This window comes from Arenimonas donghaensis DSM 18148 = HO3-R19 (assembly GCF_000743535.1).
Classification (GTDB): Bacteria; Pseudomonadota; Gammaproteobacteria; order Xanthomonadales; family Xanthomonadaceae; genus Arenimonas; species Arenimonas donghaensis.
This window is the reverse complement of the sequence record NZ_AVCJ01000034.1, coordinates 57,672-115,342: the sequence shown is the minus strand read 5'-3', so window position 1 is coordinate 115,342 and position 57,671 is coordinate 57,672. Positions and strand designations below refer to the sequence as shown.

Below are 57,671 nucleotides of genomic sequence, written 5' to 3'. Positions count from 1 at the left end.
GCGAACAGCGGGTCGGGCTCGGACGCCGCCGTCACCTGGAGCTGCACCGTGCCCATTTCCCGGCCCTCGGGGTTGTCGCCCACCTCACCACCCAGGGCATGGGCGATCAGCTGGTGGCCGTAACAGATGCCGAACAGCGAATGCCCGCCCTCGGCGGCCTCGCGAAGCCAGCCGGCGGTGCGTTCGGACCAGTCCTGGCGGTCGGTGACCATGGCCCCCGAGCCGGTGACCAGCACGCCGGCGTAATCCCCGGGCGAGGGCAGGTCCTCGCCTTCGAAGACCCGGACCATGCGCGATTCGCGGCCCGACAGGCCGGCGGCGACGCGGATCCAGTGGCCGAAGCTGCCGTGGCGGCGCAGGGGCGGGACCGGGTCGCCGGTCTCGAGGACGAGAAAGGGTTTCATGGGGGTCTGGAAAGGCGGCAACGCAGGCGGCCGCTATACTAGCCTGCTTTGGACAGGGCTAAACCGCGATGACCGCACCGACCTTCCAGGAAATGATCCAGCGCCTGAACCAGTACTGGGGCGATCTGGGTTGCGTCCTGGTCCAGCCGCTCGACCTCGAGGTCGGCGCCGGCACCTTCCACCCGGCCACCTTCCTGCGCGCGCTGGGCCCGGAGCCCTGGAACGCGGCCTACGTGCAGCCCTGCCGCCGCCCCACCGACGGCCGCTACGGCGAAAACCCCAACCGCCTGCAGCGCTATTACCAGTACCAGGTGGTGCTCAAGCCCAACCCCGACGACATCCTCGAGCGCTACATCGGGTCGCTCAAGGCCCTGGGCGTGGACCCGCTGGTGCACGACCTGCGCTTCGTCGAGGACAACTGGGAATCGCCGACGCTCGGCGCCTGGGGCCTGGGCTGGGAAGTCTGGCTCAACGGCATGGAGATCACCCAGTTCACCTACTTCCAGCAGGCCGGCGGCCTGGAGTGCCGGCCGGTGACGGGCGAGATCACCTACGGCCTGGAACGCCTGTGCATGTACCTGCAAAACGTGGACAACGTCTTCGACCTGGTCTGGACCGTCGGCCCCGACGGCCAGCCGGTGACCTACCGCGACGTCTACCACCAGAACGAAGTCGAACAAAGCACCTACAACTTCGAACACGCCGACGTCGAGGAGCTCTTCCACCGCTTCGACGCCTGCGAGCGCGAGGCCCTGAAGCTGGTCGAGCTGGGCCTGCCGCTGCCAGCCTACGAACAGGTCTGCAAGGCCTCGCACAGCTTCAACCTGCTCGACGCCCGCCGGGCGATTTCGGTCACCGAACGCCAGCGCTACATCCTGCGTGTGCGCACGCTGTCGCGCGGCGTGGCCGAAGCCTACTTCGCACAACGTGAGAAGTTGGGATTCCCCGGACTCAAGAGCAAGGAGGCCCCCAATGGCTGATTTCCTGCCGCTGCTGATCGAGCTTGGCACCGAAGAGCTGCCGCCCAAGGCGCTGCCCGAACTGGCCCAGGCCTTCCATGCCGGCGTGCTCAAGGGCCTGGCGGCGCGCCGCATCGTGGTCCGGGAAGACAACACCGGCGAGGTGCCCACCGGCCCGCTGTACACACCGCGCCGCCTGGCGGTCTACCTGCCGGCCGTGTCCACCCAGCAGCCCATCCAGCACAGCGAAGTGCCCGGCCCGTACACCAACATCGGCCTGGACGCGCAGGGCCAGCCCACGCAGGCGCTGCTGGGCTTCGCCCAGAAGAACGGCGTCGACTGGACCAAGCTCGACCGCGTCACCGACGCCAAGGGCATGCGCTTCGTGTTCCGCAGTTCGCGTCCCGGCTCGGCCACGTCCGAGCTGCTGGCGGAGATCGTCGCCGAAGCGCTCAAGGCGCTGCCGGTGCCCAAGCCGATGCGCTGGGGCGAGCGCGACTTCGCCTTCGTGCGCCCGGCGCACTGGCTGGTCATCCTGTTCGGCCGCGATGTCGCGCCGGGCGAGGTGCTGGGCCTGAAGTCCGACCGCATGAGCCGCGGCCACCGTTTCCACCACGCCAAGGGCGTGTGGCTCAACGAGGCCGGCGAATACCTGCAGGCGATGCGCGAGGCCAAGGTGCTGGCCGATCCGCGCGAGCGCCGCCAGCGCGTGCTTGCCGAGATTCGCGCCGCGGCGAAGCAGGCCGGCGGCGAAGCCCGCGTGCCGGACGCGCTGCTCGAGGAAGTGAACTGCCTGGTCGAGTGGCCCAAGGCGGTGCTGTGCAGCTTCGAGCCCGACTTCCTGCGGGTGCCGCCGGAAGCCCTGGTGCTGACGATGGAAACCAACCAGAAGTTCTTCCCGGTGATGGACGCCGACGGCAAGCTCACCGAGAAGTTCATCGGCATCGCCAACATCGAGTCCAAGAACCCGGACGAGGTCCGCAAGGGCTACGAGCGCGTCATCCGCCCGCGCTTCGCCGACGCCGCCTTCTTCTTCGACGAAGACCTCAAGCAGGGCCTGGCCTCGATGGCCGAGGGCCTGGCCAGCGTCACCTACCAGCAGAAGCTCGGCACGGTCGCGGACAAGTCGGCGCGGGTGGCGGCGCTGGCACGCGAGATCGCGTCCAGGGTCGGCGCTTCGCCGGCCGACGCCGACCGCGCGGCCGTGCTCGCCAAGGCCGACCTGCAAAGCCGCCTGGTCGGTGAATTCCCGGAGCTGCAGGGCACGGCGGGCCGCTACTACGCCGCGGCGGCGGGAGAATCCGAGGCCGTGGCCGCCGCGATCGACGAGGCCTACCAGCCGCGTTTCGCCGGCGACGCCATCGCGCCCTCGCCGCTGGGCCGGGCGCTGGCCATCGCCGAACGCCTGGACACCCTGGCCGGCGGATTCGCCGCCGGTCTCAAGCCCACCGGCAACAAGGACCCGTTCGCCCTGCGCCGCAATGCCCTGGGCCTGGCGCGCACCATCATCGAAGGCGAGCTCGAGCTCGACCTGCCGGCGCTGGTCGACGCCGCCGCGGCCAACCTGCCCGCGGGCGTGTCGCTGGATAAGCGCGAGCTGCTCGACTTCATCGTCGACCGCCTGCGCGGCTACTACGCCGACCAGGACGTGCCGACCCTGCAGTTCGAAGCCGTGGCCGAAGTGCGTCCCGACTCGCTGCTCGACTTCGACCGCCGGCTCAAGGCCATCGCCGAATTCGCGCGCCTGCGCGAATCGGGTGCGCTGGCCGCGGCCAACAAGCGCATCCGCAACATCCTGCGCAAGGTCGAAACGCCGATCCCCGACCGCGTCGATTCGGGCAAGCTGGCCGAACCGGCCGAACAGGCGCTGCACGAGGCCCTGTCCTCGGCCCTGGCCGACACCGACCCGATGCTGGCCAAGCGCGACTACGTCGGCACGCTCAAGCGCCTGGCCAAGCTGCAGGCGCCGGTGGACGAGTTCTTCGACAAGACCATGGTCATGGCCGACGACACCGCCCTGCGCGACAACCGCCTGGCGCTGCTGCGCGGGGTCGCCGACCGTTTCGCGGCGGTGGCAGCGGTCGAGCAGCTCTCGGCAGGCTGAGCCGCGCCAAAACACGCTCACGCCGCCTTGGCAGCCGGGCGGCGGGCTGCGGTTATGCTGTTGCGGTGAAGTCCCCCCGCCTGCACGCGCCAGCGCTGACGCTTGCCCTGCTGAGCCTGCTGCCGGCCCTGCCGGCGGCGGCGCTCGAACTGCGGGCGGTCGAGGTGCGCGGCCTGCAGGACGAAGCCGAACTGGCCAACGTGCGCGCGGCGCTTTCGCTGGTGGCGCTCGACCCGCGCCAGCGCGCCGACCTGGGCGAGGCCCGGCTCGACTACCTGCTGCGCCAGGTGCCGGACGACGTCGCCGTGGGCCTGGAGCCGTTCGGTTACTACGACACCCGCGCCGAAACCGAAGTCCGCCGCAACGGCGAGGCGGTCACCGTGATCGTCACCGTGCGTGCGGGAGAGCCGGTGCGCGTCGACCAGCGCGAGATCCAGGTCACCGGCGAGGCCGGCGCCGACGAGGCCATCACCCGGCGCCTGCGCTGGCTGCGGCCGCGCAAGGGCCAGCCGCTGCGCCACGACCTGTACGAAGCCTCCAAGGCCAGCATCGACGCGCTGCTACGCGAGCGCGGCTATTTCGATGCCCGCCTGCCGGTGCATCGCGTCGAGGTCGATCGCACTGAAGGCCTGGCCGACATCTTCCTGACCTGGGAGTCGGGCGAGCGCTACTCGCTGGGCGAAGCCAGCTTCAGCGGCCACCCGTTCCGCGACGGCCTGCTGGAAAAACTGGTGGACTGGGAGCCCGGCGCGCCCTACGAACAGGCCAAGGTGGTGGACCTGCAGCAGCGGCTGTCGGCACTGGACTATTTCGCCGGCATCGACGTGCAGGCCGAGCCGGTCGAGGGCAGCACCACCGTGCCCGTGGACGTGCAGCTGACCCCGGCCAAACGCAGCATCTACAGCGCCGGCCTGCGTTATTCGACCGACAAGGGCGCCGGCGTCACCGGCGGCCTGGAGCGGCGCTGGGTGAACGACCGCGGCCACAAGCTGCTCAGCACCGTGGAGTTGGCCCAGCGCGGCAACGAAGCCAACGTGGCCTATCGCATCCCGGCCTTCGCCTGGCTCGCCGGCTGGTACACGGCCAGCGCCAGCCTGCGCCAGGACCCGATCGACTTCATCGATTCCGAGGTGTTCGAGGTGATCGGCAGCCGCAGCGGCCAGCTCGGTGCCTGGAACCTGGTCGCCGGCCTGCATTTTCGCCGCGAGCGCTTCGACGACCCCGCCACCGGCAATGCGCTGGCCTACTCCACCCTGGTCTATCCGCAGCTCAGCGCCACCTGGCGCGTGGCTGACGATCCGCTTTACCCGCGCCGCGGCCATTCGCTGCATGTCGAACTGCGCGGCGGCCACACCGGCATCGGTTCGGACATCGACTTCCTGCAGGCGCGCGCCGAAGCCAGCTGGGTTCGCTCCTTCGACTGGCGCAACCGTATCCTGCTGCGTGCCGAACTGGGCACGACGGTGACTGATGATTTCGCCCGGTTCCCGCCCCTGCTGCGTTTTTACGCCGGTGGCGACCAGAGCGTGCGTGGTTACGGTTATCGCGACATCGGCGAACCCTTCACCGGACTCGACGGCCGCCGCTACGTGCTCGGCGGCAAGCACCTGGTGGTGGCGAGCGCGGAGTTCGAACGCATGTTCACCCGCCAATGGGGCGGCGCCGTGTTCGTGGACGCCGGTGATGCCTTCGACGACTTCGGCTCGAACGGGTTCGACATGCAGCTCGGCGTCGGCGTCGGCGTGCGCTGGCGTTCGCCGGTGGGGCCGGTGCGGCTGGACCTGGCGCATGGCCTGGGGGATGACGCGCAGAACGCCATCCGCCTGCACCTGAGCATCGGGCCCGACCTGTGACCACCGACGCCGCCCGCACGCGCGCGCCGCGCCGCTGGCCACGCCGGCTGGCCTGGGCCGTGCTGGCGGCCTTCGCCGCGCTGGCGCTGGGGCTGGCCTGGCTGCTGGCCAGCGGCGGCGGTCGCGACACCTTGCTGTCCTGGCTGCAGTCGCGCCTGGGCGAAGACGCGCTGACCTGGGAATCGGCCGAGGGCACGCTGGGCGGCACCCTCGTGCTGCACGGGGTGCGCTGGCAGGGCGACGGCGTGTGGGTCAGCGCGGACCGGCTGCTGCTGGCGCCGAAACCGGCCGCGCTGCTGACCGGCGCGCTGCGGCTGCAAACCCTGGAAGCGGACCAGGTGCAGGTGTGGCTGGCGCCGAAGCCGGAAGAACCGCCGTCGGCCTGGACCGCCTGGCCGGACATCCTGCCCCGCCTGACCCTGCCGCTGGAGTTGTCGGCCGAGACCGCCACCGTGTCGGGCCTGCGCGTCACGCGCGGCGACGATCCGCTGTTCACCGCGGCAACGTTGACGGCCGAACGCTTCGACTTCGGCAACGACGGCTTGCGCGTGGCGGACCTGCAGGCCAGCGGCGACTGGGGCGATGCACGCGTGCAGGGCCACTACCTGCCGGCGCGGCAATTCAGCACCGAGCTCGAAGGCCGGCTGCGATGGGCGGCCCCCGAAGGCGAGCAGGATGCCCGGCTGCAGCTGTCCGTGCGCGGCGACGTCGACGCCTTGCGCGCCGAGGCCAGCGGCAGCGCCGGTGGGCCCTTCAGCCTGGCTGCCGGCATCGAGGACGGCCGCTCGAAGCAAGCCTGGACCCTGGACGCCCAGGCCGAAGGCATTGCGCCGCACTGGTTCGGCGCCGCCAGCGACGGTGCCCCCGTGGATGCCGTAATTACCCTGGCTGGCGAGGGTGCGACCGGCCGCGGGCGCCTTGGCGTGTCCCAGGGCGACACCGCACTGGCCCTGGAGGACCTGCAGGCCCGGTTCGCAGGCGCCGGCATCGCCCTGGACGACGGCCGCCTGCAGACGCCCTGGGGTGAGCTGGCCGTCCAGGGCGCCTGGGATCCCCTGGCCGAGCAGCCGATCAACCTGACTGCCGGGGCAGACCAGTTGCAGTGGGCGCCGACCGACGGCGGCGAGTCGGTGCAAGCCAGCGGCACGCTGTCGGTACAGGGTTTGCCCGAGGCCTGGACCGCAAGCCTGCAGGCCACGCTGCGGCGCGATGGCGAGCAGGCCCAGCTGAGCGCAAGCGGCGAAGGCGACAGCACGGGCGTGCGCCTGGACGACCTGCGCATGCAGACGCCCGGCGGCAAGCTCACCGGCACCGGCCGCGTGGATTGGGACCCGGCGCTGGCGGTCAAACTGGACGCACGCCTGGATCAACTCGACCCCGGTTATCTGCTGCCGGACTACCCGGGCGCGATCAGCGGCGACCTGCGTGGCGACCTGCGCAGGTCCGACACCGGCTGGGTCGGCAACCTGGCCCTGGCCGACCTGCGCGGCCGCCTGCGCGGCCGCCCGGTGTCGGGCAATGCCACGCTGGCCTGGCAGGGCGAGTCCGGCCAACTGTCGGCCCAGGCCCGCCTGGGCGAAAGCCGCCTCGCCGCCGAAGGCCGGATCGGCGCCACCCTGGCGCTGGATGTTTCGCTGCAGCCACTGCGGCTGGCCGACCTGGTCGAAAACGCCGGCGGCGAGTTGAGGGGCGAACTGCGATTGCAGGGCCCGCGCAACGCACCCGGCCTCGTCGCCGACCTCGAAGCCAGCCAGCTGCGCTGGGGCGAACTGGGCATCGACGCCGGCAGCCTGCGCGGCCAGCTGCCGGCGAACACCGGCGAAGGCAGCGTGGTCCTGGACGCCACCGACATCCGCTACGGCGAGCGCCGCGTCCAGGCGCTCACCCTGCGCGCCGACGGCAACCAGCGCGACCTGGCCCTGCGCCTGGAAGCGCGCAGCAACGACCTGCAGCTGGCGCTGGAAAGCTCGATGCGCCTGGAAGGCGGCGTCCGCCGAGGCGAACTGCGCAGCTTCTCGCTCGACGCGCCGCGTGCGCCGGCCCTGGCCCTGCGCGAACCGGCGGCCTGGTCCTGGGGCAAGGACGCCTTCCGCCTCGAACCCGCCTGCGTCATCGGTGAAGGCGACGGCTTCCTGTGCCTGCAGGCCGACCGCGGCCTGTGGCGCGCCGAGGGCGAGCGCATCCCGCTGGCCCTGGCCCAGCCCTGGCTGCCCGACACCGGCGTGCCCTTGCGCCTGGCAGGTGAGTTGATGCTCGACGCCGAGTTCCGCCAGGGCCCGCGCGGCTGGAACGGCGAGCTGACGCTGGCCAGTGCCGAGGGCTCCCTGGCCACCGAGTCCAGCGACGGTCGCCGCAATCTGCTCACCTACACCGACCTGCAGGCCAAGGCGACGCTCGACCAGGACGTACTGGACCTGCGTGCCGGCGCCCAGTTGAACGAAGAGGGCCTGCTGCTGGCCGAACTGCGCGCCGGCGCCGGCGACGACGGCGAGCTCTCCGGTCGGCTGGCGCTGCGCATGCGTGACCTGACCTGGCTGGAGCTGCTGTCGCCCGACATCGTGCAACCCAGCGGCCGGCTCGAGGGCGAGCTGCGTTTCTCGGGCACGCGCGCCGTGCCGCGCATGGAAGGCTTGCTGGCGCTGCGCGAACTCGCCACCGAACTGCCGGCCCTGGGCCTGGCCCTGGAAGGCGGCCAGGCCGACCTGCGCACCATGGCCGACGGCAACGCCGAACTCAGCGGCAGCGTGCGCTCCGGCGACGGCGTGCTGCAGGTCAATGGTTCGCTCGACCTCTCGCGCGAGCAGCCGCTGCAGCTGGCGCTGACCGGTGAAAACGTCACCTTCTCCGACACCCCCGACCTGCAGCTGGTGGCCAGCCCGGCCCTGGTGATGGCGATGGGCAAGCAGAAGCTGCGCGTGGGCGGCCGCATCGAGGTGCCGCGCGCCCGCGTGGACCTGGAAGCGCTGGACGGCGGCGCCATCAAACCCTCGCCCGACGTGGTGCTGGTGGATGCCGAGCAGGTCCAGGACGAAGGCCCGGCGCTGGACCTGGCGGTGCACATCTCGCTGGGCGATGACGTGCAGCTGCAGGGCTTCGGCCTGGACGGCAGGCTCGCCGGCGCCCTGGACATCCGCCAGGCCCCCGGCCGCACCGCACTGGCCAGCGGCACCCTGCGCGCCAGCGGCCGCTACGAAGCCTACGGCCAGGAACTGCAAATCAAGCGCGCGCGCCTGTCCTATTCCGGCACCCCGGTGGACAACCCCACGCTCGACATCCTGGCCGAACGCGACCGCGGCGAGGTCACCGTCGGCGTGCAGGTGCGCGGCACGGCGCAGCGCCCCATCACCGACGTGGTTTCTTCGCCGGCGATGGACAACACCGAGGCGCTGAGCTGGCTGGTCTTCGGCCGCCCGCTGCAGTCCACCAGCGCCAACGAGTCGAGCCAGCTCGAGGCTTCGGCGCTCGCGTTGGGCGTCGGCGGCAACCTGCTGGCCCAGCAGATCGGCGACGGCCTGGGCCTGGACGCCGCCGGCGTCGAGGACAGCCGCGCCCTGGGCGGCGCCACCTTCACCGTCGGCAAGTACCTCTCGCCGCGCCTGTTCCTGGGCTACGGCATCTCGCTGGTCGGCCGCGGCCAGGTCATCACCCTGAAATACCTGCTCAGCCGCGGCTTCGACATCACCATCGAGTCGGGCACGGAATCGGCGGCGTCGCTCAACTGGCGGACCGAACGATAAGGAGCCGTCATGTCGTCTGCTGCGTCAAACGCCAAACGCGACACCGCCCCGTCGGATGAGAAAACGCTCCAGGGTTTGCTGCGCCGCGTGCGCCGGTCCACCGACGGCAACGGAACGCACGTAAGCCTCGGCGACGTGCTCGAGGCCCTGGGCCCTCGTACCTATGCGCCGCTGTTCGTGGTGCTGGGCCTGTTGATCGTCTCGCCGGTCGGCGATATCCCCGGTGCCTCTGCCGTGCTGGGGCTGGTCGTGGCGCTGATCGCAACCCAGTTCCTCCTGCTTCGCCGGACGCCCTGGCTGCCGCGCTGGGCGCTGGACCGCTCGGTACGCAGTGAATTGGTCGAACGCAGTCTCGGCTGGCTGGAAAAGCCAAGCCGCTTCGTGGACCGCCACCTGCATCCGCGGCTGCGTTTGCTCACCGGCCGTATCGGACGCTACGTGATCGCGGCCTGCTGTCTGTTTGCCGCCCTGCTGCTGGTGCCGCTGGAGTTCCTGCCAGGAGCCAGCACGGTGATCGGCAGCGCCCTGGTCGCCTTCGGCATCGCCCTGGCCACCCACGACGGCCTGGCCGCCCTGGTCGCCTTCGGACTCACCGGCGCTGCGATCGGACTGATCGTTTGGCAGGTGATATAACGCGGCACGCTGACCGGCAGGCACTCACGCAGGTCAGCGGCGTTGTCAGGTATCGGCCTATTCCGTTGAAAAACTAGCTTTCTGGCGGGCGTCAGGGTCCGGCGGTTTGGCCGGATCAGTGATTCTTTGGCCAGGGGAGACGGGAAAATGGGCGCGCAAGCGCCCTTAGTTCTCAAAGGGCCGTTGCCATTGCCGCTTCGGGGCCTTTCGGCATCAACCACGCTGCCATTCTTCGTAAATTCTGTGCGGTTGCCGCCAATAGGAACTCATCACGGGCACTTTTCAGGCCGCGCAGCCGCAACCTGTCTAATCGCAAGATGCGTTTGAGGTGTGCGAACAGCATCTCGACCTTCTTCCGATGCCGCCGTGACTGGGCGTATCTCTTCGTCGTCGACAGCTGGCGCGCCACGTCTCGTGCGGACTCGTTCACCTGGCGGGCGATTCTTCGGTGCGTCGTGTTGGGGCAGCACTTCGACTTCAGTTCGCAGCCGGCGCAGTCGTGAAAGTTGCTGCGATAGATCAGCGTGTTGTCGGCGGTTGGTATGCCGCTGGATCGCAGCGGCTTGCCTTGGGGGCAGCGATATTCGGCCGCGTCCGCGTCCCAAGTGAAGTCGGATCGCCCCAGCGTCCCATCCTTGCGCTGAGCTTTGTCCCAGACCGGCACGTGGGGCTCGATATTCTTCTCATCCACCATCCAGCCCAGCATTTCCGAGGTGCCGTAGGCGGTGTCGCCGATCAGCCGGGTCGGCTTGAGATCGAACCGTTGCTCGACCCGATCGACCATCGTCCGCGTGGCTTCGACCTCGTCGGTTCGATAGGCGGGCGTTGCCTCCACATCAAGGATAACGCCGGCTTTGACGTCGATCAGGTAGTTGGTCGAGTAAGCATAGAAGGCCGGACCGCCCGGCGCCGCGGTCCACTGCGCCGCCGGGTCGGTCAGCGACACATTCTTGGGTGGCGTGCGGGGCGCCTCCGCGTCGTCCAGCGCCTCCAGGTACTCGCGGACCGGGCGCGTGAGCGGTGACTCGCGATCCCAGGCGGCGTCGGCGCCCGGCACGCCCTTCTGCCGGTTGGCATCGGCCTTGATGACGCTGGCGTCGATCGCGAAGCCCTCGCCGCCGACCAGTCCTTCGGCCAGACAGCGCTCAAGCACTTTCTCGAACACGAAGCGCAGGGTGTCGTTGTCGCGGAAGCGGCCGTGGCGGTTCTTGGAGAACGTTGAGTGGTCCGGAACGGCGTCCTCCAGGCCAAGACGGCAGAACCATCGATACGCCAGGTTTAGGTGGACCTCCTCGCACAGCCGGCGCTCAGATCGGATACCAAAGCAGTAACCCACGATCAGCATCCGGATCAGCAGAGCCGGATCAATGGAAGGACGGCCGGTGTGGCTGTAGTGCGGAGCCAGGTGCTGGTGCAACTCGCCGAGGTCCAGAAACCGATCGATGCCGCGGAGCATGTGGTTTGCCGGGACGTGGTCTTCAAGGTTGAAGGCGTAGAACAGGGGCGCTTGCCCGATTTCCTGACGTCCCATCATCGCTGCGAACTCCGCTGGATCGATGGGAAGTCAGTGGACCAGGTTCAGCAGGCAGATTCAACCGAGCTTTTCAATGGAATTGGCCCAAAGCGAACATCCCGCTTGGAAGTGTGTCGTACGCTGCGTTGGGGTAACATTTTCCTCATCTCGAGGTTACCCAGAGTTCTCCCTATGGAACCGTGGTTCGCGGAAGCAACAGCAGTAGATGCTCTCGAGGCGGCAATCTGTTTCACGGTCAGTGACAAGTTCTACTTTGGACCCGATCGCCCCAGCGACCCTGGGGATCTGGCTAAGTTGGTCGTTCCGCTGGTTCCGCCCGACATTTCCCGAGTTGTGCCTTCCCTTGTACGAGTTTCCGAGGCATGGGGACACGAGGATGCTCTCGTAAACTATTACCGACAGATCATCGAACTCGCCCGAGAACACAACAAGAACTTTAACTCGATCCGTCACTACTTCTGGATGAGGGCATTCCTCTGGAATTCCGACGCGGAAGTTAGCGTGTCTTTCCCTTGGTACGACAGCCTTTCAGAGATTGAAGGCCTCTTCGGGAAACTTGAGGGGGTCGACTCGGGTCTCGTCACGAACGACGTTGATCAAGGATGGGCGATGGAGATTCACGCCGAGCAGGGAGCCTTGTTCATTCGAGAGCGGGACCCCGACTCGGACGAGACATACGTTAACGTCCGCGTTCCGCGGCACGAGCTTGTCCGAGAACTCAATCGGCTCAGGCATCAGGCGAAATCTATCGTGTCCTACTTGACGCAAGCGCTGGGTGCAGACGTATGGACAACATATGTGCGCGTCGAGCCGTCCTTTGGTTTCACCGTCTCGTCCGAGCTGCCCCCGGCACCCGTAGCCCCGCCCAAGAGAGCGTGGTGGAGGTTCGGGAAGGGTCTGTGACATTCCATCGCTGAGCCAGGGCCATGTCCGCTCTTGGCATCTTCTGTGGAAAAACTGGGGTCGCGAGAATCTGCCTCGGATTTTTGCGCGCCAGTGGTCCCGACGGCACCCTTCTGAGTCTCCGGATCGCTGCCAAGCGCGCAGACGCCAACTGTCGTGAGGATCAGGCACGCAGCCGTTTAGGCGAGCCGAGTTTTTCAACGAAATAGGCCAGAAGCGGACGTCGGAGTCAGGTCAGGTCAGCTGCGAACTGATTCGGGCCCCGGAGCGGCATCGAGGGAAACGGATTGCTATACCTCAACCGCTAAGCCGGTCTGCTCAGTACATTCCGCATCTGGTCTCGAGATTCATTGATGATTCCGGCCACATTCAGAAGAATGTCCTTGCCAGTGTCCTCACCGAGGCGCCGGCTGGAGATGAATCCCATCATGAGCCCTCCTCCAAACGAGAAAGGAACTTGGAAACTCTTTTCCTCAGCATCTTCTAGGAGTGCCCGCAGTTCCCCGACCCCATCAATGCTGGCCGCAAATTGTTCCCATACACGTAGGCGGGCGGTCTCTACGTTCGCCTGGTCGGTCACCCTTCTGAACTCTTCAGATGCTTCGCCGTCCCCAATGATCACCACTTCAGTCAAGCAGGTGTATGGCTCTGACTTCGGCACTTGAACAAAGGTAGCCTTAACAGCAACGTTTCCTTCGTCATTGAAGCCAGAGTTAATGGACCAGTCAACGTGATAGGTGTCCTCCTGAACTCGTGACAGGGAAGCGTTCGTAACTTTGGCGATGCCGTCAATGACTGCTCTTAGTCCGTCGTCAAAGTTCGTGCGGAAGTCAGCATAGAACTTTCCGCGCGCGAAGATTGGGATTTCGCAATCACGCAAGAGCACGGGCATTACCACGACGCGCTTCTCTTCCAGTTCACGCAGAAGGCCTGCGGACAATTCGCGCTTACACCATTCGGACTGAACTGATTCAGGGGATAGGACAACGAGAAGCGCGCTCGCCCCATCAACTGCATCTTGAATTCTGTCAATCAGTGAGTCGCCAACACTAAGTTCCCAGCGATCAACCCACACATGAACATTCTGTCGGACGAGCTGGACTGCCAGCTTGTCAACGAAGTCCTTGTCCTGATGCGAGTAGCTTATAAATACGGGCACGTCCATCCCCTTCCGGCAGACCAATTGAACCAATTAGACTCAGGAACTGGGCCCTCGCGTATGCGATGGCTACCATTCGGCTACACACCTGAACGGGTGCGATGCGCCCGTCGCAATCCGACGATTATCGCAAAGTTTAGGGCGGGCTGGTCCGTTAGAAAATCCGATGAACACTCGGACTTGATTACCCGGGTCAACGCTGCAAGTGCCGCCCCTTCAGTTGGCACGACGGCACTATGGCGGGACGGAGCCCGATCTGGGTTGGAAGACGGCCTCCTTGAGACACAGTTTTCTTGTAGGCCCAAAGCAGGAACGAGTGTAATACAGGCTAATGCCTGGATCAGTCCGACCCAAGAGACGGCTGGGCGAAGACGCTGAAGACTCACTACATTCACCGACGCGCAAAGCGGCTGATCCCAGGAAGCAGCAGACTATGGACTGTAGTAGCCGAGATCTTCGTAGGGCCCGAGATAATTCGAGATGCGCCTAGGCCGTCGCATGCATGTTGGTCCATTGCAATGACAGACTTACATACTATTCTCAACCCGTTGATCAGATTTGCTCCGGCGGATGAGTATCGCGATCATCGGCACCTACTCGGAAAGCATTCCCATGAACACGCTCCTCGGCAATGCCGTAAGTTCGATCCAGATTGGAATTGAGGATTATCGGTCCACTGATCCACGACGGATGTTGTCCGCTATCCGTAATCTCACAGCTGGCATCTTGCTCTTGTTTAAGGAACGTCTCCGGGAACTGTCTCCCCCCGACTCCGGAGACGTACTGATCATGCATAGCATTCAGCCGGCCCGCGGGTCGGACGGATCTATTCGCTTTATCGGGGCAAAGCGCCGCACGGTTGATGTCCAGCAAATACGAGAGCGTTTTGATGCACTACAAGTACGTGTCGACTGGAAACGATTCGAATCGATAGCGGAAGCGAGAAATAGCGCGGAGCACTTCTGTCTGCAGTTGCCCGAATCTAGAATCAAGGAAATTCTTTCAGACGCGATGCACATCATGCATGGCTTCATTAGGCATGAGCTTCAGCGCGAGCCGGTTGAGCTTTTAGGGGTCGAGACGTGGGGAGTTCTACTTCGGATCGGCGAGATACATTCTGAGGAACTGGCGACGTGCGCTGCGGCGCGGATGGGTATCGATTGGGGTAATGACATTTCGGCTGCCGTCTCTAATGACCTCCGCTGTGCGGGGTGTGAATCAAGGCTTCTCAAGCCGACCCATTCAACGAGTGGCACTCTTTCTTCACGACAGTTCTCTTGCGTCGCATGCGGGATGTCGAGTGCCTATTGCGACCTGATCGAAGCCGCAGTAGGGAGGCATTTCTTTGCCGACCTCTATCATGCGCACACGCGCGGCGGCGAGATGCCAGTCGGCAGTTGCTCAGCTTGCGGGAAGGAAGCCTTCATCTACGACTACGGAGTTTGCGCTGCGTGCGGAAGTGCAGAGTCCGTCTTGCCCTGCCAGTCTTGTGGTGAAGCATTTGAAAAGGAAGAGCTTGACGACGACGACGTCTGCGAGTTGTGCGCGAGCGTCTTGCATCTAAGCTCAAAGGATTAGACATCTGGGCCGGTTCGCTACTCTTGAGATCAGTCCGCTTCGGGTCGGAAACCGACCTGGCGCCAAGGCGGGATTCGTCCAAGAGCGGCCGGTTGGGCGGAAGTAATCATTCAATTGCAGAGGTGATAATGACACCGTTCATGAAGTGAACCTGAGAAGGCCTCCGAACTTTGAGTCACCTCAGTTCTTCCTCCAATTCCTTCTTACTGCTTCTTCCGCTTCTTTAAGGCGATGTATCTATCTCGTTGCCCCCTGTAGTCGATAACGAAACTCCCGAAAGGATGCTCATCTTGAGGATGCCCTTCTTTCCAGCAATGAATGTCCCAGCCACAATCGATGAAATCTGATGCGCCGAAGACAAACTCCAAAGCGTTCGTGAACAGGCACACTGCTTCGAAGTTTGCGTCGTAATCTAATTTTGGCTTGAATCCATGTACATAGTGGTTCCGACAGTCGACAGCATCGTCCAGAATCTCAAGAAGTCCTGGGAAAAGCTCATCGAGTCCCGTGCTCTGCGCACGAAATCTGACTTTCTGCTTGAGCGTCCTATCACCCAGTTTCTTGAGTGCTACAAGAATGCTTGATCGTTCCGGGCTCTCTGGCAAGGGACGGAAGAGTTGATCGGCCAACTTCGCCGCGCTAGCAAGCGCCTCAGGCAACTCAGCTCTCGGATATGCGGTTTCCGGGAAAATATCGAACATGTTCGCCGCGGCAACAATTCGGTCTATTGAATAGCCTTTCCTAGCAAGCGAAGCCCTGAAGCGCCATCGAGCACCCCTTCGTTCCTCGTCGGTGCGGGCATACTCCGAAAGAACTCCTTGAAGCTGTTCGCGTTGCTCAAGAGTGCATAGCAGAACATCTCGTGGTCCTGGCCGGCGGTCGGGTCTGCGACTCGGCCGGTGCTTCGTCTCAAAACTACGCACCAGGTCTAACCCGACTCCATCTGACTCGTCGACAAGTCCGAGCCTAATGTCACTCAAATCTTGAGGTCGCCCAATCGTAGTTTCAAAGAATCGCACGAGATTGGATAGGCCATCCAGCGCTTCACGAAGGATTCTTGGCTCAAAGAACTCGAGCCGAACTTGCACTCGATTTTCGATTCGAACTCCTCTCGGCCCACCAAATGATTCGACTGGCCTGTGACTCGCAATGACTACTCCATCGGGCACTTCAACCCGAGCCAGCTCAAAGCGGCCTGTGAAGTATTTGATGATCGGGACATCGCCAAGATTGAGCGGGCGAATCTTTTCTTTGTCTCGCCTTAACAACTCTTTGAAAGGCTCCGGATTGAGAACGGAACCAAAGTCGTCAAACTCATAGAAGACGGAGATCGCATCCTTCATGAAGAAGGAAATGGTAGAAATCGAAACATCCGACTCCGAGAGCGTTCGGCTTCCGAGGCAAACGTAGTGCGGGAAAAGTGTCGCCACGCTCTTTGCTTGATGCTCGCTTGGTGTCTTGGGCGCCCCCATTGATGCGTTTCGGATGTCCTGCAGAACACAGTCGAGAACAGACACGCTCCTGCCATCAAATAGCTCGCCTGTTACCGTGCGGTATGCGTCCGGAACTGGAGGGAACTGCTTATCGGCAAATAGCCGCAGTTTGGAGTTCTTGCCGGAGAGCAGCAGCGCCCCAAAATAGCACTCGCCATGCAACCAAAATTTGCCACTTAGTTCCTCGGTCACGATCATTTCCTCGAGCGGGTATTCAGGGAGCGGCGATGACTGCAGTGGGTCGGAAGCCGCCCTAGGGCAGGGTCAACCTCCGGCCAGGAGCAGACCGATCTTATCTGGGTAGTGGTAGGCAGCTTGCGTATGCACCGCACACTGAGACGACTTCACTTTGCAGTGTTGAGACACCCGTAAGAATTGCCAGGTGCTGAAAAGCAAGAACAGCGAGGCCGTTGCTGCTACGGAACATCTGGTCGAGCAGCGCCTGCGGTGCTTCAAACTTCGTCCAGTGAACTGCGTGAATTCCCGAGTGCACGAATGAGTTGAGCGGAAGCCATGAGCTTTCCTTGAACTCGCGGAGCGAGACCATGAGATTGGCCAGGCTTGGCTCTTCGTTGATTGCGCCAAGCATCTCGGCGGTCAGAGGGATGTTCTTGGTGGCCTGCTGGGATTCGGCGGACAGGTGTGATGAGAGCTTCTCAACCTGAAAGTCGCTCGCGCAGTGTAGCGACCAGACGCCCCGCAACAGCGCTTCGAACTGACTACGGAGAACTGCTGCCGAACCAAGCGCCAAGCCTGAATCGCACAAAATACGAACGGATGCACCGAAGTGGAGCGAGGTAATTGCCAGAGTTCGACTGAGACTGTAACGATCGGACGATTCGAAGGGTGGTAGATCGACCAAGTCGGTTAAGTGGCCAATCAGCTCCTCCGCTCTAGTTCTGTCCATTTACGCGCTCGCCGGAACTGGGGATTTGTACAAAGTATAGATGTCCGCTTCGGGTCGAAACCGGACTCCCTGCACAACATGGCAGCGACCGAAGGTCGCCGCCCGCGCACGCGGTGGGTCAGCGGTATCCCTGCGCCTGCAGCTTGAACAGGTGCGCGTAGTGGCCGTCCTGCGCCATCAGCGCCTCGTGGTCGCCGCGTTCGATGATGCGGCCGTCCTGGATGACGATGATCTGGTCGGCCATGCGCACGGTCGAGAAGCGGTGCGAGATCAGGATGGCGATGCGGTTCGTGGTCAGTTTGCGGAAGTGTTCGAAGATCGTGGCTTCCGCTTCCGCGTCCATGGCCGCGGTCGGCTCGTCCAGCACCAGGATGTCGGCGCCCGAACGCATGAAGGCTCGGGCCAACGCGATCTTCTGCCACTGGCCGCCGGAGAGTTCGCGGCCGTCGCGGAACCACTTGCCCAGCTGGGTATCGAAGCCGCTGGGCAGGGCTTCGATGAAGGGCGTGGCCATGCCCATGTCGGCGGCCTGCTGCCAGCGCTGGCGGTCCTCGAAATGGTCGACGTCGCCCACGCCGACGTTCTCGCCCACGCGCATCTGGTAGCGGGCGAAGTCCTGGAAGATCACCCCGACCCGCTGGCGCAGGGTGGCATCGTCCCACTCGCGCAGGTCGCGGCCGTCGAGCAGGATCCGTCCCTCGTCCGGGTCGTACAGGCGCGTTAGCAACTTGATCAAGGTGGTTTTGCCGGACCCGTTCTGGCCGACCAGGGCCAGCGATTCACCGGGGCGGATGTGCAGGTCGATGGCCTGCAGCGCCGGTGCCTCGCCGCCGGGATAGGTGAAAGAGACGTTCTCGAAGCGGATGCCATCCTCGGGCTCGGGGCCGCACTGCGCCGTGCCCAGCGAGGCCGGCACGGGCGTGTCGAGGTAGTCGTAGAGCGTGGACAGGTAGAGGTTGTCCTCGTACATGCCGCCGATCGCCGACAGGATCGCCGCCACCGCCGCCTGCCCCTGCCGGAACAGCATCAGGTACATGGTCATCTGGCCCAGCGTGATGCGGCCGACCACCGCGGTCAGCGCGATCCAGCCGTAGGCCGCATACAGGGTGAGCGTGCCGATCAGGCCGAGCACGAAGCCCCAGCCGTCGCGACGGATCGCCAGCTGGCGGTCTTCGCGGTAAAGCGTGTGGAAAATGTTCCGGTAGCGATCCAGCAGCAGCGGGCCCAGGCCATACAGCTTGACCTCCTTGGCATGGTCCTCGCGCGCCAGCACCGTCTCCAGGTACATCTGCATGCGGGTTTCCGGCGAGCGCCAGCGGAACAGGCGGAAGGCATCGCCGGAGAACTTGGTCTCGGCCAGGAACGCGGGCAGGCCCGCGAGCAGCAGGACGGCCACGGCCCAGGGCGAGAACTGCGCCAGCAGCACGCCGTAGCTGACCAGCGAGATACCGTTCTGGGCCAGGCCGAAAGTGCGCGTCACCAGTGACAGCGGCCGGCTGGAAGCCTCGCGCCGGGCGCGGGTGAGCTTGTCGTAGAACTCCGAGTCCTCGAAGTGCGCCAGCTGCAGGGTCAGCGCCTTCTCCAGGATCATCACGTTCACGCGTTGGCCCAGCTGCGCCCGCAGGAGCGACTGGCACAGCGAGATGCCGCGCTGCGCGCCGGCCAGGCCCATCACCAGCACCGCCTCGAGCGCGATCAGCCAGAACACCGGCGCCATCGCCACCGGCTCGCCCGCCGCGGCCGCGCGGCTGGCCACGACGACCGCATCGATGATCAGCGCGCCGACGTAGGCGATGCCCGCCGGCAGCAGGCCACCGATCAGGGTCAGCAGCCCCAGCCAGAGCGTCAGCGCGCGACTGGTGCTCCACACCAAGGCCAGCGCCCGCCCGCTGAAACGGAACACGCCGAAGAAGCTGCGGGTGAAGTCACCGCTCTCGGGCGTGCCGGTGGGTCCGTGGTGCGCCAAGCGTGATACCTGCGATCGGGCATCCGGCGGGATGCGGAGCCGCCATCATTGGGGCCCGCCCGCATCGATGCAACCGGAGGCCGGCGGCAGGAGACGCGAATCCCGGGAACAACTCAATCCGACGGTGACCGGAGCCTGTATCGCATCCCCTTGACCCGCGTCGCGTCCAGCACCAGCGAAACAACCCGACCGGCCTGATCGCGCTCGAATCGCGTCGTGTAGATGCTCGGTCCCTGGAAGGCGTCGGTTTCGCTCTTCGGCTCGATGATTTCCTCGGCGGCACCCCGGCTGGCCACGTACACGCGGCTGCCGTCCACGCGCACGTACAGCACGACGTCGATGTCCTCGCCCTCATAGGTGCCGGCGTACGCCGCCACCTGGGTCTCCGTCGCCCAGGTGGCAGGCGTCCACCGGAACAGGTCTTCACCACCGGACGTGTTGTTGGTGATGTCCCAGGCACTCATCACCAGGTCGGATTCACCGGGCTTGAAGCTCAGCACGTAGGTGGCGCCATCGAACTCGGAAGTGAACTGTCCGTCGCCGATCGGCGTCAGCGCGGGCATGGGCTCGCTGCCCTGGGGCGTGATCCGGAGGGTGTCGCCGGCAACGCTGATGGTCGCCCTGAAGTTTCCGCGCGCGTTGCGATACTCGCCGGCGTAGGCCCGCAGTTCATCGGTGGCCAGCTTCACGGGCGGGCCCGGCATGGGGGCGGCGTCCGTCGAGGGGCTCGCCTGCGGGTCCGGCGTGGTCGTGGCCGGCGCCGAGGGCCCCACGTACAGCCGGGCCACGTCCGGGCCGAAGCTCTCCATGCCCGGATAGAAGTTGCACAGCGTCGCCACCGACAGCGCCGTGCCGGCCACCTGTACCAGGTAGGTGTATTCGCCGACCCCGTGGAAAGCCACCAGGGGAATGCCGCGATGCTGGCGCCGGAACACGCCGAAGGAAAACGATGCCTGTCCGGCGTCGGTGGCCTGCGGCGGTGCCCCCGCTTCCAGCGATCGCAACAGGTCCGCCAGGCCCAGGGCGGGATTTCGCAGTGCCGCATCCCATCGGACGATGTCCTGGAGATTCGTCGTCACCGAAATTCCGCCGGTGGGGCTGCGGCGATAGCCAAGCACCCTGCCCCAGCCCCCGGTGCCTGCTTCGCTGAACAAGGCGTGCCCTGGGTAGGCCCCGGCCTGGCTGGCACCGATGCGGGTATGGGTCATGCCCAAGGGCTCGAGCAACGTCGCGTGCAGGTAGTCGTGCAGCGAGCCACCGGTCTTTCGCTCGACCAGGATCTTGAGCAGGCCGTAGTCGGTATTGCTGTACATCTGGCCCTGGCCCGGCGGGAAGCCAAGCTTTCCCCAGCGATGCAGTACGCGGAAGAACTCGTCTTCTGAAACCGGCGTTTCCATCGAATTGAACGCGGGGTCGAGCACGCCGTAGTCGGCCAGGCCACTGGTGTGGTGCAGCAACTGGCGCACCGTGACGGCGGAGGCGTAGGCGGGCAGCTCGGGCACATGCTTGCGCACCGCATCGTCCAGGCCGAGCTTGCCGTCGCGTGCCAGCATCGCGACGGCAAGGGCGACGAACACGCGCGTCTCGGAGTACGGAAGCCAGTGCACCGTGTCGTCCCGGCGCTCGACCGCGAGCGCCACGTCCGCCATGCCGTAACTTTTCTGGAAGAGGACCTTGCCGTCCTCGATGACGGCGACGCTGCAGCCGGGCGTCGACGGGCTGTCGTAGCGTTCGAAGATCGCGTCGACCGCGCCGGGCGGAGGCGACAACCTGAGCACGGCGGCCTGGGCCTGGCCGGCCAGGCCGGTCGCCAGGGCCACGAGGGGGAACACTGCATGCCGCTTGGGCTGGAAGGTCATGGCCTGGCTTGTCCTGGGGGTATCCGATGAAGGGCTCCAACGTGGCCGGGCGGGAATTGCGGACTTCGCCGAGGCGGGGGCCAAAGAAAAAGGCCGCCCCGGGGGGCGGCCTTCTTCCTGCAACGCTGGCGTGGCCTCAGAAGCTGAAGCGCAGGCCCAGGCTGCCGCTGTTGCGTTCCTGCTGGTCGTCGCTGAACCGGCCGCTGTAGGCCAGGAAGGCGGTCAGGTTGTCGCTGACCTGCCAGTTCACGCCCAGGTCGGCGCTGATCCAGTCCTTGGACGGAGTGAAGCCCGGCATGGTGAAACGGCCCGGCATCGAGTTCGAGCCGGCGTTGACGAACAGCTGGTCGTCTTCGGACTCCTCGTTGTGCGCCACGCGCAGGAACGGCCGGACGGTGCCGGCGTTGCCCATCAGCTGGTAGCCGACGCGGGTGACCATCGAGTCGCGGTCGAAGCCCGAGTAGTTCATCGAGGTGGCGCTGCCGCTGTCCTCGGCGAAGCCGTCGACTTCCTGCTGCACCCAGGACGCGCCCACGAACGGGCCGTGCTGCATGCTGCCCATCTCGAACAGCCAGCCCAGGCCGAGCTCGGCGCCGAACAGCGAGGCGTTGGTGGAACCTTCTTCCTCGCGCACCGACGGGCCCAGCACGATGCCGCGGCTGACGTCGATCGAGGTGCTGCCGCCGCTGACCGCGCCGTGCACGTAACCGCCGCCGCCGAAGCGCAGGGTGCCGTGCAGGGAGCCGATGACCGAACGGCCGTCGAGGTTGCCCATGCCGGTGTCGGTGTCGTGGTTGCCCAGGGTGATGCCGAAGCCCCAGTAGGCGTTGTCGGTGATCCGGTGGTTGGCGCCGACCGACAGGCTCAGCACGTCGGCCTCGGCGCCCGGGACGGCGGCGCTGGCGTCGAAGTCCTGCTGGCCGTACTGCACGGTGGTGTAACCACGCACGGTGCCGGTTTCACGATCGAGCTGGAAGTCCGACATCACCTCGTCGTTGATGGCGCGGACGTGGTTCTCGTTGATCTGCACGCCGGCCTCGCCCGCCATGGAGAACTGCACCGGCGCGGCGATGGTCGACATCACCACGTTGGCCAGCATCGCGTGCGCGGCGCCGGTCGGGTGCACGCCGTCGGCGAACAGCCAGGTTTCGTTGGTGCCCGGCGCGTAGCCGGCCGGCAGGCCGGAGCCGGCCGGGCCACAGGCGATCGAGCTGGGCGGGTTGCAGGCCATGCCGGTGACGTTCTGGAAACCGAAGCGGCCCGGGTTGGCCATGATTTCGCTGATCAGGCCGAAGGTGTTGATCGGGATGATGCCGTCGCCCAGCTGGGCCAGGCCGGTGTTGAGCGCGCTGTTGTAGACCACCGTGATCTGCGACACCGACGAGGCGTTCGCGGTGCCCGCGAACTGCGGCGTGGCGCCGAGGTTGGGCAGGTTGTAGACGATGACGTAGTTGGCGCCGGCGGCCTGCAGGCGGCCGATCTGCTGCACGTAGGCGGTCGCGGCGGCGACGGTGTTGGCCTGGGCATTGGCCGGGTCAAGGGTCAGCGTCGCGAAGATGTCGTTGGCACCGCCCCAGATGCTGTACAACGCGTTCGGGTCGGCGACGCCGCCGGTCAGCGACAGGTACTGGGTGACCTGGGCGGAAATGTTGGGCACCGGGTTGAGGCAGGGGCCGGCGGCATTCACGCAGGCGCCGCCCCAGGCGAAGTTCGGGCCACCCGACAGCGAATTCAGGCCAGGCAGGCCGAACGCCGCCGCGATGATCTCGGCGGCGACCGGATCGGGGTTGGTGGTGAAGCTGTTGCCCGCGGGCAGGCCCTGCGCCTGGGCGATGTTGCCCGAGTCACTGAGGCTGTCGCCGAAGACGTAGAAACCGGTGAACTCCTGGGCCTGGGCAGCGCCGGTGCAACCGAGCGCCAGGGCCAGCGCGCCAGCGAGTTTGTGGGAACGGGGCATGTGAGACTCCTTGGAAAACTTGGACTTGATAGATGACCACGTGCCCAGGGTCTCCTTCGTGCGCGCCGGCGGGAACCGGTGCACACGCCCTCCCTTGAGCCGCTGCCGGCCACATTAATCCAAAGGCCGGTTCCATACCACCGGGTAGGGTCAGGGCGCGACCCGGGCACCACGCAGGCGCGGCTTGCCGTCGACGATTTCGGTCCAGGCCAGCCAGGCCTCGCCGCCGCGCAGCTGAAGCCGCGGGAAACCGGTGCCGCGGCCCCGGCCCGCCAGGTCGGCCACCTTCAGGCGCAGGTGTTCGGCGGCCAGGTCGGGGCCATGGCGGGTGAGCCACAGCGATTGCCGGCCGCCGCGCTCTTCGATCCACGCGGTCCAGACGCCGGAGGCGTCCACGGCGACATCGACGCGGCCCTGCAGGCTGTCGCCACGGGCGACGATGGTCGGCGCCTGGAAGCTGCGGCCACCCGTATCCGACCGCGCCAGTCGCAGCGACGGCGTACCGCCCGCCGCGGTGTACCAGGCCACCCAGGCCTGGTCGCCACGTGCCGCGATGGCCGGACCGTTCACCGGGCAGGCCGGCATCATCCAGCGGTCGTCGTGCACGGTCACCGGCGCCTGCCACCGGCCGTCTTCGAAACGCGCCACGGCGATGTCGCGGATCTCGCCCTCGGCGCGGTCGCGATAGGCCAACAGCACGCCGTCGCCACTACGCGCACTGTCGGTCTGGCAGCAGTCGCAGGTGCTGGTGTCGAGTTCGGTTTCGGCCTGCTTGCCCTGGGCGGTGAACACCGCGGTGCGCAGGGTCATGGCGCCGCCGTGGCCGGCATGGTCGCCATGGCCACCGCCGCCGGTGTGCCGGCCGTCGAGCCAGGCGATGCCCAGGCCCCCGCCCGGCTGCGGCCACAGGGTGGCGAAGCCGTGTTCGGTGGGCGTGCCGTCGTCGTGCACGGCGGGCATTTCGCGCCAGGTTTTTCCGCCGTCGTGCGAAGCCTGCAGGCGCACGTCGTAGGCATAAGGCGCGTCGCCGTTCTTGACCAGCACGTGGGCCCAGAGGCTGCCGTCTTCCAGCACCTGCAGGGCCGGGAAGTCGGCCCAGTTCACGAACCAGTCCTTGCCCTGGGCCGCCACCTGCGTTGGCTGCCAGTCACCGCCTCGTGGGTAGCGCGAATAGGCGAGCCGGTGGCCGCCATCGTCGCGCCGCTCGATCCAGCTCAGCACGAGGTCGCCGCCGGGGGCGAGCGACAGGTTGGGCTGGGCCGATTCCGGCGGCGCCGGCAGCGCCCACTCCGAAACGGTGGCGGCCTGCAGCGGCAGGGCGAGCAGGAGCAAGGCGAACGGGACGGTTTTCATGCCGACAATCTAGCCGCCGGGGGCGTCGCCGTCACCGTGCCGGTAGCCCAGGTGTTCGTGCAGGGCCGCCAGCTGGGTGCGGAACCGGCGTGCCTCCCAGGCAACGAGCCGCCAGCCCAGGTCCAGCAGCAGCGCGAACCCCAGGCCGCCGACGAGACCCCCGACCACCAGGGCATTGATATGCGTGCCGACGGCGCTGGCGCCTTCGCCGTAGCCGGTCAGGCCGATCAGCCAGGCGCCCAGCCGGTGCGTGCCGTAATAAATGGGCGCCAGGGTCAGCGGGTTGGTCACCATCTGCAGCGCGGCCATCACCGTCAGGTTGCCTCGCAGCCAGATCGCCGCCGCCAGGCCGATCGCCAGCTGCAGGCCATACACCGGCATCAATGCGATCACGGCGCCCGAATACAGCGACACCAGCACGTGCTGGCGCTTGAACGACCACAGGTAGGGCCGTTTGCGCGCGGCTTCGGCGAACCATTTGATCACCGGATAACGCGCGATGTTGGCGCGCCGCGGCAGCGGCCGCAGCCAGCGCCGCAGGCGGCGCCGGCGCGCCAGCCAGCGGCGATGCAGGGGATGCGAACGAACGGGCATGCCTGGGTCGCGTCGCCTCAGGCGACGCGACGACCCTTGCGCCGGGCCAGCTGCACCAGCAGCAGGGAAATCGCCGCCGGCGTCATGCCCGGGATGCGCTGGGCCTGGCCGATGGTTTCCGGACGCACGCCGGCCAGCTTGCCCTGCAGCTCGGCCGACAGGCCGGGCAGGCCGGCGTAGTCGAAGTCGTCGGGGATGCGGGTGTCTTCGTGGCGGCGCTGGCGTTCGATTTCGTCGCGCTGGCGGTCGACGTAGCCGGCGTACTTGACGCCGATCTCGACCTGCTCGGCCACGGCCGGGTCTTCGACGCCGGGACCCAGCGAGGCCATCTGCATCAGGGCGGCATAGTCGAGCTCGGGCCGCTTCATCAGGTCCAGCGCGGTGCATTCGCGGCTGAGCGCGACGCCGGTGCCGGCCTCGAGCTCGCGCGCGAGCGCGCCGCCCGGCGTGGCCCAGATCGCCTGCAGGCGCGCACGCTCGGCGGCCACGGCCTCGGCCTTGCGGGCATGGGCCGCCCAGCGCGCTTCATCGACCAGGCCCAGTTCGCGACCAACCGGCGTCAGGCGGGCGTCGGCATTGTCCTCGCGCAGCTGCAGCCGGTATTCGGCGCGGCTGGTGAACATGCGGTAGGGCTCAGTGGTGCCGTGGGTCACCAGGTCGTCCACCAGCACGCCCAGGTAGGCCTGGTCGCGGCCTGGCGACCAGGCCTCGCGCTGCTGCACCAGGCGCGCGGCATTGACGCCGGCCAGCAGGCCCTGGGCCGCCGCTTCCTCGTAGCCGGTGGTGCCGTTGATCTGGCCGGCGAAGAACAGCCCGGCCACGGCCTTGGTCTCCAGCGATGCCTTCAGGCCACGCGGGTCGAAATAGTCGTATTCGATGGCATAACCCGGACGCGTGATGACGGCGTTCTCGAAGCCACGCATCGAACGCACCATGGCCAGCTGCACCTCGAAGGGCAGCGAGGTGGAAATGCCGTTGGGATAAACCTCGTGGGTGTCCAGGCCTTCGGGCTCGACGAAAACCTGGTGCGAGGCCTTGTCGGCGAAGCGCACCACCTTGTCCTCGATGCTCGGGCAGTAGCGCGGGCCGACGCCTTCGATGGCGCCGGCGTACATCGGCGACTGGTCCAGGCCGCCGCGGATCAGGTCGTGGGTGCGTTCGTTGGTGTGGGTGATGAAACACGACACCTGGCGCGGGTGGTCGTCGACGCTGCCCAGGAAGGAAAACACCGGACGCGGATCGTCGCCAGGCTGTTCGGCCATCACCGCGTAGTCGAGGCTGCGGCCATCGATGCGCGGCGGCGTGCCGGTCTTGAGCCGATCCACCACGAACGGTCCCTCGCGCAGGCGCTGCGCCAGCGTCGTCGCCGGCGCCTCGCCGGCGCGTCCGCCCGGGTGCTGCTGCAGGCCGACATGGATGCGGCCGGCCAGGAAGGTGCCGGCGGTCAGCACCACCGCCGGTGCGGTGAAACGCAGGCCGGACTGGGTGACCACGCCGCGCACTTGCCCGGCTTCGATGACCAGGTCGTCGACCGCCGCCTGGAACAGCGTCAGCCCGGGCTGGTTTTCGACGAAACGACGGATCGCCGCCTTGTACAGCGCGCGGTCGGCCTGGGCGCGGGTCGCGCGCACCGCCGGCCCCTTGCTGGCATTGAGCGTGCGCCACTGGATGCCGGCCAGGTCGGCGGCGCGGGCCATGACGCCGCCCAGGGCGTCGATCTCGCGCACCAGGTGGCCCTTGCCGATGCCGCCGATGGCCGGGTTGCAGCTCATCTGGCCGACCGTCTCGATGCTGTGGGTCAGCAGCAGCGTGCGCGCACCCGCCCGTGCGGCCGCGAGGGCCGCTTCGGTGCCGGCGTGGCCGCCGCCGATGACGATCACTTCATAGCTGAGCATGGTCGGAGTCCGGTGGTGGGCCGCGATTATCCGCCCTGGGGATCGGCCGCGCACCTTGGCATCTGCTTGGCACGCTTCCTGCTTAAACCCCAAGGCACCTACCGCGGCCAACGCCGGGGGGCGTCGACCAGACTGAACAGGGGCTGGTCAGGCGCGCGGTAGGGATGCCAGGGCCTGGCGTTCCCGGGGGGGAACGCCAGGCCCTTTTTTTTGGCTTTCTGCAGCGATCCGGAAAGTCCACGGCGCTGCGGGGTTAAAGTCGGCGCCCGGCGGGTCTTGGAACAGGGGGAATCCAGGGGACCTGATGCCGGACGCCGAACAGAGGGTTCAACCACCCCTGCGTCACAACGTGACGCAAAGTGTCAGTCGGCGTCCGTAGGATGCTCCGCCGTCCGGGGTGACGCAATCCCGAATGGCCCCAAGACCCTACTGTTCCTCATCTGATGTTCTGTTTTGTGACCGGGTTCTCACTTGCGGGCGCGGCGCAGGCGCTGCCTGCCGCGGAGCCGGCTTGGCCATGGGCTCGGCCCGGGGCATGGGCGCCGGACGGGCCTGGGGCGCTGGCCGGGGCGGCTGCATGCGGCGTTCGCCCTGGGCCTGGCGCAGGTCCGGGGCCGACGGGCTGACCGACTGCCGCGGCTGTGACCGCACCGGCTCCGGATACCGCATGCGCGGACCGCCTGCCCGGGCCGGCGCCGGCTGCACCGGCGCGCTGGCGCGCGGATACGGGGCGCTGATCGGTTCGCCGCGCACTGGCTGGCGATAGCGCGGCCGCGGCAGCGGCTCGCCTTGCCCGGCCTCGGCCGGCTTGGTGTAGGGACGCGGACTCCGGTCGAAGCGGTCCGCGGGGTCCGGTTTCGGCCGCGCCTGGCCACCGACGGCCGGTGCCGGCTTGGTCACCGGCCGCAGCGACGGGTCGCGGGCCGGTTCTCCACGCACGATCGGCCGCGGCGCCGTGGTGCCGGGGTAACCGGGGCGCGACGCCGGCGGTGCACGGTCCTGCACGGGACGGTAGCGGTCCGGGCGCGGCTTGGGCATCGGCTGCGGCCAGCGGTCGTAGTTGCCTTCGTTGCCGTAGTACGGGTAGTCCGGACGCGGGTTGCGGTCGCGATAGCGCGGGCGGTGGTAGTAGTTGTAACCACCGTACCAGCCGAGATTGCCCCAGCCCCAGGTGTTGCCGATGGAAAAGCTCCAGCCCGGGGAATAGTGATACGGGTAATAACCGCCCCAGGTCGGCACGCAGCCGTAATAGCTGCGGCAGCGGTAGCGGTCCAGGCCCCAGAACGGCGTGTAGCCGTAGCCGTAACCGATGCCGCTGCTGTAGTGGTAATCGTAGTCGTAGCCCCGGTCGGCGCCGTAGTAGTAGTCGCCTTCGCCATCGTAGGCGGGGTAGTAATAGCCCCCGTCGCGATAGACCGTGCGGTCGCGATAGTAGCCATCCCCGTAGGTCGCGCAGCCGGTTAGCGCGAGAAGCGGGACGAGCAGTGCGAACAGGCGTTTCATGGCATATCCCCGAGTCATGCGGGGCAGTCTTGGCGCCAGGGGGTGAATACCCCCTTAATTCGCCCGGACGGCAGCGCGGTGTGAAGAACCGGCTCGTTCGAACCGGTGTCAGTCCAGGAGGCGCTCGAGCAGGTCGCGACCGTCGGGCGACTGCAGCCGCCCCTGCAGGGAAACCAGGGCCTCGCGCGCCTGGTCGCGCTGGGGCGAAGCCCAGCGACGCCAGCTTTCGAAGGCCCCGAGCAGGCGGGCGGCGACCTGGGGGTTCACCGGATCGAGCGCGGCGACCTGGCTGGCGACCAGTTGGTAGCCGCCGCCGTCGCGGCGATGGAAGGCCAGCGGATTGGACCGGGCCAGGCTGCCGACCAGGGCACGAACGCGGTTGGGGTTGGCCGGCTTCCACCAGGTCGAGGCCATGAGCCCCCGCACGTCGTCCAGGGCCTCCGGGTGCGGGCGGGTGGCCACCAGGCCGATCCACTTATCGGTGACCAGCGGATCGGTCGCATGCGCTTCCCGGAACGCGGCCAGGGCCGATTCGGCGCCAGGCGCACGGAAATGCAGCAGGCAGCGCAAGGCCACGATGCGTTCGGTCATCGTGCCGCCGGCGTCGAACTGGGCCCGGGCCAGCCGGGCCTCGGGATCGAGCCGGGTCAGCCAGGACAGGCAGGCATTGCGCAGCGCGCGGGCGGACATCGCCTGGCCCGAGAGGCCTTCGCGCGCTGCCGCGGCCAGTGATTCGTAACGGGACTGCAGGCGTTCGACCTGGTCTTCGGCCAGGCGGTCGAGCAGCTCTTCGCGCCGGCCGACCAGGCCCTGCACGTCCACTTCCGCGACCTGTTCGGCCAGGGTGTCGAAATCGGGAAGCGCCAGGCACTCGGCGACGAAGGCCGGGTCGGCGCCGGCGTCCGCCAGCAGGTCTGCCAGGGCATCGGAAAGCGCGCCCGTTGCCGCTTCCGCATCGGCATCCCCCAGCAATGCTTCGCTGGCCAACTGCTGGATGAGGTCCCAACGGTTGAAGGCATCGCGCTCGAGCCGGGCCAGGCGGGCCAGTTCGTCGACGCCGTAGTCGAACTGCAGTTTCACCGGGGCGGCGAAACCCTGGTTGAAGGCGGGCAGCGGCTTGCCGCGCAGGCCGCGCCAGCGCAGCACGTGGCGTGCCTGGCTGAGCTCGACCAGGCCGTCGCGCACCGGGGCGTCGGCTTCCGGCGCGGCGCTGATGACCGCGCCCTGGGCGTCGTACAGCACGTAGCGCAACGGGATGACCAGCGGCTGCTTGTCCGGCTGGCCAGGCGTCGGCGGGGTCGCCTGGTCGATGGTGAGCGTGTAGTCGCCGCTGGCCTCGTCGAAGTCCGCGGCGATGGACACCGTGGGCGTGCCGGCCTGCGCGTACCAGCGGGCGAAACCAGACAGGTCGCGGCCGCTGGCCTGGGCGTGGGCGTCGATGAAGTCTTCCAGGGTCGCCGCCTTGCCGTCGTTTTCGGCGAAATAGCGGTCCATGCCGGCGCGGAAGGTTTCTTCACCCACCAGGGTGTGCAGCACGCGGATGATCTCGGCGCCCTTTTCGTAGATGGTCAGCGTGTAGAAGTTGCTGATTTCCTTGTAGCGCGCCGGTCGCACCGGGTGCGCGAGCGCGCCGGCGTCTTCGGCGAACTGGCGGGCGCGCAGCAGCCGCACGACTTCGATGCGCTTGAGCGCACGCGAGTGCAGGTCGGCACTGAACTCGGTGTCGCGGAACACAGTGAGCCCTTCCTTGAGCGAGAGCTGGAACCAGTCGCGAAGGGTGACCCGGTTGCCCGACCAGTTGTGCAGGTATTCGTGCGCCACCACCGATTCGATGGCGAGGAAGTCGGCATCGGTGGCGGTGGCCTCGTCGGCCAGGATGTAGCGGGCGTTGAAGATGTTCAGGCCCTTGTTTTCCATCGCACCCATGGTGAAGTCCTGGGCAGCGACCACATTGAACACGTCCAGGTCGTAGCAGCGCCCGAAGCGTTTTTCGTCCCAGCGCAGCGCGCGTTCGACCGCGCCCAGGGCGTACTGGCAGCGCGGGACGTCGGACGGCTCGGCCCAGACGTTGATCTCGACGTCGCGGCCCTCGGCGGTCCGGAGCTGGCGGCTGACGCGTTCGAGCGGACCGGCGGCGATGGCGAACAGGTAGGCCGGCGTGGGATGCGGGTTCTCCCAGGTGGCTTCGTGACGGCCGTCGCCCAGGTCCTGGCTGGCCAGCGGGTTGCCGTTCGCCAGCAGCACCGGGAAGGCCTCGCGGTTCGCACGCAGGACGATCCGCCAGCGCGGCATCACGTCCGGGCGGTCGGCCATGAAGGTGATGCGGCGGAAGCCCTGGGCTTCGCACTGGGTGAGCAGCAGCGATCCGCTGCGGTAGAGACCTTCGAGCCGGGTGTTGTTTTCCGGATGGATGCGCACGCGCGTGGCCAGCTCGCAGTCGCCGGACAGGCCGTGCACGGTCAGGCGGTGGCCGTCGTAAACGAAGCGTCCGGCCGGCAGCGATTGGCCATCGACGCTGATCGACAGCAGCTCCAGGCCTTCCCCGTCCAGTTCCAGGGGCTGGCCCGGCTGGTCGGCGTCCGGCGACAGGTGCAGGCGCGCCGCCACGACGGTGGCGGCAGGATCGAGCTCGAACTCAAGTTCGGCCAAGGAAACGCGCCAGGCCGGTGCGCGGTAGTCGGCGAGATGGACGTGGCCATCGCCTCGGGACTGGATCATAAAAATGGAACATCCGGGGAAACTGCAGACTTTTGCTAGGCTAGCACGCGCTTCCTGAAGCCCTGCCCATGCCAAACGACACCCCTGTCTTCGACGACCTGCTAGCGGCCGCCGCACGCATCGCGCCGCATGCCGTGCGCACGCCGGTGCTGCATTGCGCCGAACTCGATCGCTGGGCCGGCGCGACGCTGCTGTTCAAGGCCGAACACCTGCAGCACGTGGGTGCGTTCAAGTTCCGTGGCGCCTGCAATGCGGTGATGGCCCTGGACGACGCCGTTGCCGCGCGCGGGGTAATCACGCACTCGTCGGGCAACCACGGCGCCGCGCTGGCGATGGCCGCGGGCGTGCGTGGCATCCCTGCCCACGTGGTCGTGCCCGAAGGCGCGGTGGCATCCAAGCTGGCCAACATCCAGGCCCAGGGCGCGACCGTGCATCGCTGCGCGCCCACCCTGGCCGCACGCGAGTCGACGACCGCGCGCCTTCAGGCCGAAACCGGCGCCACGCTGGTGCATCCGTATGCCGACCCGCACGTGATCGCCGGCCAGGGTACGGCGGCCCTGGAACTGCTGGCCGAGGCCGGTCACCTGGACGCGCTGGTCGTGCCGCTTGGCGGCGGCGGCCTGGCCGGTGGCAGTGCGATCGCCGCCGCCGGCCGTCAGCCCGGCCTGGCGGTGTTCGCCGCCGAACCCGAGGGTGCCGCGGATGCCTTCGAATCACTGCGCCAGGGCCGGCACGTCACGGATATGGTGCCGGACACGCTCTGCGACGGCCTGCGCGCCACCCTGGGGGCGCCCAACCTGGCGCTGCTGCGCGAACACGCGGTGACCGTGCTGCTGGTGTCGGACGCGGAGGTCGTCGCGGCGATGCGGGAAGCCTGGATGCGGCTGCGACAGGTCATCGAACCCTCGTCGGCCACCGTGCTGGCGGCCGTGCGCCGCCACCCGGGGCACTTCGCCGGCAAGCGCGTCGGGCTTATCCTCTCGGGCGGCAACGTCGATCTCGACGCCCTGCCCTGGTAAAGCGAGAAACGCCATGATCGTCGACGGCACCCGCCAATCCGACCGCGCCATCGAACTGGTGCTGGCCTACTACGCCGCCTTCAACCGCGGCGACGACGCCGCCATGCTCGACCTGCTGACCGACGACGTCGCCCACGACGTGAACCAGGGCGCCCGCGAAAGCGGCAAGGCCGCCTTCGTGCAATTCCTGGCAAGGATGTCACGCAGCTACCGCGAACAGCTTCGCGACATCGTCGTCATGGCCAATGAATCCGGCGACCGGGCTGCCGCCGAATACGTCGTGCACGGCCAGTACCTGGCCACCGACGAAGGCCTGCCGCCCGCCAGCGGCCAGCGATACGTGCTGCCAGGCGGCGCCTTCTTCGACGTGCGCGACGGACTGATCGCGCGCGTGAGCAACTACTACAACCTCGAGGACTGGGTCGCCCAGGTCTCGGCCTGAGCGAGCCGGGGCATCAGGGCTTGCTGCGATCGAGGATTTCCTCGAGCACCCACCGGCGGGAACTGCCATCGGCCGGCGGAGTGGCGACGGTGTACTCGCGGATGCGCAGCACGTAGTCCACGCCTTCCTGCCAGCTGAAGCCTTCGATGTCGCCGTAGAAGTGCTGCCAGGGTGCGCCCGGCTCCGTGCGGACCTGCAGGCACTGCATCGGCGCGACGCCGGTGCACGGTTTGCGCTGGCCGGAGACCAGCACGATGCGCTCGCGACCGGCACTGGTGGGCACGTCCTGGCTGTCAAAGGTCCAGCGGGCACCGTCGGCGGCCACCAGGGCCAGGCGGGTACGGTCGAAATCAAGCGTCAGCGGCTGCTGCAGCGCCGTCAGCAGCGCCGACTCGCGCGCCATCAGTTCGCCCGGGCAGCCGCGCTTGGTGCTGACGATGGCACCGGCTTCGCCGCCGAGCACCAGTTGATCGCCCTGGCGCGACCAGGCGCCGCCATGGTCGTTGCACGGGCCGGTCATCGAGAAACGCGAGGGCGAGAAGCGCAGCATCGCCGAGCCCGCGCCCTGGGTGGGCAGGCTGCGACCGTCGGGCGCCTTGACCAGACGCCAGTCCTGGCCCAGCAGCGGGTCTTCCTGCGCCACGGGGCGGACGTCACGCACCGGGCCGGCACAGGCGGCCAGGGTCAGGGCAATCGCCGCGGCGAGCGCGGGCAGTCGGAAAGCAGGCATGTCGGATCTCCATCGAAGCCGGGGGTCCGGGGCAGTCTAGCGCCGTCGGCGAATCAGCGGCGGCGGCGCGGGATGCGGTCGGCCGGGAAGCTGGCGAGATCGGCGCCGGCCAACCGCCGCGGCGCACCCGGCGCCGGACCCCAGGCCTGGGCGGTGATCACTTCCCAGCTGCTGGGCAGCACGCCGTCGTGGCGCAATGTTTCGTAGGCCGCGGTGACCTGCTGCAGTCGCCGCCGTCCGCCGAGGCCGCGCGGGCGGTCGTGGCGCGCGTCGCCGGCACCGATGGCACGCAGTTCGCGCATCAGTGCGCGCAGGTCGGGATAGGTCAGCGTGTAGCGATCGCGATCGATCACCGGATCCTTGAAGCCCGAGGCCAGCAGGGCGTCGCCGACCTGCTGGATGGCCGCGAACGGCGACAGCGGCGGCACTTCGCCGACGCTTTCGTAGGCTTCGCGCAACTCGACCAGCGTGCCGGGGCCGAAGGTCGAGAACAGCAGCAGGCCGTCGGGGCGAAGCACGCGCCGGAACTCCGCCAGCACCGCCGGCAGGTCTTCGACCCATTGCAGGCACAGGCTGGAGAAAAGCACGTCGGCGCTCTGGTCGGCCAGCGGCAGGGCCGCGACGTCGGCGCAGATCCGCCGCACCGGGCGCCAGAAACGGGTGTGGCGCGGGACTTCGCGCAGCATCGGCAGCGCGGCGTCGATCGCGATGACCTCGGCGCCGGTCCAACGCTTCTTCATGGCGCCCGCGGCGCGGCCGGGGCCGCAACCCAGGTCGATGATGCGGGCCGGCTGCCGGTCGTCGAGGTAATCGAGCTGTTCGAGCAGGCGGGCTTCGACTTCGCGCTGCAGCGCCGCGACCGCGGCGTAGTTCGGCGCGGCCCGGCCGAACGCCCGGCGCAGATGGCGGCGGTCGAACAGCTCGCTCACGGCGGGCACTCGGCGGCAAAGCCGCGGATCGCGCCGGCGACGTCGTCGGCGTGGGTGAGGAAGGGCGCGTGGCCGCCGTGTTCGACCTGGTGGAAGCGGGCGCCCGGCGCCAGCGCGGCCGCCGTTTGCATGGCGGCCGGCGACACCAGGCGATCCCGGCGCCCGGCCAGCCAGAGGCTGGGCATGGCCAGGGTCGGCAGCGCCGCCCGCAGGTCGCTGGTTTCGAGCAGGCCGAGGCCTTCGCGCAAAATGTCGGCACCGGGCTCGCCATGGGCGAAGACTTCGTTGCGCAGCAGGCGCAGTTCGTCGCGGACGTGGTCCGAGCCCTGGGCTTCGAGCATCAGGAACCGGTCGAGCGTGCCGCGGTAGTCGCGGCCCAGTTCGCTGCCGAACCCGCGGAACACCGCCGGGTCCATGCCCACCGGCCAGTCGTCGCCGCGCACGAAGCGCGGGCTGGCGGCCAGCATCACCAGGCCGCGCAGGGCCTCCGGGTGGTTCGCGGCCGCGCGTAGCGCGACCAGGCCCCCGAGCGACCAGCCCAGCCACAGCGCGCGCGCCGGCACCCGGGCGATGACCGCGTCGACCGCGGCGTCCAGGCGCAACGGCACGCCGGCCCCGGCGCTGCGGCCGTGCCCGGGCAAGTCGACCAGGTGCAGTTCGAAATCGTCGGCCAGCGCCTGTACCAGCGGGGCGAATATGCCCGCGTGCATGGCCCAGCCATGCAGCAGCACCAGGGGCTGGCCCTGGCCGTGGACGGCATGGAACAGGCTCATGCCGGGATCGGGTCGGCGGCGGGTTTCACCGCGTCGGCCAGCGCGACCAGCAGGCCGTCGACATCGGCTTCGCTGTGGTCCACCGACAGCGTGATGCGCAGGCGCGCCTGGCCTTCGGGCACCGTCGGCGGCCGGATGGCCGTGACCAGGTAGCCGCCTTCTTCCAGCGTGCGCGCGGCGGCCAGTGCCTTGGCGTTTTCACCCAGCACGATGGGCTGGATCGGCGTGAACGATTCCTGCAGCGGCAGGCCGCGCGCGGAGGCGCCGCGACGAAAGCGCATCACCACCGAAGCGAGCTTGGCGCGCCGCCAGGATTCGGTGCGGATGAGCTTGAGACTGGCGCGCATGGCGGCGGCCATGGCCGGCGCCGGCGCGGTGGAGAACAGGTAGGGGCGCGCGGTTTCGGCGATGTGGCCGATGATCGCCGCGCTGCCCAGCAGCACCGCGCCCTGGCCGCCGAAGGCCTTGCCAAGCGGAACGAGCAGCAGCGGCACTTCGCGCGCGCCCAGGCCGGCGACCGCCAGGCTGCCGCGGCCTTCCGGGCCCAGCACGCCGATGCCGTGGGCGTCGTCGACGTAGAGCAGGGCGTCCTGCGCACGCGCCACCAGGGCCAGGTCGGCCAACGGCGCGGCGTCGCCGTCCATGCTGAAGACGCCGTCGGTGGCCAGCATGGCGGCACCGTCGCGGCGCGTCATCAGCTGGCGCATGGCCGCTTCGACGTCGGCGTGCGGGTAGCGCTTGAGTTCGCAGCCGGCCAGGCGGGCACCGTCGATGAGGCAGGCGTGGTTGAGCTTGTCCTGCACGCAGGTGTCGCCGGCCTCGAGCAGCGATTGCATCACCGCCAGGTTGGCCTGGTAGCCGCTGGAGAAGAACAGCGCCCGTTCGTAGCCCAGCCAGGCGGCCATCTCGCGCTCGAACAGCGCGTGCTCGACGTGGTGACCGGTGACCAGGGGCGAACCCGTGCTGCCGACGCCGTGCCAGGCCGCGGCTTCCTGCATCGCCGCCACCACGTCCAGGTGCTGGCCCAGGCCCAGGTAGTCGTTGCCGCAGAAGCTGGTCAGCTGGCGGCCATCGACCAGGACGCGGGCGCCTTCGCGGCCTTCGATTTCACGGCGCGTCCGGAGTGCGTCGCGGGCCGCGCGGTCGGCGCGGGCGGCGGCAAGGCGGTCGGCGAACCGGGTGCGCGGCATCTCAGGCGGCGCAGCCGGCGGTGGGTTCGACGATGTCGGCGTGCACGGTCTTGCTTTCGTGCACCACCGGCATCGGCCGCAGGCCCAGGCGTTCGAACAGGGCCTGGTCGGCGGCCACGTCGGGGTTGCCGGTGGTCAGCAGCTTCTCGCCGTAGAAAATGGAGTTTGCGCCCGCCAGGAAACACATCGCCTGCAACTCCTCGCTCATCTCGGCGCGGCCCGCCGACAGCCGCACCATCGAGGCCGGCATCATAATCCGGGCCGCGGCGATGGTGCGCACGAACTCGAACGGATCGAGCAGGGCGGTTCCGGCCAGGGGCGTGCCCTCGACCTGCACCAGCCGGTTGATCGGCACCGAATCCGGATGCGCCGGCAGGTTGGCCAGGGCCTGCAGCAGACCGGCGCGCTGGTCGCGGGACTCGCCCATGCCGACGATGCCGCCGCAGCAGGTCTTCATGCCGGCGTCGCGCACGTGTTCGAGCGTATCCAGGCGGTCCTGGTACTCCCGGGTCTTGATGATGTCGCCATAGAACTCGGGCGCGGTGTCGAGGTTGTGGTTGTAGTAGTCCAGGCCGGCGGCGCGCAGGGCCTGGGCCTGGTCGCCCTTGAGCATGCCCAGGGTGGCGCAGGTTTCCAGGCCCAGGGCCTTCACCTCGCGGATCATCTCGGCGACCTTGGGGATGTCGCGGTCCTTGGGGCTGCGCCAGGCGGCGCCCATGCAAAAGCGCGAGGCGCCGGCGGCCTTGGCGGCGCGGGCGCGCTCGAGCACCGATTCGGTGTCCATCAGCTTCGTCGCCTCGACCCCGGTGTGGTACCGGGCGGCCTGCGGGCAGTAGGCGCAGTCTTCCGGGCAGCCGCCGGTCTTGACCGACAGCAGGGTCGACACCTGCACTTCGGCCGGGTCGAACCGCTCGCGGTGCACGCTGGCGGCGCGGAATAGCAGTTCAGGGAAGGGCAGGTCGAAGAGGGCGAGGACGTCCTCGCGCGACCAATCGTGTCGGATGACGGCAGGCATGGGCATTCCCTGATGGTGCGGGAAAAACAAGAGCGGCAGTCTGTTGGCCATGCCCTACCCTGTCAACCAGAACCCGTCTCCGCAGGTTGACGGCCCGCCCCCGGACGGGGAGATCCCGGCGCATCGGAGCGTCGCCGGCCCCGGGCCGGCTTGGCATGCACCACATCACGCGCCATGGCTACGGCGCTAGCCGACTTTTTCTCACGGCTCGGGCCGGCGCTGCTGCCGCTGCGCTGCCTGGTCTGCGCCAGTCCCTGCGAGCCGGACGCGGGCCGGAGCCCGGGCCGGGACCTGTGCACCGCCTGCCACCAGGACCTGCCCTGGAACCGCAGCGCCTGCACTCGCTGCGGGCTGCCGCTGCCCCGGGCGGCGCCGCGCTGCGGCCGCTGCCTGGGCGCCAGCGCGCCCCAGGCCGGCACCCGGGCCGTGTTCCGCTACGAGCCACCGCTCGATCGCCTGTTGCCGCGGCTGAAATTCCATGGCGACCTGGCCGCCGGCCGCCTGCTCGCCCAGCTCCTTGCCGAGGGCCTGTCCGGGGCACCGCGCCCCGATGCGCTCGTGCCGGTTCCGCTGCATCGCAGCCGCCTGCGCCAGCGCGGCTACGACCAGGCCCTGGAGATGGCCAGGCCACTGGCGCGCAGCCTGGGGCTGCCCCTGCTCGCCGACCGGCTGGTGCGCCGGCGTGCCACCGCCGCCCAGTCCGAGCTCGACGCCCGCGCGCGCAGGAAAAACGTGCGCAGGGCTTTCGCGCTCGCCCCGGGCCCTGCCCTGCCCGCGCACGTGGCCCTGTTCGACGACGTCATGACCACCGGCGCCACCTTGTCCGAGGCCGCCCGGCTGCTGCGCCGGGCCGGGGTGGCGCGGGTGGACCTGTGGGTCGCGGCGCGGGCCTAGGGCGTGCGCGGCTTCGGCGCCGGGATGTCCGCACGCGGCGCCTGGCCGGAGCCGATGACCGCCAGGGCGCGCAGCTCCACCGGCGCCCCGTGCTGGAGCAGGGCCGTGGTGCCCACGGCGCTCCAGGCGGGGTAATGGTCCGGGAAGAACTCCTTGTGGATGGGTGCGAATCGCGCGAACTCCGCGTTGAAGGCGGCGCTGTCGGACGCGGAGGCGTGGAAGCTGGTCAGCTCGACCACGTCGCCAAGGCTGGCGCCGGCGGCTTCAAGGTGCGCTTCCAGCGCCTTGAACATGTTGCGTACCTTCTCTTCATAGGTGTCGCCGTGTCCGGCCGGGATGCCGGAAACGATCACCAGCTCACCCACCTTCACCACCGGCGAGTAGTGCCAGTCGTGGTACGCCGCTTCCATGCCCGGCGGTGCGAAATGTTCCCGGCTCGGCGCCGCGGCCTCGTTGGCCGACACGACAGGGGAAAGGCCCAGCAACAGGGCGGCAAACAAAGTTTTCATGGCGGATCCTCCTTGGAGCCGCCACGGTGCGCCTCTCCGGGGACAGGCGCATGGGCTTCAGGTCATGTCCGATGCCGTGGACAAAGGACGTCCGGCCTCAGGTGCCCAGGGCGTAGTGGCCCGCGATGCCCAGGAAGACCGCCATGCCCACCCACTGGTTGGAGACGAAGGCTTCGAAGCAGTGATCGCGGCGACGGTCCCGGGCGATCCAGAACTGGCGCAGCACCAGGACCAGGGCAACCGCCAGCGCGACGTAGTAGAAGATGCCCAGTCCGGCCCGGCTGCCGACCAGCCACATGGCCCAGGCGAAGCCCGCGTACAGCAGGCCCTGGGCCACCAGGTCGGCGTCGCCGAAGAGAATGGCAGTGGATTTGGAACCGGCCTTGATGTCGTCCTCGCGGTCGACCATGGCGTACCAGGTGTCGTAACCCGTGGTCCAGAGCAGGTTGCCCAGGAACAGCAGCCAGGCCACCGGCGGTACCGTGCCCTGCACGGCCGCGAAGGCCATCGGGATGCCCCAGCCAAAGGCGACGCCCAGGTACACCTGCGGCAGGTAGGTGTGGCGCTTGAGGAACGGGTAGGTCGAAGCCAGCACCGCGCCGACGATGCTCAGCAGGATCGTCAGCGGATTGGTCAGCAGCACCAGGCCGAAAGCCACCAGCATCATCAGCACGAATAACCACAGGGCCTCGCGCGGACTGACCGCCCCGGTGGCCATGGGCCGCTGGCGGGTGCGCTCGACCTGCGGGTCCAGCCAACGGTCGGCGTAGTCGTTGATGACGCAGCCGGCCGACCGCGTCAGCCAGACGCCGGCGGTGAAAATCAGCAGCAGGTGCCAGGGCGGCAGGCCTTCGGCCGCCATCCACAGGGCCCACCAGGTCGGCCAGAGCAGCAGCAGGATGCCCACCGGCCGATCACCGCGGATCAGCTGCCAGTAGTGGGTCAGGCGCATGCGCCAGGCCGGCGCCGGGGCCGGTGCCGACGCCCGCGGGGGCGACGGTTCAGGGGGTCGGGACATGCCGCGAAGCCTAGCAGAGCGCCCCACCGGCGGGCAGCGCACTTGAAGGCACCCGTCGCCGTCCCCATGCTCATGGCTGTCCCCCACCACGATGGAGTCACCACGCATGAGCGCAGGCCAGGGTTCCACCGGAAACGTCATTGCCGCCATCTGCAGCTTCTTCGTCCCGGGCCTGGGCCAGCTGGTCCAGGGCCGCATCCTCTGGGCGCTGACCTGGTTCGTGCTCGCCTGCCTGGCGTTCGCCATCACCTGGCTGGTCACGCTGTCCCTGCTGCCGTTCGGCTGGTTCGTGATCAGCCTTTTCTCGTGCATCCACGCGGCGGTTTACAGCCGGCCCAACTGAGGCCCGGCCCGCTGGCGGCGCCGGCCTAGCCCTGCGCCGCCAGCCAGGTGGCCATGTCCTCCCCGGCCAGCGGCCGGGTGAACAGGTAACCCTGCGCCTCGTCGCAGCCCTGCTGGCGCAGGAGCTGGAGCACGTTCTCGGTTTCCACGCCTTCGGCGACCACGCTCAGGCCCAGGGCATGGCCCAGGCTGACCACCGCGTGGGTGAGTTCAAGCATGTTCGGCGCGGTGTCCATGCGGCTGATGAAGCTGCGGTCGATCTTGAGGTTGCGCAGCGGGAAGCGGTGCAGGTAGCCAAGGTTGGAAAACCCGGTGCCGAAATCGTCGATGGACAAGGTGATGCCATGAGCCTTGAACACCGCGAAGGTGTTCCGCAGGACTTCGCTTTCGCGCATCAGCGCCGATTCGGTGAGTTCGAGCACCAGCCGGTCGGTCGGCCATTGTTCGCGTTCGCAGGCCTCGATCACGTGGTTGGCGAACTCCGGGTCGCGCAGCTGCAACGCTGACACGTTGACCGCGATCCGTCCGAACACCAGCCCCGCCTCGTGCCATTGCCGGGCCTGGCGGCAGGCTTCGCCCAGCACCCAGCGACCGATCGGCAGGATTTCCCCGCAGTCTTCGGCGACCGGAATGAATTCGGCCGGGAACCGCGCCTCGCCCGCCGTCGTAGTCCAGCGCAGCAGCGCTTCGATGCAGGCCACCGCGTTGTCCTTCATCGAAATCGTCGGCTGGAACGCCAGGTGCAGTTCATCGCGGGCCAGGGCCTGGCGCAGTTCCTGTTCCAGCGTGACCCGGCGCTGCACGCGCTCGTAGAAACTGGCGTTGTAGAACTGGAAGGTGTTGCGGCCGGCATCCTTGGCCGCGTACATGGCGGTGTCGGCGGCGCGCAGCAGGGCCTCAAGGTCGGCGCTGTTCTCGCCCAGGATCGCGATGCCGATGCTGCAGCCCACCTGGGCCTCGCCGGAGGCCAGTTCCATGGGGGCACCCACGGCGTCGATGATCTTGCGCGCCACCACGGCGGCGTCCTCGGGCCGGGCAATTTCGCGCAACAACACCAGGAACTCGTCGCCACCCAGGCGGCCCACCAGGTCCGAGGCGCGCACGCACTGGCGCAGGCGCCCGGATATTTCCTGCAGCAGCAGGTCGCCGGCTTCGTGGCCCTGGGTGTCGTTGATGTACTTGAACCGGTCCAGGTCCAGGAACAGCAGCGCCAGCGGCTTCTCGGTGCGGTGCGCGAGTTCGATCGACTCCAATGCCCGTTCGCGGAACAGGAAGCGGTTGGGCAGGCCGGTCAGCGTGTCGTAGTGGGCCAGCTGCTCGATGCGTTCGCCGGCCTCGTGCTCTTCGGTGATGTCCTGGGTGAGGCCGGTGATGCGGTAGGGCTTGCCGTCACGCACCTCCAGGCTTCCGGTGACACGAAGCCAGATCCGGCGCTCGTCGGGCGTGACGAAACAAAGTTCGTCCGAATGTTCCGGCACGTGCTCCTGGATCATCCGGCGGAAGGCCGACTGCAGCTTCTGCGCCGACTCGGGCGTGTAGCTAGGCAAGGTGTCTTCGAAACGCAGCGGCGTACCCGGTTCGATGCCGTGGATGCGGTAGTTTTCGTCCGTCCAGTGCAGTTCACCGGTGTCGACGAAAAGTTCGAAGCCGCCGATGCGGCCCATCGCGGCGATGCGGTCGAGCAGGTCGTTGCGCCAACGCGAGTTTTCCTCGGCGGCGCGCTGTTCGGTGATGTCGTGCAGTACGCCGACCAGGCTTTGTACGCGCCCGTCGTCGCTGAGGATGGCCTCGGCCCGCGCCTGCACGATGCGACGCTCGCCGTTGGGTCGCAGCATCACCACTTCCAGGGCATAGGGCGTGGCGTGCTTGAGCAGGGCGACCGACGCCGCATGCAGGCGCGCGTAGGATTCGGGCGTGAACAGATGGCGCTGGTTGCGGAACTTCGGCGGCGACTGGGTGTTGGACAGGCCGACGATCCAATAGAGCTCGTCGGACCACCACAGGCGGTCGTTTTCCGGATCCCAACTCCAGTTGCCCAGGTGGGCCACGTGTTGGGCCTGGTTGAGGATCAGCTCGCGCTCGCGCAGCTGCGCCTCGATCTGCTTGTAGTCGTGGATGTCGGTGTGGGTGCCGACCACGCGCTGTGGCTTGCCGACGCTGTCCCAGGTGATGGCGCGGCCGCGGTCGAGCACCCAGCGCCAGCGGCCGTTGGCGTCACGCACGCGGTAGTCGACGATGTAGTTCTCGCGCTCGCCGGTGAGGTGGGCGTGCAGCGCGACCTTCATGCGCGGGCGGTCGTCGGGGTGGATCAGCCCCTGCCAGGCATCGAAACTGCCGGCGAACGCGTCGCGCGAGTAACCCAGCATGGTGAAACAACGACCGGAGCGATAAACCTGGTCGCGCTCGGCGTCCCAGTCCCACAGGCCATCCTGGGCGTTTTCCAGGGCGTAGCGCCAGCGGGCGCGGTCGGGCGACTCAGCCAGGTCGGGGGCTTCATCGTGGCTGTAGATGCTGACGGTGTAGCCCAGGATGCCGCCGTCGGGGCCGGTGACCGCCCGCAGCAAGCAGTCGAGCTTGCAGTCCGCGGCTTCATGGTGGTGCAGGATCTCGCGGTCCGGGTGTTCGGCCAACTGGGCCATGCCGTCGGCCAGGGCCCTGCGCAGGTCGGCCTCGACCTGGCCGCCGACCAGGCCACGGGCCCGGTCGTTGCCCACGATCACCCGCCCCTGCGCGTCCAGCGCCAGCAGGGCGCGTCGCGAGGGATGCTGCAGCAGGCTGGCCAGGAACGCGTGGTCGGCGTTCACGTCAGCGCCGGCCGGGTCGGTTGGGCGGGAAGTGGCATCTGCCATACGGTAACGGCAGCGTCACATATCTGCAGCCCCTGAATTGTGGCTCGGTCCACATTCCTGTTGGGACCGGCGGTTCTCAGGGCCGGATCCAGGCCCCGTGGCATACTCGACGACCCCTCTCCCGGCCCGAACGGTGAGCGCAGTGACTGCCGACACCATCGCTGAAATGGATTTCGACGCGGTCCTGGCCCGGGTGGCCGAGGACGTGCGGCCGCTCGTCCGGCAGGGCACGGTGGCCTCGTACATCCCGCGCCTGGCCGAAGTGCCCATCGACCGCTTCGGCATGGCGATCGCCACGCTGGACGGCCGCCAGTTTTCGATTGGCGATGCCGACACGGCGTTTTCCATCCAGAGCATCTCCAAGGTGTTTTCGCTGAGCATGGCGCTCGACGCCTTGGGCGGTGACCTGTGGGAGCGGGTGGGCCGGGAGCCCTCGGGCAGTCCCTACAACTCTCTGGTGCAGCTGGAAAACGAGCGCGGTATCCCGCGCAACCCCTTCATCAATGCCGGCGCCCTGGTGGTGGCCGACGTGGTGCTGTCCGAGCGGCCCGACGGACTGCAGGCCCTGCTGGACTTCGTGCGCCAGCGCGCGGACAACCCGGCCATCGCGGTCGACGCCGACGTCGCCGCGTCCGAGGCCGCGGCCGGTTACCGCAACGCCGCGCTCACCAACTTCATCCGCAGCTTCGGCAACATCCAGCAGCCGATCGAAGCGGTGCTGGACTTCTATTTCAAGCAGTGCGCCATCGCCATGAGCTGCGAGGACCTGGCGCAGGCCTTCCTGCACCAGGCCAATGCCGGCCGCTGCCGGCGCACGGGCACGCAGGTGATCAGCCCCATACGCGCCCGGCGCATCAATTCCCTGATGCTGACCTGCGGCACCTATGACGCCGCGGGCGACTTTGCTTTCCAGGTCGGCCTGCCGGCCAAGAGCGGCGTCGGCGGCGGCATCGCCGCCGTGGTCCCGGGGGTGCTGGCCCTGGCGGTCTGGTCGCCGGGCCTGGACGAGCGCGGCAATTCGCTGGCCGGCGCCGCCGCGCTGGCGCGGTTCACCGAGATCACCGGCTGGTCGATCTTCTGAGCCCCGGAACCGGCCACAAGCCCGCACGGGCTGCGGTTCCGGTTCCCGGCGTGGCATAATCCGCCCCCGGGCGCCTGTAGCTCAGCCGGATAGAGTAGTGGCTTCCGAAGCCATTGGTCGGGGGTTCGAATCCCTCCAGGCGCGCCATTTCTGTTGTTGCGTGCCGAAAGCGGGCCGCTGAAAAATCACCCTGCGCACCCTGGGCTCGACGCTAGTCCGCGACAGCGAGTCGCTCGCCTTGCTTGCGCGCCGCTGCCAGTATCTCGGTCGAAAGCGGGCTGTCAGCCGTCGCCCGGGACAGCAGCATGGCCCCGACCATCAGTGACACCAGGGCCAGGGCTTCGCTCCTGTTTTCCTGGTCGTCGCCACCCATCGTCTTGCGCAGAAGGTCCACGCCGTTTTCGATGGCGTCGGCGAATACGCCACGGCACCTCGGTTCCGCGCGAACCGCCTCGGCGGCCAGCGCGGCCAGTGCGCAGCCTCGATCCGGGGTGTCCCGGTGCAGCACCGAAAGGTACTCGCCAAGCAGTGCGCTGATGCGGTCCGGCACGCCGCCGGGCGTGTTCGCGGCGTCACCCAGACGGGAGAACGTTTGCGACAGCGCACGCTCAAGGGCCACCAGCAGGACGTCTTCCTTTGACTTGAAGTGGGCGTAGAAGCCGCCGTGCGTGAGGCCTGCATCGGCCATCAGGCCGGAAATGGAGACGTTGTCGACGCCCTTCTTGCGAAAGCTCCGGGCGGCGTGCTCGACGATCCTGTCGTAGGTCTTCTGCTTGTGCTCAGGCGAATATCGCATTGGCTTTGCTCCGTCCGACCATTTCTATTGGCCCCATCATAATAAGCCCCTCGCCGGCCCACCGGCCGACGGGAGGCCGTCCCTGGCAGGAAAGCAGAACGGCAGATAAATGGCCTGTACCGGCGGGCAGCCGATGTGCCTCGGCCAGCGTTGTTTTATATGATGCCTATCATATAATCGGTTCCAACCCCTGTCCAGGCCGGGTGCTCCCTCGCGCCGCCACCGCCTCCCGGAACCGACCATGCGAATTCCCGAGACTTATCGCGTCCTCAACCGCCTGCTGAGCCCCGTCCTGCCTGGCTTCATGGGTCGCCTTGCCAGCAAGCTGTTCCTGACCGCCCGCCCCTCTCACGGCAGCGCTGCGGTGGGGGGCGCCGCGAGCGTTGTTGCGCTCGGCAATGGCGCCCACGCCTGGGTCTACGGGAGCGGCCCCGCCGTGTTCCTGCTCCATGGCTGGTCCGCCGGTCCCGGCTCGCTGTCGCCGTTTGTTTCGCCCCTGCTGGAAAGGGGCTACCAGGTCGTCGCCATCCGCGCCCCCGGGCACGATCCGGACAGCCCCGGGCAGTCGCATCCGACGGCCTTCATGGATTCCCTCCTTCGCGCGCGCGAGATCCTGGGTCGCCCCGCCGTCGTCATCGGCCACTCCATGGGCGCCGGCAGCGCCTTGGCCGCGCAATCCCAGGGACTGGGTGCCGGACGACTCGTGTTGATCGCCGGCCCCGCCAGCGTGTCCGGCGTGTTCGATCGCTTCATCCGCCAATCCGCCCTGTCGGAAGCCGCCGGCAAGGCATTCAGGCGGGAGGTGGTCCAGGCCGCCGGGCGCGACGAAAGTTTTTTCGATGCCGCTCGTTATGCAGGCGAGGTGGACGCGCCGGTACTGCTCGTCCACGACATGGGCGACCAGGAAATTCCCTATGCCGAGGCGCAGGCGCTGCTCGGCATCCTGCCGCGGTCGCAGCTGCTGACGACGTCGGGCCTGGGGCATCGCCGGATCCTGCGCGACACCCGGATGCTCAACGACGTGCTGGCGTTCGTCACGAGCCGGCCGCCGCATCCTTCGAACCTGCCAGCCTCCGGTGAATCCAGGCATGGGCTCGCCCCGGCCTGACCGGGCCGCGCCTGCGCCGGTGCGGGCCAGTGCCTCCCCTGGGACCGGGCGCCCGGGGCACGTCGTCGTCATTACGAAGGGCGCCGGGAATCCTCCCGGGCGCGGGTCGCGTTGTTTTGACTCATTCCCCCGGAGCTTCGACGGTGTAGCCCTCGCGCTCGAGCACCTGCAGGTAACTGCGCTCGCCAACGATGCGCGACATCGGCAGCACGGCGAAGCTTTCCGGATGTTCCTCAAGCGCCGCCCGGGCCGCAGCCAGCCAGGTGGCTTCCACCCGGGTCCCCAGGTCGGAAAGACCACGGCTCTGCGCCAAACCGGTTTGCAGCACGGCATCCCTGCAGGCCTGGCTGTTGTCGGTGTAGGGCAGGTCGCGCAGCATCGCCACCTCGCCCATCGCCCAGGCGTTCGCGCGCGTCGCCAGGGTGTCCAGGTCCCGCTCCACCTGGTCGAGCGTGAGGCGGAAACATTCGAGGTCCTCCAGCTCGCTGCGGCCGAACTCCTTGAGCGCGGCCCGCGCCTTGTCTATTTGCAGCGAGACGCTCGGCTGCCGGACCGGCACCTTGCTGCGCCTGGCGGCCCGCGTCACTTCCCGGCCGACCACGTCGCGCCAGGTAAGGTCGTGATGATCGAAGGCTTCGTCGCGCAGCGTCATCGCGGCGGCAATCGGCCGACGCTTTTCGACGCCACGATCGCGCCCGATGTAACGGGCCTTCAGGGTTTGCCAGCGTGCGTAGTCCGGCGCGGGCAATACGTCCTGCAGCTGCTGCCTGTCGGGGTTGTTGCGGGCGCGCAACGCCGAGGGCAGCAGGACCAGACCTCCGAATACCCCTCCCTTGACCGTGATGTTCGCCGTCGGCGACAGCAGCACGACGCCGGAGCCGGCGATGCGTTGCCTTACTTCGTCCGAGCTCCACTGCATGCGCTTGGGCAAGGGCGCCAGCGTGCCCAGCACCCACATCACCCTGCCGTCGCGCGACACCTTCCACAGGCCGGGACCCGGCTGGACGCCACTGACCACCAGCGTTTCCAGGACGGGCACGTCCGCGTCGGCAAGCAGGGAATCCACGGCATCCGCCGGGCTCCCGTCGACAGGGTCGGACATCGTCCGGGCGGCAGCGAGCGGCGGCAGCGCAGCCAGCAACAGGGCCAGCGGCACGACGTGGATCAGGACGTTTGTTTTGCGCATGGCGACAGTCTGCCACTCCTGCGCGCACCCGGCACCAGCGGGGCATGCACCAATAAAAACGGCCCGAATCCGTTCGGGCCGTGTCCGCGAAGACGAACCTGTTTCGTCCCGAACCCACTCTGTAGAGGTTCCAGGGTCGCCGTGCCGTTGGAGAGAGAGTATGGCGTCGCTGACGGCGACATGTTCGCTCCTCGCGGTGGCTTTGCCGTGTGCAGGAATTGCGATTGCGATAGCCACGAAAAGCCTTGTTTTATAGGGTTTTCTGAACCGTTCCGTACTGGCCGCGCGGACGTCCGCGCGGACATGACCTTCGACCCATGCCGGCGTGAAAGCCGCGTGCAAACTTCGTGAATATCCCTGTGGATTCCTTCTGATGTGCCCGGGTGCACTGTTCTCAACCGCTGAGTTCCATCGCCTGGGTTTCGCCGGGGCCATCGCCCCGTGGACCGAGCGTTTCCACGTCGTCGTCGCCGCTGCGCGCGGCGCCCAGGTCGACATCCCGGCCGGCTGGGCTTCGGCCTGGTGGGTGCTGCAGGGCAACCTCGGCGTGCAGTCCTCCACGTTCCATGGCGACGTCGGCAAGGGGCGCCTGCTCACCTGGCAGGACGGGCCGCTCCGGCTGTCCGCGCCCGGCCATGTCGGCGCGATCGGCATCGCCGGCCCCGCGCACTTGTGGTCGTATCGGCTGCGCGATCAGGCCGGCGGCGGCGATCGCCTGCTGATGCCCTGGCAGGTGCGCCCGAGCCGCGAACTTCGCCGGCTGATGGTGCGGGTGGCGCGGCTGTCGCGCCATGGCAAGGCCCGGCACGAAGCCGCCTTGGGCGCGCTGGTGGCTGCGGTGCATGAAAGCCAGGCGCCGGTGCGCGTTTATCTCGAAGCCTGCAGCGGGCGCACCCGACAGCGGCGCGAACAGGTGCTGCTGCGCCTGATGCGCGTGCGCCACCTGATCACCTTCGGGCGGTCGACCCGCCTTGACCTCGCCGGCCTGGCGGAAGTGGCGAACTACTCGCCGACGCACCTGATCCGCCTTTACCGGGACGTGTTTGGCGAAACCCCGCTCGAGCACGCCAACCGCCTGCGTGTCGGCCGGTCCTGGGTGTTGGTCCGCGACACCCGCATGCCGATCGGCGACATCTCGGAAGTCATCGGCTTCGAAAGCAAGAGCGCCTTCTGCCGCTCGTTCAAGGCCAACTTCGGCACCACCACTTCGCAGGTGCGGCGCAGCGCCGCCAACACCGAAGGCTGAGACGCACCACTGGCGTCACCGACACCGACGCGCCTCCCCATGACAAAAAAAGGCCCGCGACTTTCGTCGCGGGCCTTGTCGTCCGTGCCGCGGCGCCTTCGGGGGGACGCCGCGGACCGGGGACCTTAGAACGTCTGCGTGTAGCGCAGGTACGTCGTGCGACCGTAGGCGTCGTACAGGTAGAAGTTCCACGGACGGCCGTCGAACGCGACCAGCTCCGGGTAACGGTCACCCACGTTGGTGGCGCCAACCGCGATCGTGGCGTTCCACGGCGCCTTCCAGCTCAGCTGGACGTCGTGGGTGGCGTAACCGCCCACCGGGCCGTGCTTGCCGATGTAGTTGGTGTTCACGCCAACGGTGAAGTCGGCGATCGTCCAGGTGTTGTAGAGCGACGCGCGGCGGTCCGGGTAGCCATTGATGTCCAGGAACTCGGTGATGTTGCCCAGACCGTCGTCGATGTCGTAGCTGTTGATGTACGACACCGCGAGCTGGTTGCGCAGTTCGCCGTAGCTGCCCAGGTCGAAGCGGGTGTTGGCCCGGAAGTCGAAGCCGTCCGTTTCCAGCGTGCCCTGGTTGGCGTAGCCGGCGACGATCTGGTCGATTGAACCGTTGGCCCGGCGGGTGATGCTCATGCCCGGCGGGATCGGACCGTAGGTGGCCGGATCCAGGTCGGAGTTGATGATCGCCTGCGGGGTGATCTGGTTGATCGTGTTCTCGACTTCGATGTTGTAGTAGTCGAGCGAGAAGTCCAGCCACGCCAGCGGATCCCACACGGCGCCGATGCTGAACTGGGTGGACTGCTCGGACTCGAGCTCCGCGTTGGCCTGGAAGTACGTGTCGACCTGCAACTGGCAGGTGCTCGGCTGGCCGAGGGCGATGCACGACTGCGCATCGTTCACCGGTTCCGCCGAGAAGGTGGTCTTCTGGGTCAGGATGTCCAGGCCCGGGGCGCGGAAGCCCTGACCGTAGGAGCCACGCAGGGTCAGGTTGTCCAGCGGCTGCCAGCGCACCGCGACCTTCGGCGAGAAGTCGTTGCCGTAGTCGCTGTAGGAGTCGAAGCGACCGGCCAGCGTGATGTCGAAGGTGCTCGAGAACGGCAGCAGCCATTCGAAGTAGGCAGCCTTGGCGTCACGCGAACCCGCCGACGAGTTGCCCGACGAACCCAGCACCAGGCCGGCCTCGGACAGCGAGTCGTACTGGTCGACCAGGGTGTCTTCGCGGTACTCGACACCGAACACGCCGTTGGAGGTACCGCCGCCCATTTCGAACAGGTCGAAGCTGAGCAGGGCGAAGATCTCGTCGGTGGTCCAGCGCGAATCACGGCTGATGGTCGCCTGCATGCCCGAAAGCACGTCCGGGTCGGCGCCGTACGGGTCGCTCAGGTCGTAGTCGCCGTTGTTGGCGGCAGCCTCGGCCAGGGAAGCGACGATGTAGCCACGGCCCAGTTCGACGTACTTGTAGTCGGTGCGGCGCAGGCCGAAATCGATGCCGATGGTGTCGGTGAGGCGGCCCTGGAAGCCGATCAGGTAGTCGGCATTGGTGGTGTCGGTCCAGTTGTCGCGGTTGCCGGCGGCAGCGAAGCGGTGGAAGTAGTAGGTCGCCAGGCCGTCGGTGGTGCCCGGGGCACAGCCACCGGCACCGCAGGCGACGCCGTTGTTGATGTCGTTCATGGTGCCGTCTTCGACCACCACCACGCCCGGGACCGGGGCGTAGCGACCGAAGGTTTCGACCTTGGACATCGAGGCGGCGCCGTAGACCGACCAGTTGTCGTTGATCTGGTGGTCGGCACGGACGAACACCGAGGTGTTGTCGACCTTGGCGTCGTTGGCGGCCACTTCACGGAAGTTGAACGAACACAGGCCATTGCCCAGGACATAGAACGCGCCCTGGGTGCAGTCGAAGCCCGGCACCGCCTCGATCGCCAGCGTGTTCCAGTTGTAGTAGTTGTTGCCGTAGGTCGACACGCCGGGTTCCTGGCCGCCGATCTGGTCGCGGGTGAAGACCATGCCGCGCTTGGAGTTCGACGCGCCGCCGATGACGCGGGTACGGTCGTTCGACGAGCCGAACACCACCGACATGTCCTGCAGGTCACCGCCGGTGACTTCGGTCGAACCGACGCCGTAGCGGATCTCGGCGCCGTTGAAGTCCTTGCGCAGGATGACGTTGACCACGCCACCGATCGCGTCAGAACCGTACACGGCCGAAGCGCCGTCGGACAGGATCTCGATGCGCTCGACGGCGGCCAGCGGGATGGCGTTGAGGTCCGAGCCGGCCGACGCCGACATCGGGTTGGTCGGGGCGCGACGGCCGTCGATCAGAACCAGGGTGCGGCCGGAGCCGACGCCGCGCAGGTCGATGGTCGCCAGCGACTGGGCCGACGAACCGGACTGCGGCTTGAAGTTGCCGAACGACGCGAAGGTGCTGTCGCGCAGGACGTCGGCGACGGAGACGTCACCGGAAGCGTCGATGGTGGCGCGATCGATCACGACGACCGGCACGGCGCCCTCGATGTCGGCGCGCTTGAGGCGCGAACCGGTGACTTCGATGGTGTCGAGGGTGGCGGCGTCCTCGTCGGACTCCTGCGCGAAGGCGCTGCTGGTGGCCAGGGCGCCGGCCGAAACCGCCGCCATGGCCAGCAGTGCGCGCTGGATGGACGCGGAAAGCGTACGGGATTGCATCTTGTCTTACTCCACTGCTCAAGGCCGCAAGGCCGGAACGGTGATGTTTACAAGTGCTTAACAAAATGACAGTAACCGGGCTGACCACGAACCTAGCGCGCAATTCGCATTTCGATGTGCCGGGATTCGTATTTCCCCGGGACGCCCGCCGGACGCGGCTCGTCAGCCGCCCTTGCGCGCCTCGAGGATGAGCCTGGCCATCGCGGCGTCGCCTTTTTCGATCAGTTCGACCGGAGTGAACTGGAAGCCGGTGACGACCATGGCCTCGCCCACGCACCACTCGCGCTGCTCTTTACTGAGGGTGGCGGCGCCGGCGGCGGCGGCCTGCAGCAGGTCCGGCGTTGGTACGGTGTCCTGGGGTTCCGGGGCACGCCTGGCGGGCGCGGCGCCGTTGTCGGCCTTGCCGGCCTCGGTCTTGAGCCAGGCCACCCGGGCCAGGCCCACGGCCAGCCGGTCGCCGCCATCCTTGAGCTTGGGCGCGGCCTGGGCGAGCGCACCCAGCAGGGCGTCGCGCTCGACCTCCTGGGACTTGATGGCCTTTTCCAGTTCGGCGATCCGTGCTTCGGCCGCCTTGACCATGCCTTCGAGCTGGAGGATTTCGTTGGCCGGGTCGGCCAGGGTCTTGGCGCCCAGCAGGCGCATCACCTTTTCACCCAGGCGGGCATGGATGGCCGGGTCCGAGAATTTCAGGTCGCGGGCGGCGGTCTGCCAGGCCAGCGCCACCTGGCTCACCGTCTGCGCCTTCTCCGACGGCGGCGCATGGGTAGCCTCGATGGCGGTTTCGCCCGGTGGCGGCGGCAGGGTGGCGTTGGACGCCTGCTGGATCGCCAGGTCCAGGCGTTCGCACAGTTCGCTCTTCTGGAAATCGCGGGCGAGCTTGCGCAGCTCGATGCGGCAGTCGATCAGCAGGGCGCGAAGGTCCTTCATGGCGCCATTCTATGCCCGGCCGGGGCCGGCCGGGCATCAACGCGCCAGCAGGAAGTGCAGCAGGTTGTTCTGGAAGTAGGGATTGACCGACAACTGGTCGTGCCGTTCGCACAGGAAGAAGCTCTGCGCGAAGGGGTAGCTGTCGTAGGCGGCACCCTGGCCGGGGACGCGGCCGCGGCCCAGCTGCGAGTCGCGCGTCACCAGGCCGTCGCCCGGCTGCAGCAGCAGGCGGCCGTAGTCCACGCCCTCGATCCCGTCGCGGATGTCTTCAGGCCGGACCACCAGGCTACGGACGCCGTCCTTCTCTTCGAGCACCGCGCGGGCGGGGGTTAGCGTGCAGTCGCCGCCGAACACGGCTACTTCGACGCCGTGGCTCGGCACGGGTTCGCCCAGGGCCAGCTGCAGCTTGCGGGCGCGTTCGAGGTGGCGCGCAAAGGTGGCCTGCAGCGCGGCGAACTGCAGCGCGCCGGTTTCCGGCCCGTAGGCGGAGGCGACCACCCGGGCTTCGACCTCGGGCGCGAAGATGCCCCAGCGGTTCTCGCGCCAGGTGGCGATGTCGTAGATGTCCAGGTCGACGGGCTTGCCTTCGCGGTCGAGGATGAGCTTGAGGTCGGGATGCGGCAGGGTTTCGAAGGGCGTGGCGAAGGTCGCCAGCACTTCCACCGGCACCGTGCGCAGGGCGATCTTGACGCCCTTCTGCAATCGTTCGAGGCTGATCACCGAACCCAGGTTGGGCGTGCCCAGCAGCACCATGCGGCGGATGCGGTGCGCGCCCTCGTCCCAGGGCGTGAACTCATTGCGGTCGAGGATGTCCTGGGGGCCGTAGCGCAGGTAATAGCTGGCGATCAGGCCGCCGTTGCTGTGCGCCAGCACGTCCACCGGCAGGTCGGGGTCGCCGTAGTCGCGCCGGACCTGTTCGATCAGTTCGTGCAGCTGCCGCACGGCGTGGATGTTCTCGCGGCGCCAGTCGTACAGCAGCACGTAGTAGCGGCGGCGGTCGTCGCTGCCTTCCACCGGCTCGCCGGGCTCGGCCCGACGGAAACGGCCGACGTCTTCCAGGGTCCGGATCAGCGCTTCGTAGTAGTCGGTCCGCGCGACGCCATAGAACAGGTCGCCCGGCACCAGGCCCCCGCCGCGCTGTTCGACGTCGCGCACGCGCGCGAGCTCGCGGTAGTCGCTGAAGGCCAGGGTGCCCAGCCCGCCCGGCCAGTACTCCTTGCCGGTGTCGCGTTCGACCAGGGTCGACCCCATCAGCCCGTGGATGAGGATGACCGGCGGCTGGGCCGGGTTGCGGGTGTCCTGTTCGTACAGGCGCGCCAGGTCGGGGCGCGTGGGCGCACCGCCGCAGCCCGCCAGCACAAGGCTGGCGAGCAGCAGCCAGGGCAGCCGTCGTAGGAAGGTCTTCATGAGGGGCGCGATTTTTGCACGCCATGCATGAACGCGGGCACCGCCGGAAGTCCTGGTGGGGATCAGGCGGCAGCCGTTTCCGACAGCGCCGGGTAGTCGGCGTAGCCTTCCGGGCCCGGGGTGTAGAGCTTGTCCGCCTGCATCTCGGCCAGCGGCGCCTTGGCCGCCAGGCGGGCGGGCAGGTCCGGGTTGGCGATGAAGGGACGACCGAACGCGATCAGGTCGGCCCGGCCGGCGGCCAGGTCGGTTTCGGCGCGGACGGCGTCGTAGTCACCGGCCAGGATAAGGCTGCCGGCGAAGCGGCGACGGGTCTCGTCCACCACGTCGTCGGGCACGGCCCCGGGCGCGGCGATCAGGCTCAGGTAAGCGATGCCGCGCTCGGCCAGCGCGTCGACCAGGGCCAGGTATTCCTCGCGCTCGCCGTCGTAGTTGGCGGCCAGGTCGTTAAAGGCATTGAAGGGCGACACCCGCACGCCGACGTGCGCCGGGCCGATGGCCCCGGCCACCGCGTCGACCAGTTCGAGCAGGAAGCGGCGACGGTTTTCGGCGCTGCCGCCGTAGCGGTCGTCGCGCTGGTTGGAACGCGGGTTCAGGAACTGGGCGGCCAGGTAGCCGTTGGCGGCATGGATCTCGACGAAATCGAGGCCGGACTCGCGGGCCAGGATTGCCGAACGCACGTACTCGTCGCGGGTGGCCTGGATGTCGGCGGCCGTCATGGCGCGCGGCACCGGGTGGTCCTGCATGCCCTGGCTGTCGGTCCAGATCTGGCCGGCGGCGGCGATACCGGACGGGCCCAGCAGTTCGGCGCCCGGGGGAAGATTCGCGGGATGGCCGATGCGGCCGCTGTGCATCAGCTGGATCGAGATCCGGCCGCCTTCTTCGTGCACCGCCTGGGCCACCGCGGCCCAGCCACGGGCCTGTTCGGCGTTGAACAGGCCGGGAATGCGGGAGTAACCCAGGCCATTGGGCGACGGCGAGGTGCCTTCGGTGATCACCAGGCCGGCGCTGGCGCGCTGGCGATAGTAGGTCGCGACCAGTTCGCCCGGCACATTGCCCAGGGCGCGGGAGCGGGTCATCGGGGCCATGACGATTCGGTTGCGCAAGGTCAGGCCGGCGAGGCGGGTCGGGGCATGCAGGATGGACTTCATGAGGGGGTCTCCGGTGGGATGGCCCAAGCATGGGGGTCCACAGATTTGGAACAAACCCGTACAGCTGGCACGTATCGTTGCGCTGGTGAGTTCATTCATGCCCGCGCGGGGCGCCGGATACCGTGCCGGCACGCCCTGCGCTACGCTCGGGGCCTTGCCCAAGCGGAGAGACCCGATGCGCCTGTTCCGACCCCTGTCGATGGCCCTGGCCGCCCTGTTCGCGCTGTCCGCCTGCGCGACCCCGTCCCAGGAGCCGACGCCGGCCAACGACAGCGCCGACAGCGCCGACGGCTTCGCGGCGGCGCCGCCGCCGCCGCCGATGGAAGACCCCGCGGCCAACCAGGAGGTCACCGAGGAGGCCGACATGACATGCGAAGACAAGCCAGGCAAATGGGCCGTCGGCCAGATCGCCGACGAGGCCCTGGTCGCCAAGGTCAAGGCAGACACGGGTTCGGACCGGGTACGGGTGATCCGCCCGGGAATGATGGTCACCATGGATTACCGCGAGGACCGGGTGAACCTGGACGTGGACGCAGACAACCGCGTGCTGACCGTGCGCTGCGGCTGAACCGATGCGCCTGCTGGCCCACCAGGTCCTCGGGCGCGTAGCGCTGTGGTCGACCCTGGCGGTGGTGGGCGCCACCGCCCTGGGCTACGGCTACGCGTTCGAGCTTTCGCGCGACCGTGCCCTGGACCAGCTGCGCCAGCATGCCGAACTGCAGGGCCTACAGGAAGAACAGGCCTTCCGGGACGCCGAAGCGCATCTGGAATATTTCCGCGCCGAGTTCCTGCGCCGCTACCGCGACCAGGCGATCGACTACGGCGCGCGTTTCGACAGCCTGTACGCCCCCGGCGACGGCGGCGCGCTCAGGCTCAAGCCTGAGTACTTCCGCGGCGCGCGCACCGACGACGGGCGCTACGTGATCCACACCACCGGTTTCCTCGGGCGCCGCGCGACGCCGCCCGACGAAGAGTTCCGCCGCCGCGCCGTCATCATCACCGACCTGGTGTCCGAGCTCGGCCCGGCCTGGCGCGGGCCATTCGCCAACCTGCATGCCTCGTTGCCGGACAATGGCCTGGTGATCCACTGGCCGGGCGTGCCCTGGGGCCTGCAGGCCGCCGCGGACCTGGATGTTTCCGAAGGCGCCGTCATCGCCGGCACCCGCCAGGAGAACAATCCCGAACGCAACGCCGTGTGGTCGGGCCTGTACTTCGACAAGACCGCCGGGCAATGGACGGTCACCGTGCAGTTGCCCGTCGACGGCGACGATGGCCGGCACCTGGTCAACCCCAGCCACGACATCCTGCTCGACGACATCCTCGCGCGCCTGGGCCGCAACCGGCTGGTCGGCGCGCAGACCCTGTTGTTGAGTCCCGACGGCCACCTGATCGCGGGACCGGGCGTGATGTCCGAAACCGACCAATCGCGCGGCATCCTGCACGTGGATGCCCTCGACGATCCGTTTCCGGCGCGCATCCATCGCCTGGCCATGCAACACACCGACGAGGGCCACGCCGCCCATGTGATGCAGGACGAGCAAAGCGGCGCCTACGTGGTGTTCACCCGCGTCGAAGGGCCGGACTGGCGCCTGGCGACGGTCTACCCGGGCCGACAGGTCGCCGGCGCCGCGCACCGCGGCGCGGCGATCATGCTGGCGCTGGGCCTGGGGCTCCAGCTGATCCTGCTGGTGGTGGTGGGCACCGTGCTCAGCCGCCGGGTCAGCCAGCCGGTCCAGCAGCTGCGTGACGCCGCCGACCGCATCACCCGCGGCGAGCAGACCGAAGCCGCCGTGGCCGAGCTGCCGCTGGCCGAGGAAAACGAGATCGGCAGCCTGTCGCGCAGCTTCCGCGAGCTGGCCCGGCAGGTCGAACACCGCCAGGGCGAACTCGAGGGTACCGTCGAGGTCCGCACCCGCGAACTGGCCGAGGCCAACCAGCGCCTGGAACAGCTGACCCGCACCGACAGCCTCACCGCCCTGCCCAACCGCCGCGCCTTCGACGACGACCTGGCGCAGCTGCTGGCCAACCCCGAGCCGATGGCGGGCCTGGCCCTGGGCATGGTGGACGTCGATTACTTCAAGCCGTTCAACGACACCCTGGGCCATGAAGCCGGCGACCAGGCGCTGCGCAGGGTGGCCGACGTGCTGGCCGGCCAGATCCGTCGCGACGTGCGCTGCTATCGCTACGGCGGCGAGGAGTTCGCGGTGGTGTTCACCTCGATCGCGGTGCCGCACGCCGAACGCATCCTGCGGCGCATCCTGGAGGACATCGCCGCGCTGGCCATCGAACACGGCGCGAGCCCGCTGGGCGTGGTGACGGTCAGCGCCGGCCTGGCCAAGAGCTACGACCCCGACATCGACGCCGCCACCCTGGTGCGTGCGGCGGACCGCCAGCTCTACGCCGCCAAGGCCAGCGGCAGGAACCGCATCGCGATCGGCTGAAACCGGGCGTCAGTGCGAGAACAACACCGGCGTGCGCGTGCCTTCAAGCACCGTGCGGGTGACGCCACCGAAGACCTGTTCGCGCCAGCGCGAATGGCTGAAGCCGCCCATCACCACCAGGTCGGCGACGCAGGAACCAGCATGCGCCAGGATCGCCTGGCCGGTGCTTTGTCCCGCCCGCTCGACTTCCACCACCTGGGCCTGGCAACCGTGGCGCGCCAGGTGCCGGGCGATGTCGGAGCCCGGCGCCTCGCCGTGGCCCAGCGCGGTCGACTGCGGATTGACCACCAGCACGTCGACGCGGGCGTCGCGCGGCAACCAGGGCAGGGCGTCGTGTACGGCGCGGCTGGCCTCGCGACGCGGCTGCCAGGCGATCACCACCCGGCGCGGCGGCACCATCAGCCGGGTGTCTTCGGGCACCAGCAGCACCGGCCGCCCCGAGTGCATCAGCAGCGCGTCGAAGCTGGTGCCGAAGCGCTGGCCGGGTCCCTCGGACGACGCCCCGCCGAATACGCACAGGTCGGCATGCCGGGCGTGCAGGGCGGCCACTTCCTCGGGCCAGGCCAGCGGCGAGTCGACGACCCGGACTTCGTGCGCCACGCCGGCGGCTTCCAGTCGCTCGCGGGCACGGCCGGCGGCCTCTTCCGCCACCTTGCGCAGGGCGTCGAAGCCGGCCTGGTCCAGGCCCACGGCGGTGACCCCCCACTCGCTGGCGAAGGGCACCGGCGCGTGCGCCACCGCCAGCGCGGCGACGTGGGCGTCATGCGCCTGGGCCAGGGCGATGGCGGCGTCCAGGGCGGCGGTGTCGGCGCGGGTGCCCTGCAGGAAAACGAA

General features: G+C 68.1%; 44 protein-coding genes and 1 tRNA gene (2 of these 45 cut by a window edge). 17 read left to right on the top strand and 28 right to left on the bottom strand.

The features are described from left to right. Positions 1–404, bottom strand: the 5' portion of a protein-coding gene (locus N788_RS10600; protein ID WP_034224838.1) for a glutamine amidotransferase. It extends 325 nt beyond the left edge of the window; 404 of the gene's 729 nt are visible here — the first part of the coding sequence; its start codon is at positions 402–404; the stop codon falls past the left edge of the window. A gap of 68 nt (positions 405–472) precedes the next feature. On the opposite strand from N788_RS10600, the gene glyQ reads away from it, so the two are divergent. The 5 genes from glyQ (at position 473) to N788_RS10575 (ending at position 9,690) form a co-directional block, all read left to right on the top strand. Further along, a complete protein-coding gene (gene glyQ, locus N788_RS10595) occupies positions 473–1,384 on the top strand; it encodes a glycine--tRNA ligase subunit alpha (protein WP_034224836.1) in 912 nt (303 codons plus the stop codon). Further along, the gene (glyS, locus tag N788_RS10590) at positions 1,377–3,467 is read left to right on the top strand and encodes a glycine--tRNA ligase subunit beta (RefSeq protein WP_034224834.1); all 2,091 of its coding nucleotides are present in this window, start codon (positions 1,377–1,379) and stop codon (positions 3,465–3,467) included. The genes glyQ and glyS overlap by 8 nt, the downstream gene beginning before the upstream one ends. Before the next feature lie 65 nt (positions 3,468–3,532). Next, on the top strand, positions 3,533–5,320 hold the full coding sequence (locus tag N788_RS10585) for an autotransporter assembly complex protein TamA (protein WP_034224832.1): 1,788 nt from the start codon (positions 3,533–3,535) through the stop codon (positions 5,318–5,320). Further along, positions 5,317–9,057 (top strand): translocation/assembly module TamB domain-containing protein, encoded by a 3,741-nt coding sequence (locus tag N788_RS15145; protein ID WP_034224831.1) that lies wholly within the window; start codon positions 5,317–5,319, stop codon positions 9,055–9,057. The genes N788_RS10585 and N788_RS15145 overlap by 4 nt, the downstream gene beginning before the upstream one ends. Before the next feature lie 9 nt (positions 9,058–9,066). Continuing rightward, entirely contained in the window at positions 9,067–9,690 is a 624-nt protein-coding gene (locus N788_RS10575; RefSeq protein ID WP_084696011.1) for an exopolysaccharide biosynthesis protein, read from the top strand. Positions 9,691–9,862: 172 nt separating this feature from the next. Here the strand turns inward: N788_RS10575 and N788_RS10570 are convergent, their stop codons facing one another. Beyond that, positions 9,863–11,224 carry an IS1182 family transposase gene (locus tag N788_RS10570; protein WP_034224827.1) on the bottom strand — a complete coding sequence of 454 codons (1,362 nt, stop codon included), beginning with the start codon at positions 11,222–11,224 and terminating at the stop codon, positions 9,863–9,865. Between the two features lie 171 nt (positions 11,225–11,395). Here N788_RS10570 and N788_RS14735 point away from each other — a divergent pair, with 171 nt between their 5' ends. Beyond that, the gene (locus N788_RS14735; RefSeq protein ID WP_152560459.1) at positions 11,396–12,127 is read left to right on the top strand and encodes a hypothetical protein; all 732 of its coding nucleotides are present in this window, start codon (positions 11,396–11,398) and stop codon (positions 12,125–12,127) included. A gap of 304 nt (positions 12,128–12,431) precedes the next feature. On the opposite strand, the gene N788_RS14430 is transcribed toward N788_RS14735, so the two are convergent. Continuing rightward, complete coding sequence (locus N788_RS14430) at positions 12,432–13,292, bottom strand: toll/interleukin-1 receptor domain-containing protein (RefSeq protein ID WP_084696010.1); 861 nt, start codon at positions 13,290–13,292, stop codon at positions 12,432–12,434. Between the two features lie 564 nt (positions 13,293–13,856). On the opposite strand from N788_RS14430, the gene N788_RS14730 reads away from it, so the two are divergent. Continuing rightward, a complete protein-coding gene (locus tag N788_RS14730; protein ID WP_160171923.1) occupies positions 13,857–14,864 on the top strand; it encodes a hypothetical protein in 1,008 nt (335 codons plus the stop codon). 203 nt (positions 14,865–15,067) lie between these two features. Here N788_RS14730 and N788_RS14725 read toward each other — a convergent pair whose 3' ends face one another. The 10 genes from N788_RS14725 to pepN form a co-directional block, all read right to left on the bottom strand. Then, positions 15,068–16,549, bottom strand: coding sequence for an ApeA N-terminal domain 1-containing protein (locus tag N788_RS14725; protein WP_152560458.1), 1,482 nt, complete (start codon positions 16,547–16,549; stop codon positions 15,068–15,070). A gap of 100 nt (positions 16,550–16,649) precedes the next feature. Further along, the gene (locus tag N788_RS14030; protein WP_051924573.1) at positions 16,650–17,264 is read right to left on the bottom strand and encodes a DUF6988 family protein; all 615 of its coding nucleotides are present in this window, start codon (positions 17,262–17,264) and stop codon (positions 16,650–16,652) included. Positions 17,265–17,382: 118 nt separating this feature from the next. Beyond that, positions 17,383–19,230 carry an ABC transporter ATP-binding protein gene (locus N788_RS10555; RefSeq protein WP_244444122.1) on the bottom strand — a complete coding sequence of 616 codons (1,848 nt, stop codon included), beginning with the start codon at positions 19,228–19,230 and terminating at the stop codon, positions 17,383–17,385. Between the two features lie 113 nt (positions 19,231–19,343). After that, the gene (locus N788_RS10550; RefSeq protein WP_034224825.1) at positions 19,344–21,089 is read right to left on the bottom strand and encodes a serine hydrolase domain-containing protein; all 1,746 of its coding nucleotides are present in this window, start codon (positions 21,087–21,089) and stop codon (positions 19,344–19,346) included. A gap of 136 nt (positions 21,090–21,225) precedes the next feature. Then, a complete protein-coding gene (locus N788_RS10545; protein WP_034224823.1) occupies positions 21,226–23,046 on the bottom strand; it encodes an autotransporter domain-containing protein in 1,821 nt (606 codons plus the stop codon). Positions 23,047–23,196: 150 nt separating this feature from the next. Continuing rightward, positions 23,197–24,399, bottom strand: coding sequence for a hypothetical protein (locus tag N788_RS10540; protein ID WP_051924572.1), 1,203 nt, complete (start codon positions 24,397–24,399; stop codon positions 23,197–23,199). Between the two features lie 9 nt (positions 24,400–24,408). Further along, on the bottom strand, positions 24,409–24,993 hold the full coding sequence (locus N788_RS14025) for a DUF2062 domain-containing protein (protein ID WP_051924571.1): 585 nt from the start codon (positions 24,991–24,993) through the stop codon (positions 24,409–24,411). Positions 24,994–25,010: 17 nt separating this feature from the next. Next, entirely contained in the window at positions 25,011–26,888 is a 1,878-nt protein-coding gene (gene mnmG / locus N788_RS10530; protein WP_034224821.1) for a tRNA uridine-5-carboxymethylaminomethyl(34) synthesis enzyme MnmG, read from the bottom strand. Between the two features lie 426 nt (positions 26,889–27,314). Beyond that, entirely contained in the window at positions 27,315–28,391 is a 1,077-nt protein-coding gene (locus N788_RS10525; protein WP_034224819.1) for a hypothetical protein, read from the bottom strand. A gap of 108 nt (positions 28,392–28,499) precedes the next feature. Further along, positions 28,500–31,109 (bottom strand): aminopeptidase N, encoded by a 2,610-nt coding sequence (pepN, locus tag N788_RS10520; RefSeq protein WP_034224817.1) that lies wholly within the window; start codon positions 31,107–31,109, stop codon positions 28,500–28,502. A 68-nt stretch (positions 31,110–31,177) separates the two neighbouring features. Between pepN and N788_RS10515 the strand changes: the two genes are divergently transcribed. Together N788_RS10515 and N788_RS10510 are read left to right on the top strand one after the other, a co-directional pair. Continuing rightward, positions 31,178–32,128: a pyridoxal-phosphate dependent enzyme gene (locus N788_RS10515; RefSeq protein ID WP_034224815.1), complete on the top strand. Its 951-nt coding sequence runs from the start codon at positions 31,178–31,180 to the stop codon at positions 32,126–32,128. Positions 32,129–32,141: 13 nt separating this feature from the next. After that, positions 32,142–32,570, top strand: a complete 429-nt coding sequence (locus N788_RS10510) for a ketosteroid isomerase-related protein (RefSeq protein WP_034224813.1) — start codon at positions 32,142–32,144, stop codon at positions 32,568–32,570. Between the two features lie 13 nt (positions 32,571–32,583). On the opposite strand, the gene N788_RS10505 is transcribed toward N788_RS10510, so the two are convergent. From N788_RS10505 to bioB, 5 genes are read right to left on the bottom strand one after another with little or no spacing between them, the layout of a single operon-like run. Continuing rightward, positions 32,584–33,300 carry an META and DUF4377 domain-containing protein gene (locus N788_RS10505; protein ID WP_034224812.1) on the bottom strand — a complete coding sequence of 239 codons (717 nt, stop codon included), beginning with the start codon at positions 33,298–33,300 and terminating at the stop codon, positions 32,584–32,586. A gap of 53 nt (positions 33,301–33,353) precedes the next feature. Next, complete coding sequence (gene bioC / locus N788_RS10500) at positions 33,354–34,229, bottom strand: malonyl-ACP O-methyltransferase BioC (RefSeq protein ID WP_034224957.1); 876 nt, start codon at positions 34,227–34,229, stop codon at positions 33,354–33,356. After that, positions 34,226–35,002, bottom strand: coding sequence for a pimeloyl-ACP methyl ester esterase BioH (gene bioH, locus N788_RS10495; protein ID WP_034224809.1), 777 nt, complete (start codon positions 35,000–35,002; stop codon positions 34,226–34,228). The genes bioC and bioH overlap by 4 nt, the downstream gene beginning before the upstream one ends. Further along, positions 34,999–36,192 carry an 8-amino-7-oxononanoate synthase gene (gene bioF / locus N788_RS10490; protein ID WP_034224806.1) on the bottom strand — a complete coding sequence of 398 codons (1,194 nt, stop codon included), beginning with the start codon at positions 36,190–36,192 and terminating at the stop codon, positions 34,999–35,001. Before bioF ends, bioH begins: the two co-directional genes overlap by 4 nt. Position 36,193: 1 nt before the next feature. Next, entirely contained in the window at positions 36,194–37,207 is a 1,014-nt protein-coding gene (bioB, locus tag N788_RS10485) for a biotin synthase BioB (protein ID WP_034224956.1), read from the bottom strand. A gap of 174 nt (positions 37,208–37,381) precedes the next feature. Between bioB and N788_RS10480 the strand changes: the two genes are divergently transcribed. Further along, positions 37,382–38,101: a ComF family protein gene (locus tag N788_RS10480; protein ID WP_034224804.1), complete on the top strand. Its 720-nt coding sequence runs from the start codon at positions 37,382–37,384 to the stop codon at positions 38,099–38,101. On the opposite strand, the gene N788_RS10475 is transcribed toward N788_RS10480, so the two are convergent. Both N788_RS10475 and ubiA read right to left on the bottom strand, forming a co-directional pair. Next, a complete protein-coding gene (locus tag N788_RS10475; RefSeq protein WP_051924570.1) occupies positions 38,098–38,610 on the bottom strand; it encodes a Rid family hydrolase in 513 nt (170 codons plus the stop codon). The genes N788_RS10480 and N788_RS10475 overlap by 4 nt on opposite strands. Before the next feature lie 97 nt (positions 38,611–38,707). Next, positions 38,708–39,628, bottom strand: a complete 921-nt coding sequence (gene ubiA, locus N788_RS10470; RefSeq protein ID WP_034224802.1) for a 4-hydroxybenzoate octaprenyltransferase — start codon at positions 39,626–39,628, stop codon at positions 38,708–38,710. 106 nt (positions 39,629–39,734) lie between these two features. Between ubiA and N788_RS10465 the strand changes: the two genes are divergently transcribed. Continuing rightward, positions 39,735–39,971 (top strand): hypothetical protein, encoded by a 237-nt coding sequence (locus N788_RS10465; protein ID WP_034224799.1) that lies wholly within the window; start codon positions 39,735–39,737, stop codon positions 39,969–39,971. Positions 39,972–39,996: 25 nt separating this feature from the next. Here N788_RS10465 and N788_RS10460 read toward each other — a convergent pair whose 3' ends face one another. Further along, complete coding sequence (locus N788_RS10460) at positions 39,997–42,774, bottom strand: sensor domain-containing protein (RefSeq protein ID WP_084696009.1); 2,778 nt, start codon at positions 42,772–42,774, stop codon at positions 39,997–39,999. 187 nt (positions 42,775–42,961) lie between these two features. On the opposite strand from N788_RS10460, the gene N788_RS10455 reads away from it, so the two are divergent. Both N788_RS10455 and N788_RS10450 read left to right on the top strand, forming a co-directional pair. Beyond that, a complete protein-coding gene (locus N788_RS10455; RefSeq protein ID WP_244444121.1) occupies positions 42,962–43,900 on the top strand; it encodes a glutaminase in 939 nt (312 codons plus the stop codon). Positions 43,901–43,970: 70 nt separating this feature from the next. Next, positions 43,971–44,047: transfer RNA gene (locus N788_RS10450), tRNA-Arg, on the top strand. Between the two features lie 64 nt (positions 44,048–44,111). On the opposite strand, the gene N788_RS10445 is transcribed toward N788_RS10450, so the two are convergent. Next, on the bottom strand, positions 44,112–44,696 hold the full coding sequence (locus tag N788_RS10445; RefSeq protein WP_034224793.1) for a TetR/AcrR family transcriptional regulator: 585 nt from the start codon (positions 44,694–44,696) through the stop codon (positions 44,112–44,114). Between the two features lie 241 nt (positions 44,697–44,937). On the opposite strand from N788_RS10445, the gene N788_RS10440 reads away from it, so the two are divergent. Next, positions 44,938–45,804, top strand: a complete 867-nt coding sequence (locus tag N788_RS10440; RefSeq protein WP_034224790.1) for an alpha/beta fold hydrolase — start codon at positions 44,938–44,940, stop codon at positions 45,802–45,804. 121 nt (positions 45,805–45,925) lie between these two features. On the opposite strand, the gene N788_RS14425 is transcribed toward N788_RS10440, so the two are convergent. Continuing rightward, positions 45,926–46,990, bottom strand: a complete 1,065-nt coding sequence (locus tag N788_RS14425; protein ID WP_034224787.1) for a TraB/GumN family protein — start codon at positions 46,988–46,990, stop codon at positions 45,926–45,928. A gap of 373 nt (positions 46,991–47,363) precedes the next feature. On the opposite strand from N788_RS14425, the gene N788_RS14020 reads away from it, so the two are divergent. Then, positions 47,364–48,236: a helix-turn-helix transcriptional regulator gene (locus tag N788_RS14020; protein WP_051924569.1), complete on the top strand. Its 873-nt coding sequence runs from the start codon at positions 47,364–47,366 to the stop codon at positions 48,234–48,236. A gap of 125 nt (positions 48,237–48,361) precedes the next feature. Here the strand turns inward: N788_RS14020 and N788_RS10425 are convergent, their stop codons facing one another. The 4 genes from N788_RS10425 to N788_RS10410 all read right to left on the bottom strand — a co-directional run bounded on the left by N788_RS10425 (position 48,362) and on the right by N788_RS10410 (position 54,396). Beyond that, entirely contained in the window at positions 48,362–50,914 is a 2,553-nt protein-coding gene (locus tag N788_RS10425) for a TonB-dependent receptor plug domain-containing protein (RefSeq protein ID WP_034224784.1), read from the bottom strand. A gap of 162 nt (positions 50,915–51,076) precedes the next feature. Further along, on the bottom strand, positions 51,077–51,841 hold the full coding sequence (locus tag N788_RS10420; RefSeq protein ID WP_034224781.1) for a hypothetical protein: 765 nt from the start codon (positions 51,839–51,841) through the stop codon (positions 51,077–51,079). Positions 51,842–51,877: 36 nt separating this feature from the next. Then, positions 51,878–53,248 carry an esterase/lipase family protein gene (locus N788_RS10415; RefSeq protein ID WP_034224778.1) on the bottom strand — a complete coding sequence of 457 codons (1,371 nt, stop codon included), beginning with the start codon at positions 53,246–53,248 and terminating at the stop codon, positions 51,878–51,880. 62 nt (positions 53,249–53,310) lie between these two features. Next, the gene (locus tag N788_RS10410; RefSeq protein WP_034224774.1) at positions 53,311–54,396 is read right to left on the bottom strand and encodes an alkene reductase; all 1,086 of its coding nucleotides are present in this window, start codon (positions 54,394–54,396) and stop codon (positions 53,311–53,313) included. Positions 54,397–54,571: 175 nt separating this feature from the next. Here N788_RS10410 and N788_RS14880 point away from each other — a divergent pair, with 175 nt between their 5' ends. After that, on the top strand, positions 54,572–54,964 hold the full coding sequence (locus N788_RS14880; protein WP_051924568.1) for an I78 family peptidase inhibitor: 393 nt from the start codon (positions 54,572–54,574) through the stop codon (positions 54,962–54,964). A gap of 4 nt (positions 54,965–54,968) precedes the next feature. Then, positions 54,969–56,837: a sensor domain-containing diguanylate cyclase gene (locus tag N788_RS10400; RefSeq protein WP_051924567.1), complete on the top strand. Its 1,869-nt coding sequence runs from the start codon at positions 54,969–54,971 to the stop codon at positions 56,835–56,837. A 9-nt stretch (positions 56,838–56,846) separates the two neighbouring features. Here N788_RS10400 and N788_RS10395 read toward each other — a convergent pair whose 3' ends face one another. After that, a protein-coding gene (locus N788_RS10395; RefSeq protein ID WP_051924566.1) for a universal stress protein crosses the window boundary here: on the bottom strand, positions 56,847–57,671 show its 3' portion. The gene runs 15 nt beyond the window's last position; the window shows 825 of its 840 coding nt (coding positions 16–840); the start codon falls outside the window, past its right edge; the stop codon is at positions 56,847–56,849.

Coding starts and splice junctions, on each gene's coding strand:
- glyQ (WP_034224836.1), top strand. CDS start 473: ATGACCGCACCGACCTTCCAGGAAATGATCCAGCGCCTGAACCAGTAC.
- glyS (WP_034224834.1), top strand. CDS start 1,377: ATGGCTGATTTCCTGCCGCTGCTGATCGAGCTTGGCACCGAAGAGCTG.
- N788_RS10575 (WP_084696011.1), top strand. CDS start 9,067: ATGTCGTCTGCTGCGTCAAACGCCAAACGCGACACCGCCCCGTCGGAT.
- N788_RS10570 (WP_034224827.1), bottom strand. CDS start 11,224: ATGATGGGACGTCAGGAAATCGGGCAAGCGCCCCTGTTCTACGCCTTC.
- N788_RS14735 (WP_152560459.1), top strand. CDS start 11,396: ATGGAACCGTGGTTCGCGGAAGCAACAGCAGTAGATGCTCTCGAGGCG.
- N788_RS14430 (WP_084696010.1), bottom strand. CDS start 13,292: ATGGACGTGCCCGTATTTATAAGCTACTCGCATCAGGACAAGGACTTC.
- N788_RS14730 (WP_160171923.1), top strand. CDS start 13,857: ATGAGTATCGCGATCATCGGCACCTACTCGGAAAGCATTCCCATGAAC.
- N788_RS14030 (WP_051924573.1), bottom strand. CDS start 17,264: ATGGACAGAACTAGAGCGGAGGAGCTGATTGGCCACTTAACCGACTTG.
- N788_RS10550 (WP_034224825.1), bottom strand. CDS start 21,089: ATGACCTTCCAGCCCAAGCGGCATGCAGTGTTCCCCCTCGTGGCCCTG.
- N788_RS10545 (WP_034224823.1), bottom strand. CDS start 23,046: ATGCCCCGTTCCCACAAACTCGCTGGCGCGCTGGCCCTGGCGCTCGGT.
- N788_RS10540 (WP_051924572.1), bottom strand. CDS start 24,399: ATGAAAACCGTCCCGTTCGCCTTGCTCCTGCTCGCCCTGCCGCTGCAG.
- N788_RS14025 (WP_051924571.1), bottom strand. CDS start 24,993: ATGCCCGTTCGTTCGCATCCCCTGCATCGCCGCTGGCTGGCGCGCCGG.
- mnmG (WP_034224821.1), bottom strand. CDS start 26,888: ATGCTCAGCTATGAAGTGATCGTCATCGGCGGCGGCCACGCCGGCACC.
- N788_RS10525 (WP_034224819.1), bottom strand. CDS start 28,391: ATGAAACGCCTGTTCGCACTGCTCGTCCCGCTTCTCGCGCTAACCGGC.
- pepN (WP_034224817.1), bottom strand. CDS start 31,109: ATGATCCAGTCCCGAGGCGATGGCCACGTCCATCTCGCCGACTACCGC.
- N788_RS10515 (WP_034224815.1), top strand. CDS start 31,178: ATGCCAAACGACACCCCTGTCTTCGACGACCTGCTAGCGGCCGCCGCA.
- N788_RS10510 (WP_034224813.1), top strand. CDS start 32,142: ATGATCGTCGACGGCACCCGCCAATCCGACCGCGCCATCGAACTGGTG.
- N788_RS10505 (WP_034224812.1), bottom strand. CDS start 33,300: ATGCCTGCTTTCCGACTGCCCGCGCTCGCCGCGGCGATTGCCCTGACC.
- bioH (WP_034224809.1), bottom strand. CDS start 35,002: ATGAGCCTGTTCCATGCCGTCCACGGCCAGGGCCAGCCCCTGGTGCTG.
- bioF (WP_034224806.1), bottom strand. CDS start 36,192: ATGCCGCGCACCCGGTTCGCCGACCGCCTTGCCGCCGCCCGCGCCGAC.
- bioB (WP_034224956.1), bottom strand. CDS start 37,207: ATGCCTGCCGTCATCCGACACGATTGGTCGCGCGAGGACGTCCTCGCC.
- N788_RS10480 (WP_034224804.1), top strand. CDS start 37,382: ATGGCTACGGCGCTAGCCGACTTTTTCTCACGGCTCGGGCCGGCGCTG.
- N788_RS10475 (WP_051924570.1), bottom strand. CDS start 38,610: ATGAAAACTTTGTTTGCCGCCCTGTTGCTGGGCCTTTCCCCTGTCGTG.
- ubiA (WP_034224802.1), bottom strand. CDS start 39,628: ATGTCCCGACCCCCTGAACCGTCGCCCCCGCGGGCGTCGGCACCGGCC.
- N788_RS10465 (WP_034224799.1), top strand. CDS start 39,735: ATGAGCGCAGGCCAGGGTTCCACCGGAAACGTCATTGCCGCCATCTGC.
- N788_RS10445 (WP_034224793.1), bottom strand. CDS start 44,696: ATGCGATATTCGCCTGAGCACAAGCAGAAGACCTACGACAGGATCGTC.
- N788_RS10440 (WP_034224790.1), top strand. CDS start 44,938: ATGCGAATTCCCGAGACTTATCGCGTCCTCAACCGCCTGCTGAGCCCC.
- N788_RS14425 (WP_034224787.1), bottom strand. CDS start 46,990: ATGCGCAAAACAAACGTCCTGATCCACGTCGTGCCGCTGGCCCTGTTG.
- N788_RS14020 (WP_051924569.1), top strand. CDS start 47,364: ATGTGCCCGGGTGCACTGTTCTCAACCGCTGAGTTCCATCGCCTGGGT.
- N788_RS10425 (WP_034224784.1), bottom strand. CDS start 50,914: ATGCAATCCCGTACGCTTTCCGCGTCCATCCAGCGCGCACTGCTGGCC.
- N788_RS10420 (WP_034224781.1), bottom strand. CDS start 51,841: ATGAAGGACCTTCGCGCCCTGCTGATCGACTGCCGCATCGAGCTGCGC.
- N788_RS10415 (WP_034224778.1), bottom strand. CDS start 53,248: ATGAAGACCTTCCTACGACGGCTGCCCTGGCTGCTGCTCGCCAGCCTT.
- N788_RS10410 (WP_034224774.1), bottom strand. CDS start 54,396: ATGAAGTCCATCCTGCATGCCCCGACCCGCCTCGCCGGCCTGACCTTG.
- N788_RS14880 (WP_051924568.1), top strand. CDS start 54,572: ATGCGCCTGTTCCGACCCCTGTCGATGGCCCTGGCCGCCCTGTTCGCG.
- N788_RS10400 (WP_051924567.1), top strand. CDS start 54,969: ATGCGCCTGCTGGCCCACCAGGTCCTCGGGCGCGTAGCGCTGTGGTCG.